This is a genomic window from Kitasatospora sp. NPDC003701 (assembly GCF_053587085.1).
The window spans coordinates 1-55,995 of the sequence record NZ_JBSFNM010000049.1 but is presented as its reverse complement, the minus strand read 5'-3'; the positions used below and the strand labels follow the sequence as shown (position 1 = coordinate 55,995).

The following is a 55,995-nucleotide window of genomic DNA, read 5'->3' as shown; positions in this document are numbered from 1 at the left end:
CCAGCTCCCGCCCTGCTGGACCGTCCAGACCGAGGCCACCTGGCCGTCCGCCGAGACGGCCTTGCTGGCGGTGTACTCGGCCTTCGCCACCGGGGCGCCCGGGGCGCCGGCCACGAAGTCCGCGTCCAGGGTGTAGACGGGCACGGTGTCGCCCGCCAGCCTCGGCGCGGCCTCGCTCGCCGCCCGCGCCTCCTCGGCCGCGCCGATGGTGAGCTGCTGGGTCGGCGGGACGCCCTTGCGGGCGAAGAAGTGGCCCAACCGGTCCAGGACGGCCTGGTCCTGGACGGCGCCCCGGGCCTGGGCGAGGTCGGCCGCGGCGACCGGCGCGGGGGTGCCCGCGGAGGTGCCGGCCGGGCTGTCCGCCTGGGCGGCCGGGGTGACGGCCAGGCCGAGGCCGGCGGCGAGCAGGACGGCGACGGCCGTGTTGCGGATGCTGGTCATGGTCGCCCTCACGCGCCGATCCGGTACAGGGAGTGGGTCCAGGAGAACGTGCCGTTGGACACGTAGTAGTTGTAGTCCGCCCAGTTGTAGCGGGTGTTGGAGGGCCACGGATCGCCCCAGTAGACCCAGTTGCTACCGGTGTCGTAGCCGTAGACCACGTGCATGTGGCCGCCGCCGGAGCTCCACTGGATCCGGGTCTCGACCGGGCGGTTGGCGTTCACCTCGGTCTGCACGGTGCTGTAGCGCAGGTACCCGGTGACGTACGAGCCGGGGTTGATGCCGACCCAGCTCAGACCGTTCTGCACATCGCCCAGCGTGGCCTGGCTGTTGGGGCAGCTGGAGCCGGTCGAGCGGCCGAACGCCGCGTTGCAGAACTGGTTCTGGCTGTAGTTGTAGCCGAACCAGGTGGCGATGGTGTTGCCGCTCGCCGCCCAGCACCAGTTGGACTGCTGTTGCTGCTGCATGGTGATGTTGAGCTTCTTGAACGTGCCGGCCAGATCGGCCGTACTGCCCGGCGCCGCGGCCGGACGGACCCGGGCGGACGCACCGGTGGGGGCCGGTGCGGCCGAGGCCGGGGTGGTGGCCGCGACGCTGAGCGCCGGGCCGAGCACGCCCAGCGCGAGCACCGCGACGGCGCGGCGCAGACGTATCCGTGGAACTGGCATGGGGGAGTTTCTCCTTGCACGGCAGAGGAGTGGGGGTTCCTTCTGGGTGCGGTCCGGATCGCGCCACCGAGCATCGCGCCGTTGACCGAAGCTGGTCAACGGCCTTCACACCCCGCGGCACGCGGTGTGAACGGCCCGGCCCAGGTGTGAACGCCACCCCGGAAACGCCCGCACGGCACGCCCCGACCGGTGACAAACCGCCTTCCACATGTGAATATTCACGACCAACCGGTGTCCGCCCTGCCCGCCCACCGAGGAGGCCGCCATGCAGCGGAGCGACCAGGCCGACCTCGCCACCGCCCTGCGCACCGGCCCGTTCCACGTGGCCCTGCGCACCGCCATCGCCGCCCGCGGCCTCGCCCTGCACCGCATCCGCCGGCACCTCGCCCTGCGCGGCATCCACGTCGGGGTCACCAGCCTCAGCTACTGGCAACAGGGCCGCCGCCGGCCCGACCGCCCCGAATCGCTGCGCGCGGTCCAGGCCCTGGAGGAGGTCCTGGAGCTCCCCGAACACTCCCTCACCCGGCTGCTCGGCCCCCGCCGGGCCACCCCCGCCGACCCGGTCGGCCCGCCCGTGCGCCCCTACCGGGACCTCATCTCCCCGGCCGCCGCCGTCGACGACCTGCTCGCCGCCCTCGCGAGCCCGCGCGACACCGGGCTGCACACCATCACCCACATCGAGCGGATCCGGATCGGCGCCGACCGCCAGATGCTGCGCCGCGACTCCCAGCACGCGCTGCGCGCCCACCGCGACGGCATCGACCGCTACCTGGCCCTCTACCAGGGGGACCCCGGCTGCGACATCTCCCGGGTCGGCGTGCGCGCCGAGGAGAACTGCCGCCCCGGCCGGATCCGCCGCGACCAGGCCCACGACCTGCTGGTCGCCGAGCTCCTCCTCGACCGCCGGCTGCGGGCCGGCGACACCCACCTGCTCGGCTACGGCTTCGACGACAGCCCGTCACCCGCACCCGGCTGCGAGTACGTCCGCGGCTTCAACTCGGGCGCCGGCCAGTACGTCCTCCAGGTCACCTTCCACCCCGACGCCCTGCCCGTGCGCTGCCACCGCTTCGCCCTCCGCTCCCCCGGCGAAAGACCGTACGAGACAGAGGAGTTGACCCTCGACGGCCACCACTGCGTCCACCTGGTGGCGACGGCCCTGCAGCCCTGCCTGCTCGGCGTCCGGTGGGACTGGGAGTGACGGACCCGGGGCCGGGCGGGCCCTACCGCTCCGCGGCGCCCAGCCGCTCGGCCAGCACCGCGGGATCGGTGGTCGGCGCTTCACAGGCGAAGTGCCGGCAGATGTACGCGGCGGGCACGCCACCCACCAGCGGCCGGTGCGCCAGCAGCGGCACCCCGGCACCGTCCGCCGCGCCGTCCGACACCGACGCGGTGGCCGGCGCGGTGGGCTCGCCGACCGCGACCACCGCACCGGGCGCGGTGCCCAGCAGCGCCGCCCGGTGCAGCGCGGCCGTCGCCGGATCGCCCGCCGGGCCGACCACGGCGACCTCGCGCGGACCGTCGACCAGCGCCTCGGCCACGGCCAGGCCCCAGCCGATGAACCGCGGCGCCCGGGTGGCCAGCGCCCCGACGATGCCGAGCGCCCGCTCGGCGGCCGTACGGTGGCGCGCCGACCCGGTGTACGCGGCGTAGGTGAGCAGCGCACCCGCGGCGGCCGTCCAGCCGGACGGGGTCGCGTTGTCGGTCGGGTCCTGCGGGCGCCGGATCAGCTCCTCGGCGTCGTCGGCGGTGTCGTAGAGCGCGCCGGACGCCTCGTCCACGAAGTGCTTCAGCACGGTGTCCAGCAGGCCGCCGGCGAGTTGCAGCCACTCCGCCGCGCCGGTCACCGCGTAGAGCGCGAGGAAGCCCTCGGCGGTGTCCGCGTAGTCCTCCAGGACGCCCGCGTTGGCACCGGCCCGGCCGTCCCGGGAGGTGCGCAGCAGCCGGCCGTCGGGCGTGAGGTGAACGGCGAGCAGCAGGTCGGCGGCGCGTTCGGCGGCCTCGACCAGGTCGGGCCGCTCCAGCAGCGCACCGGTCTCGGCGAGCGCGGCGATCGCCAGCCCGTTCCAGGCGGCGACCACCTTGTCGTCCCGGGCGGGGGCCGGCCGTTCGGCCCGCGCGGCGAACAGCCTCGCCCGGACGCGCTCGGCCGCCTCGGCGTCCTGCGGGTCGGCGAGCAGTTGCAGCACCGAGGAGCCGTGCTCGAACGTCCCCGCCGCGGTCACCTCGTAGAGCTCCGCCGCGAGGGCGGCGTCCGCCTCCCCGAGCACCTCGGCCAACTGCTCCGGGGTCCAGGCGTAGTACGCCCCCTCGACCGACGCGCCGCTCGCCCGGTCCAGGCTGTCCGCGTCCAGCGCCGAGGCGAACGCCCCCTCGGGGGTGCGCAGTTCACGCAGCAGGAAGTCCGCCGTGGAGAGCGCCACCCGCCGGGCGAGCGGGGAGCCGGTGGCCCGCCAGAGGTGCAGGTACGCGCGGAGCAGCAGCGCGTTGTCGTAGAGCATCTTCTCGAAGTGCGGGACGACCCAGTCGGCGTCCACCGCGTAGCGGGCGAAGCCGCCGCCGAGCTGGTCGTGGATGCCGCCGCGGGCCATCGCCCCGGCGGTCCGCACGGCCATCTCCAGCGCGGCCTGCGAGCCGGTCCGGGCGTGGTGGCGCAGCAGGAACTCGATCACCATGGCCGGCGGGAACTTGGGCGCGCCGCCGAAGCCGCCGCGCCGGGCGTCGAAGTCCCGGCCGAGCGCGACCAGCGCCTCGTGCAGCTCCGGCTCGCCCGGCGGCCGGTGGACCCCGCCGCCGACCGCGTACACCGAGGCCCGCTCGGCCAGGTCGGTCCGGATCCGGGCGGCGACCTCGCCGACCTCCTCGCGCCGGTCCCGCCAGGCCGCGTCGACGCCCTCCAGGACCTGCCGGAAGGACGGCATCCCGTGCCGGGGCTCCGGCGGGAAGTACGTCCCGAAGTAGAACGGGTCCTTGTCGGGCGTGAGGAAGACCGTCATCGGCCAGCCGCCCTGCCCGGTCGCGGCCTGCACCGCCTCCATGTAGACCGCGTCGACGTCCGGCCGCTCCTCGCGGTCGACCTTCACCGCGACGAACCGCTCGTTGGCGTACCCGGCCAGCTCGTCGTCCTCGAAGGACTCGTGGGCCATCACGTGGCACCAGTAAATTAGTAGAAGCATAAGTGACAGGACGCATAGCCCACACTCAAGAGGATGGGTACGTCCCGTCGCTTCGCTTCATTGATCGCCTCCTCTCCCCATGGCCACCAATCCACTGGGTTGGAGGCGTGCTGGAGCAGGTACGGCGACGTCGCGTTCGCGAGTCGGTTCATACCGTCATCGTCGCATGATCGAGACCGCCCGGCGTTGCTTTCGAGCAGCCGAGCCAGGAGTTAGACCTTGAGCACAACCCGTGACCGGAACGCCATGACCAACGTCTCGCCCGAGGATGAAGGGCCGGACGATCTTGAGCTGCGCGGGAGGCCCGCCGGGCTCGCTCCGCCGGAGGAGCTTGCTCGGCTGCACCCCGACACGCCCTTCTTGATCGGCTACTCCCGTATCTCGGACGACTGGCGCAAGAACAACAGCCAGAAAGCCGCCAAGTCCGCGTGGTCGGCTGGCAAGGGCGTGGCCAACCAGCACCGCCGCAACGACCGGAACGCGGCTCGCCACGATGCCGTGATCGTCCACCGGTACACGGACAACGACCTGTCGGCCTCGAAGAAAGACGTGGTGCGGCCGGACTTCCTGGCGATGCTCCGGGACCTCAAGCGGGGACACACCCCGGAGGGCTACCCGGTCCACGGGGTCATCTGCGTGGACCAGGACCGCGTGCAGCGCACGGACCGGGACTGGGAGGACTTCGTCGAGGCGATCACGCTCGACCCGAGCCGGCGCTTCTACACCCCGTCGGGGCCGATGGATCTCACCGAGGAAAGCGAGATCATCAAGACCGGCATCATGGCGGTGGTCAACAAGGCCGAGTCGATGAAGAAGAAGCGGCGCATCCGCGACTGGCACCAGGACCGAATACTCGACGGTCTGCCCCACAGTGGACCGAGGCCGTTCGGCTGGAAGGAAGACCGGCAGACGCTTGAGCCGCCCGAGGCAGAATTTCTGTCATGGGCTATTGACGAGCGCATCAAGGGCAAAGCGGTTCAGACTCTCTGCGACGAATCAAAAAAGCGAGGGTTGACGGGAACTCGCGGGAACGATCTCGTCCCGCAGACACTCACGCAGATGATGACCGCTCCTCGCGTGTGCGGATATCGCGCGAACCGCGGAAAGCTCGTTCTGGATGACGACGGCGAGCCGATCGTGGGCATTTGGGAGACCGTGACCACACCGGAGAAGTGGGAGGCGGTGTGCGCCACCTTCGGACCGGGGAGCACCTATCTTGCCCGCGGCTCCGGCACACCAGCGATCACCGGCATCCCGAAGACCATCAAGTACCTGGGCTCGACACTTCTTCGCTGCCAGTACCGCATCGAGGAGGAGAAGGACGGAGTGGTCAAGACTCGCGTCTGCAACGAGCCCATGGGCGGGTCGAAGGCCGCGAGCAAGCGAAGCCCGTACGTCTACACCTGCGCGACATGCTCGCGCAACGCGATCTCCGGCCCCATGGTCGACAAGCAGCTCCAGCGCCTGGTGCTGGCGAAACTGAAGAAGGCCCAGGCCACTTTCATTCCGGTCAAGGTCGCATGGCCTGACGAGAAGAAACTCCAACAGAAGGCTGACAAGCTCGCCGAATTGGAAAGGCAGTGGGAGGACGACGAGGTCCCCGACTCGATGTTCTACCGTTTGGCGCCTCCCCTGGAGAAGGCAATCAAGAAGCTGCGCAGTGAACGAGCCAAGTTCGAATTGGCGGCAGCGACGAAAAACGAGGCCCCTAACGACGTGGCCAAGAAGTGGCTCTCCGGCGAGTATGACCTTTCTCAGAAGCGTCAGGTGCTGTTCGAGATCTTCGCCGCAGTCCAGGTTCTTCCTGGACAGAAGGGGAACAAGATACCGAACCCCAAGAGGCTCATCCCTGTGTGGAAGTAGCGGACCCGGGCCTGGACGGATTGGGCTCCGTGGGCAAGCGGCGGTGACGACAATTCCCGGATGCCGTCACCGCCGCTTGCCCGGGTTCGCTTGAACCAGGACTGAGGCCGCCGCAGTGCCCGGCCCGGCGTGGTCGACCTCACGTCGCGGTCGGTCTCGCTCACAGGGCGCGCGCCGTACGGTCGGAGGGGGACCAGGACCGCGAGCACGAACGGGAACGAACGGTGGAGCACGACACTGGGGCCTCCGTGATGGCCACCTGCACTCGGTGCAGGAGCGTAATCGAGCGGACCCCGCACCCCTCCGGCGCCTGCTTCGGGTGGCCTTGTCACGCCCGCCCCCGACCCGAGGCCGCCGCCCGGCTCGAACTCCTTCTCCAGCCCGGCCTCGACGTCGTCCTGCCCGGCGCCCAGCAGGCGGCAGAACTTTCCGAACAGGCCCAGTCCTCCGAGCACCGCCGTACGGCCAGGCTGAGCCGCCGCCGGCACCCTCCCACCCGCATCCGTGTCGAAGCCGTCACCACCGCCGCTGCCCCGGGTCAGCGCTGAGACCCGACGCTCGACCTCGATCTGGTTGCTGGTGCAACCCTCCGGGAGACTGTGACGGTCAGGAAGCCGCGGTGCTGACGTAGTGGCGGGTGAGGAGGTCCTCGGCCCACCCCGCGCCGATGCTCAGGAGCGTCCCACCGGGCAGGTCTTCGACGGACGGCAGGTCGTAGCCGTACTTCCCGGTGGGCTCCTGGTACTGGGTGAGCCAGGAGAAGAGCTTGCCGATCCGGTCGCCGTCGGCCAGGTTGTTGTACCGCTCAAGTCCGGATCGGACCCGTCCCTCCAGCCCGTCCCTGTCCGCGACCTGCTCGATGATCCAGTCCACCGTCACGTCCTTGGCCGGCGGTTGATCCCGCCCGGTGTAGACGGTCAGCGCGATGGTCGGAAGCGCGAAGCTCCACGGCCCCGAGCTGTACCCCTCCGGGGTGTTGACCGGCTCCAGCACGGCGGCTGCTCGGCGTACTGAGTCATGCCAACGGTGCTCCAACCAGCCCGCCTCTGGCATCTCGTACGCCAGCCGCCCCGCCTGCCACCACAAGCTCTGCACGTCCATACCCACAACCTAGGGCTTCCATCTGCCTGCCGAGGCCGAACACCGCAAGCACCGTGATGGTCGGCCGGTCGCCTTCGTGGACAGAGGCAGTAGCTCCAGCCGATCGCCCGCCCCTGGTGCATGGTCACGCTGAGGGCAGCCCAGAAGCGCCGAAGATCAATTAAGGTGCCGCACTCAAATTCGATCTTGGAATCATCACGCTGAGTGGCGTGACCTTCGCAACATGCCCGAACCGGACGTATCGAACTTTCCTCCTTGTACGATAAATCGTGGGCATGGCTGCCGATCGACCGGCCACCGTGCACGTCAAGCACAGGCTCCTGACTACGGCACCTCGCACGAGCATCGGGGTGGGGCCGCCGGTGAACACCAGCATTTCAATGGAGCGATTATGCGTTGGCGTAGAGGGCGTTGGCGTGGGGCGATTATGCGCTGGCATGGAGAACCTTCACAGCGTGCACTCGTGAAGGAATGCGAGAGACTGCTCACGGGCCTCCCCATCCCCACTCCTTTCAGCGTTGAGGCGCTGGTGCGAAATATGGAGCGGGCGCTGGGTCGCCAGATTCGGCTCGTGCCTCTGGATGACCCCGACGGTGGGTTGGGCACGGCATGTGGCCTCCGGGTTAAAACGCCGGAGTTCACGCTCATTCTCTATCGCCGCCGTTCAAGCCGAAATCAAACCGAGCACATCATCCTGCACGAGCTTGCGCACGAGTGGCTGGACCACGGGACCACCCTTACCTGCGCCGAGATCGAGCGGTACGTCCCTGAACGTATCCGGCTGGAAGTGATTCGTCGTTTCCCGTCGACCGTGGTTCAAGGACGTGTGGACTTTGACAGCCCCGAGGAGAAGCAGGCCGAGATTTCGGCCTCGTTGATAAAGCGGTTGGCGCGCCGTCAGTCGGTCGCGGGTGATGACATGGTCAGCCTCTTGGAGTCCTCGCTCGCCCATCCTGTGGCTCCACCCCGGCGCATACGCTAGAAGCGATTGGAAGGCGACCATCAAGGCCCTTTCTCCGGCTTCACAACTCAGCAGACAGCCCACTCAATTGCAATTAAGACTGCGGCCTGCCGGCCTTCGGGACCGGGATAAGTGCAGCCTGTCCAGACAGTACTGGTTAGATGTCGGAATACTTTAAATACCTGACCGCGGCAGTGATGACCGTGATCGTCGTCTGGCGATTCCCCGCAGTTCGCTACGGTGACTTTCACCGCCGGGCACTCTGGGGAGGCTACGCGGGATTCGCTGTAGCCCTGTGGCTCTATACGCCGGCAGTAATGAGTGTCGCGGATCGAATCCCCGTGGTGGACCTGGATGCCCTGCTGAGGCACTTCGCCAGCACTGCGGCGACCATCGCAGCTCTGACCTACGTCGCCACCAGCTACGGGAAGAGCACGGAGGCAGAGGTACCCCGTCACGTAGCGGTCACGCGCTGGATCGCCCGCGCGTCCTACAAGGCGGGGGCCGTAGGCGTCACTCTCCTCACGGTTCTGTTTTTCACTGTGGTGGACCGCAGAGAGAAGAGCCAGGATTTCCTCATCGACCACGCTGGACAGTGGGGAGTGGCGGTCTACATGACCGTTTTCTACTTCTTCCCGCTTGTTACGGCAACGGTGTGCGGTTATCAGTGGACCCGGGCAGCGCGACAGGCCGAGACCACGAGCATGCGTATCGGGCTGCGTTTGATGGGGATTTCGATGTGGATGGGACTGGTCCATTCGCTGGCCCGTCCCGGCCTCCTGTGGGTCGCGGTGGCCTTCCCGCTGAGCCCCTCCACAGTGCAGTTTGTCGTAGACGCCGAATCAATGTGGATGAACCTGCTTTTCCTGATCGTCGCCGCCGGAGCGAGCATCCCAACCACCCGCGCGGCAGCCGGCCGGTGGAAGACGTGGCGGACCCTGGCCAGGATCTACCCGCTCTGGTTTGATCTGGTGAAGGCGTTTCCAGGTACGAGCCTGTATCCGCCTGGGGGGCGCTTCACGGAACTTGTGCACATGCGCGTTCCCATAGACGTTCGCCTCGACCGGTGGACCCAGGATATTGCCGACGCTTGCGAGAAGCTGCGCTATTACGCTCCACGCGACCTTATGTTCGCTGCCGAGGATGCTACCGCTTCGCATTCTGATCCCGAGCCGGCCGCAGAGGCGTACTGGATTAAGGCCGCGCTCCGGGCCGTTGACACCGAACCTGCGGGCGCGGACGCTTCTGCCCCTCTGCGGGATAAGCCTTTCGTTGATACCGACAGTGAGGCGGCGTGGCTCGCACGCATCAGCGCGGCCTATTCGGATATCACCGATGATCAGGCGGATGAGCTCCTCATGGGCGAGGCAAGAGTGGGGATCGAAGCGGGCCTTTAGTCCGCGATGAGTTCCGCCGGGCTATTCCCGGGGCAGCCTCAGTCTCAGAGGCGCCGGGTCGTGGTGATCTTGATTAGTGTGTCGGCGAGTGATATTTGGCACCCTCCGCCGCATGAACTCGTTTGGTACCGTGGATGTGCGGACAGATAGGTCTTGATCCGCCCGCAGGTGAACCCTGGCCTGCGACGCACACATGGTGTCGTCGCCATACGGAGCCGGGGCCGTGACGCTGTCCTGTCTTGACGAGCGTCCGAAATCTCAGCAATCACTGGAGTTCCCGCATGTCCAACCGCACTGGCCTCATCCTCGACTTCGGCGGCGTGCTGACCACCCCGCTGCTGCCCGCCGTGTTGGCCTTCGAGCAGCGCGAGGGCCTGCCGCAGGGCGCCTGCCTCACTGCCCTGTACAAGGACGAGACGGGCGTCCGGATCACCAGCGACCTGGAGCGCGGAGCGGTCTCCCAGACCGAGTGGAACGAGTTCGCCGGCAAGATGCTGGGCGTGTCCCCCGACAACCTGATGGGCCGGATCTTCGGCGACCTCCGCCCCGAGCCGCTGCTGATCAACGCGGCTGCCGCCGCGAGGCGGGCCGGGATCAAGGTGGGCATCCTGTCCAACTCCGTGGGCTTGGCCCCGTGGGACCTGTACGACGGCTACGACCTGGAGCGGCTGTACGACGTCGTGGTGATCTCCGAGCAGCACCTGATGCGCAAGCCGGACCCGGGCCTCTTCGAGGTCACCCTCAAGCTCATGGACATGCCCGCGTCCGAGTGCATCTTCGTCGACGACACCGAGGCGTACGTCAAGGCGGCGGAGCAGCTGGGCCTCGCCGGGGTGCACAACCAGGACCCGAAGCAGACGGTGGCCACCCTCTCCGACCTGCTCGGCGTGGACCTTAGCGCGGCGTAGGCCGGCACCTCGGAGTACCGAGGTCAAGAACAGCGAAGGGACTGCTGCGTCGCCCCCGTGGGGGCGACGCAGCAGTCCCTTCGCTGTTGTCGGCACAGTCGTGACACGGCTCGTGGTGTCGAGGGTCCGAATCAGACACGGTCCTCGCAGATCGAGGCCGGCGAGGACCGCTTGCCGATGGCGTCAGTCCCCGTCCGGGGCCTCTGGCAGCTTGTGCTTCAGCTCTCCGACGAGTTCGTTGATCTTGGCCATCATCTCGGCGGACAGGCCCCCGCCGTTGCCGCGGGCGGCCAGCCCGAGGATCTGTCCCCGTTGAATCGAGCCGAGGAAGCGGACGGCCTCCAGGAACTCACGGGCCGCGGGGTCTACCTCGGCATCGTCCTGGAAGAGGGAGACGTCGACCTGGAGCGCCTGGGCCAGGCCGGCGCGCACCACCTCGGACGCCTCGGTTGTGAGGCCCGCGCGAAGGGCGGCGATGTCCTCGACTGCAACGACTGGCTCGCCCGCGTGATCGTTCACGACCCGCACGATTTCCTCGTCTGAGGGCGCCTCCTGGCCCACGTACCCGTGCTCCAGGAGGTAGTTGATCTTCTCGCCGACCGTGCGGGGTGCTGATGCCCGCTCGTCACCCGAGGTCCCGGGGCGGAGCCCGAACGAGCAGTCCTGGGCTTCCAGCAGGGCCTCTTCGGTCACCCCGTATGCCGCCGCGAGCGGCGACACGTAGTCGTCTCCGAGCCGGCGCCGACCGGACTCGGCGTTGGCCACCGGCACGCGGCTGGTCCCAAGGACCGCGGCGGCCTGCGCCACGCTGAGGCCGGCGTCGCATCGCAGGAGTTGTAGATCCGCGGGGCCGTCGTGGGGGAAGAGGGCGTCCAAGGGCTCGCCGAGTGCTTCTGCAATCGCAGGCAGCTTCTCGCCCTTGGGGAAGTCCTGGCCGCTCTCCCATTTCGCCACGGCGGGGGCGGTGACGCCCACTGCGGCGGCTAGCTCACCCTGGTTGAGGTCCTTGCCCCGCCGGACAGCGCGTACGCGCTTGCCGTCGAACTGACGTGGGGGCACATGAACTCCAGAGATGCGATCGGGCAGGTCGGGGGCGGCGGCAGGGTACCCGCTGTCCAGGGTTGATACTTCTAGGAAAATAATGTAAGTTTAGGTATCGAACCTGATGGTCGGGCCTGCTCCCTCTATGGTGCCAGCCTCCCGGGACTCCCGTGCATGCTGCACTGCCGTGCTTGCTTACGCAACAGTCCACTGGAGGAACTCGGTGCCGCAAGGAGCGAGCCCGGCAGGAATCAGGGCGACATGAGACCGGCGCCCTGGAGCTACCAACTCCTGGACGCCGGGCTGGCGCACCCGAAGGGGCGCCGGTTCACTACTGCGCGGGCAACGGAACTTCTTTGGCGAGAGGCCGCTGCGCGCGTTCCTAGCAACCATGGAGTATCGCATGCTTGCCATGCCGAAGGGAACCCCTCCCTCAGTAGCTGGCCCCAACCAGCTGCGGCTCGCCGCTGACATCAGCGGCGTCCGCTTCTTCTCCGCTCCGGACGGCAGCCAGGCCGCAGGCCGGCCAGCCGGGCCTGAGCGCGGAGGAGAAGCCGCGCCGCCCTGCGCGTGCACGCCCCCTCTCTTGTCCGGGCCCTCGAACCCGGCCGTGTTCCTCCGGCCGGAAGCGTGAGGGCGGCCGTGGCCGACGCTGACGACCTCGACGCCTCCATTGACGCCTGGGTGAGCGCACAGCTCGATGCCTCGCCGGACTGGGACCAGGAGAAGTGGGAGACGCTGGGGAAAATCCTCGACGTCGAGTTCTCTCTCCCCGGCGATTCGCGCGTCTACAACTTCGCGAAGCCTGTTACCGAAATCTCGGTCGACAGCGAAGCCGCGTAGTTCACGCCTCCCCATTCACGAGGGCTGCAACAGCTCTCAATTCACTTTCTCGCACCGGGCCGGATACGGCGCCCGTGTGCCGCTAGCACCATGAGGCGAAATGCGAACCACAATATCCGACCTCTCTGAGGCGGCTTTGCGGGGCGATTGGGGCCCCCTCATAGAGGAATCCAGGAAGGCCCGGGGGAAGCACTGGGCCGAGGATGCCCGGTGTTCCGGCCGGGATACCAGCATGTTCTTCCCTCTCGGGGACGGCCCGCAGGCTGAGCCGGTGGAGACAGTGGAACGGCTGGGCCTTTCTCTGGTCAGGCCGCTGAATATGTGCGCTGCCTGCCCGCTGACGACAGCTGCCCGTTGCCTTATCGAGTCCTTGAGGGACGACGAGGAATTCGGGATTCGCGGGGGCATGATCGCCTCGGAGCGCTCCGCTCTGCGTGCCAGTTGGCAGCAGCGCATGGACAAGGGCGCGGTGCGGCGAGCCCTGCGGGGCTCTACCGCAGCGTTGAGCAAGGCTGAGCGCGCGGAGGTGATCGCCCGGTTCGCGGCGGACTCCACGATGGACGCCGCCGCCGTGGCGAGGGGGCTCGGGATCACACACGAGTACCTGTTGAAGCTGGCCCGGGTTCATCGGCAGAAGCAAAGGACCGAACTGGCCGCGCCGCCGGTTCGAAGCATTGACGCTGCCTGACGGCGGCGAGGAAACGATTCTTCCCGCAGGGAATTCCTTGCAGCCCTGGAGCCTCCTCATGCCTCAGAACGACCTTACAGCCCCGACGCGGACAAGCCTCGGGGATGCAATCGGCGAGATTGCGCCCACTGCGGTTCTCGTCCGGATCTTCCCGCCGCGACGGGCCGCTACCTACCTGTTCGAACCGGATTTCTATCGCACGTTCCTCGACCGCAAGGTGGAACAACGCGTGGAACGGCTGGTCCGCCGGGCTTTCGACGGTGTCGCGGACTGGCGACTCGCCCACGATTTCTACCTTCCGACCGGGGAGCTTTATCTCACCCCGGAAGCGCACCAGAACGGGTACATCCCGGACGACGACCAGTCCTTCGGCCTCGTACCGGCGCGGCGCATAGCGATATTCGAAGGGAACGGCGCATGAGCGAGATAGCCACGGACCTGGTCTGGTCGGAGTCCGAGTCGCGCCGGGGGTCGCGGCTCGTCCTGCTCGCTCTCGCCCGGGAGGCGGACGATCAGTGCCGGGCAACCTTGACCCTGGAGGATATATCGCGGCTGACCGGGCTCACAGTCCGCTCGATCACGACGTGCCTCGGTGACCTCGCATCGCTCGGGGAAATCAGCCGGGAGCGCGGCGGCGGAGCGTTCAATCCCAGCAGCTACTCGATCCTCCTCGGCCAGGCCGGCAGCGCTAAGGCGCACGCAGGGACGGTACTTCCCACTTCGGGCCCCGGTGTGCCGCAATCAGGAAGCAGGTTCCCGGAAGGGGATTCCGGGAAATCCCCTTTGGCTTCCTCAAGCCGGAAGTCTCTTCTTGGAGATCCGGAAGTTTCTTCCTCGCGTGCGCGTGGTGGTAATACTCCCTACGGGAGTATTACCACCACCAAAAAGCAAGCTAGCTTTCCTGATTCAAACCTCCGGGAAGTTCCGGCCGGACAGGACTCGGTCGAGGTCCCGGAGGGCTCCAAGGAGCTGGTGGCGGCGATGACCGGGGCCGGGATGGTCGTCGGCTGGCGGCTGACCGAAGCGGAGTGGGACCGGGTAACAGCTCTCTCGGCCCGCTGGGGGCAGGAGCGCCTGGTCGAGATGGTCGCCCGGCGCTGGAACGCCGACCGCCCGCCGCTGTCCGCCCGCTACCTGCTCCGCATCTGGGCGGATCTGCCGGACCAGGCCCCGGAACCGGCCGCGCAGACCAACGTCGTCCCGCTGCGGCGGCAGCCCGGGAGCTGGGTTCCGTACCAGGACACCGCCCAGCCCAGCGCCTACCGGAACGGATTTTGATCATGGCCCACCCAGAGCGCGCGGGCAGCGCCGCATCCCTGCGGGCCATGGAGCGGATACTCGCAGCGAGAGGGCTGCCGGTCGTGCCGGAAGAGATCAACGACGACTCGTCAGAGGCGAACCCGGGTGACCGGCAGTGGCACCACCGGGCCCGCGCCGAGTACGCGCTGAGCCGCTGGAGCGCCGCGACGCCGCCCCGGTACCGCGACGCGGAGGCCACCCTCCCGGCGGTCGCGGCCTGGGCCGATCGCGCGCTGGCCGACAACGCCGCCGCCGGTGCCCTGCTCCTGACCGGCCAGACCGGCACGGGCAAGACGCACGAGGCGTACGGGGCACTGCGGAGGATCGCCGCCGGCGGCCCGGACCGGTTCGAGGTGCTCTGCGTGAACTCCGCAGACATGTACGGCAGGCTCCGGCCCTCGCAGGTCATGGGCGCTGCCGAGCGTGAGCTGCGACGGCTCAGCGAAGTGCAGTACCTGCTGCTGGACGACCTCGGCACGGCGAAGGCTTCGGAATGGGTGGAGGAGGTGACGTACCGGCTCTTCAACTACCGGTACAACCACTGCCTCCCGACCGTCATCACGTCCAACCTGCCCGCCAGGGACGAGAGCGGGCCGGACCTGACCGACTTCGTCGGGGCCCGGGTGGCGAGCCGACTGGCTGAGATGGTGACCAGCCTCGTCCCGATGATCGGCGCGGACCGTCGGCGCGGCGGGAGGGCGGCCTGATGCCCGTTCGCCTGCGCGGAGCGGCGCCGGACGCCGCAGCCCTGTCCACAGCCTGTGCATACGTGGGGCCCCTCAGCCCGTACGCGAACCCGTTCACGGCCGGGGACCGCCGCCCTTCACCGGCCGGGACGCCGATGGACGCGGCGGAGGCGGTGGACCTGTTCGCCGCCACCCTCCGGGGCCCGGTGGGCCGCTTCTACGCCGACGAGTTCGCCCGCGAGCTCCGTGACCTCGATCTCATGTGCACCTGCCCCCTCGACGTGCCGTGCCACGCGGACGTCCTGCTCCGTCTCGCCAACGCCCCCGGCGGCGGCAACACCATCTCCACCAGCAACTCCAAGGAAGGCCCTCCGATGCTCCACCCGATCATGGTCTGCGCGGCCGAACAGCTCACGGCCGGCGAGAAGCGGCGGACCGCCGCTCGGGAAGACGCCTTCCGCACCTGGGGCCCCCGGTCCGTCGAGGCTGCGGCCCGGTACGCCCACCAGCTCCTCGGCGCTGAGGCGGCCACGCTGGAGTGGCAGACGCTGGGTCTGCTGTCCTTCGAAGAGCACCTCCAGGCGTTCACCTCGCTCGACACCGTCGGCGGCCAGCACCTGGAGCTGTACTTCTCCGACCAGGGCGGCACGGAGTCCATCACGCTGCGGGTGTCGTGCATGAGCTGCCCCAGCCAGCACGTGCACGAGGTGACCTCCCTCGAACAGCTCGGACGGCTGCTCTCCCAGACCCCCGTCTGGCCGCTCATCAACCCGAGCAACGGGGGCAACCGCTGATGTCCCACACCTACATAGACCCGGTGACCAGCAACTCCCAGTCCGCGGTCCCGCTGCGGAGCATGACGGCCTGGGACCGGACGGCGATCGTCCTGCTCGGCGCGGCCGGCTTCGCGTTCAGCTACGACGCGCTGCGGCAGATCGCGGTGGCGATCCACGCGCGGGAGCCGTTGAGCTACCTGTTCCCGCTGTTCGTAGACGGGTTCATTGCATACGGGGTCAGGGCGATCATCCTCCTCCGCCACCAGCCGTACCTGTCCCGCCTCTACACCTGGTTCCTGTTCCTCGCGGCCACGGCGGCGAGCCTGGGAGCGAACGCGCTGCACGCCATCACGCTGAACCGCGGTCCGCAGTCCGCGCAGTCCGCGCTGCACCTCACGGACACCGTCGTCGGGGTGCTGTCGATGCTCGCGCCGTTGGCCCTGGCGGGCTCGGTCCACCTGTACATCCTGATGACGCGGACCGCCGAGTTGGCCGTCCGGGACGGCGCGGACGGCGGTCCCGGACCAGTCCGCGAAGCCGTCCAGCCGCCTGCGAGCGTCACCGAGAAGCCGGAGTCCCACACGGCGGAGACTGGGCCGACGGCCCCGGTGACGGCCGTCCCGTCCGCGCCGCCCGCTGCTGTCCCCACGGTCGTTGACCTGCGGAAGTCTGGAAGCGGGCACGGCCGCGCAGCGGCTGCGGACGACCCGGGTGTGCACCCGTCCGCAGCGGCGGACCCGGCGGACGAGGGTGAGGTCCTGGCGGACGAGCGGCCCGCCGGTGTCGCGGACGGCGAGGCGCTGGCCCCCGCTCCCGCTGCTGCTGAGGTCCCGGTTCCGGAGCCGGTCCGCGACCGCGCGGACGGCGGCGAGCCGTCCGTCCCGGACGACGCCGAACCCCCGCAGGACGGGGAGTCGCTGCCGTCCCCGGCCGCTGCTGAGGCCCCGGTTCCGGAGCCGGTCCGCGACCACGCGGACGGCGAGGAGCCGTCCGTCCCGGACGAGGCCGAACCCCCGCAGGACCGGGAGACCGACGACGACGAGTGGCTTGAGGAACTGCTGCCGGTGGCGATGGCCGCCTACCAGGAGAGCGGCAGGATCAGCCGTGACGCGATCAAGGAGGCCGTCCGCGCACACCAGCCGATCAGCAACGATCGGATGGGGGTCCTCCTGGCCCGGTTGAAGGACCAGGTGGACCAGCGCACGGCCGCCCCCGCCGGTGCCTCCAGCGCTCTTTGGTGATCTCATCTCATTGGCGCCGCGCGGTCGCTGCGGTCTCCGCCGCAGCGACCGCCAGCCCCGTTGACCAGGAAGGAAAGGCCATGTGGCGACGTCGGCAGAACCGCGCCGAGGAGACCGCCCGCACCGAAGAGGCCATCCGCGCCGAAAGCGAGCAGGCAGCGTCCGCACTCGCGGCCCATCTCCGGACCGGCGGCCGGCTGGTGCCGGTCGAGGCAGCGGGCGTACCGCTGGCCGTGGGCGAGACCGCCCTTGCGGACGTGTCGTGCTGGGCCGCCCGGTTCTACGGGACCGACGTCGTGTATCCGCGGTCGACCGGGGGGTACTACGAGAACCACCCGACGTTCGGCCAGCAGTGGGTGCCCAACCCGCTCGACGCCCGGCGGCAGCAGGAGGCCGAGGCCGCCGCCGAACAGCAGTGGCGCGACCACACCCCGGCCCGCCTCGTCCTGACCTCCACCGGAGTTCGGCTCAGGCCGGTCGGCTCCTCGACCTGGATGCCCTTCGACCACTGCCTCCTCACCGGCCTCACGGCAGGCCCCGGGGAGCTCGTGCTCTCGTACAGCGTGTGCGCTCCGCTGCTGATCGGCGGGCCCGCCGCCCCCTGGCTCGGGGTGGCGATCGAGCACCTTCGCCAGGCCGGCTGAAACAGCCTCTCCACCACGAAGCCGGAACCTAATTCCTGGAATTAGGTTCCGGCTTTTTTGCTGATTCGAGTTGTCCGCAGACCTCTGTGAGGATTTAGGCACGGCCAACGCCACAAGGCGATTATCGGCCCGCCGGAGCCCGGCCAACGGGCTCCCCTTTTCCCGAGAGGGGCTGATGGCCTTGATATGAGCGACTGCTTTCGCGCCCCTCCCCTGAACTATGCCACGGGTTGACGGGTACTGGAATCGGCATCCGACCTGGACGAAGGTCTGTCGACAAGGCCAGTGAGCACTCAGCGGACAGAGGACGGCACAGGACTGCCCCCTCGCCCGTGAATTCTACGGCGATGACCCGCCGATAAAGCCCGCAGAGGAAATCCCCCTCCCCTGCGAAGGGGTGTTGCGGCCCTCTCCCCCTGGGGCCGCAACACCCAATCTCTCGAAATCCCCCTTGCACCGAGATTGCGGATTCCCCATGCCCCGATCCACCCGTTTCATACGCATATCCGCCGCCATGGGCATCGCCGGCACGCTGGCCGCACTGTCGACCGGCTGCTCCAGCGGGCCCGACGCTTCCCGCCCCTCGGCCGCGCAGCCGAACACCGTCTCGGCGGGCTCCGCGGTGGCGACCTCGGTCCGGTCCGCAGAAGACCCGGCGGCACCGCCGAGCGCCACCTTGCCGGCGGACGTCGACCAGGCCGCACGGGCGTTCACCACCGCCTACGCCGAGCACGACGCCCGCGACGGCAAGGACAGCTCGTTCGCCGATGCCGGGGCCCGCGCCTCCCAGATCGCATCCGGCGACCTGGTGGCCATCCTCAGCCAGAAGCGCCCCGGCCAGGAAGCGGCCTGGGCCGCGCTCCGCGCCGAGCAGGCCCGGCAGACCGTCGAGATCACCTCGACCAAGGTTCCCGACGGCGCACCGGCGCCGACCCGAGCCGTCGCCCTGGTCCGGGTGAACTACACCCTCACCACCGCCCCGGCTTCCGGGCCCGCGCGGCGGAGCGCTGAGCAGCTCGCCCTGCGCCTTGAGCACGTCTCCCAGGGCTGGCGGGTCACCGCCCTGCCCTGGGCGTGACGAGGCCGCGATGAACACGGGCTCGAAGTTCGGCCTGGGCCTCGCCTCCGCCACGGTGGTCACCGGCATCGCCCTGCTGACCACGTTCGGCGGGGCCGACAGCGCCTCCGCCAAGGAGGCCGGCCCGGGCGGCGGCATCTCGACGGACGCACCCGTCCCCGGCTGGGTCCGGGACCTCATCAACAAGCACGCAGGGCTGTGCCCGCAGGTGACGGCCAGCCTGCTGGCGGCCCAGCTCTACACCGAGTCGAACTTCAACCCCGACGCGGTGTCGCCGGTCGGCGCCCTCGGGATCGCGCAGTTCATGCCCGGCACCTGGGCCGAGCACGGCCAGGACGGCGACGGCGACGGGATCAAGGACATCCGCAACCCCGCCGACGCCATCGCGGCGCAGGCCAAGTACGACTGCACCCTGGCCAAGGAAGTCAAGGACGTGCCGGGAGACTCCACGGAGAACATGCTCGCGGCCTACAACGCGGGCGGCGGGGCCGTGATCAAGTACGGCGGCATCCCGCCGTACGAGGAAACCCGGAACTACGTCCGCAGCATCCGCGACCTGGCGGCCAAGTGGGCGGACGCCGTCCAGCCGAACCTCCCGGCCGGCGAGGGAGCCGCCCGCGCGATCTCCGCCGCGAAGACGGCGCTGGGGACTTGGTACCTGTGGGGCGGCCCCTGCGAGTCGCCGTACACCGGCGGGAGCGGCTGCGACTGCTCGTCGCTCACCAAGATGGCCTGGGCCTCGGCAGGGGTGAATTTGCCGAGGGTGACCTACGACCAGGTCAGGGCCGGTACCGCCGTCGCCAGCATCTCCCAACTGGCCCCGGGCGACTTGCTGTTCAGCGTCCCCGGGGACTCCGGCCCCGAGCACGTCGGCATGTACATCGGCAACAACGAGGTGATCGACGCCCCGCACACGGGCGCTCAGGTCCGCATCCAGCCGCTCAGTGTCTGGACGCCTCAGATCATCGCCATGCGGCACGTCGGCTAATCGCCACAAACACTCTCATTTCATCCCACACTCACCAAAGGGCCTGAACATGTACAACCTCCTGTCTGCCGCTGCCGATCCCTCCCTGCACACCACCCTCGCCGCAGGTGCCGACGTCGTCTCCGGCGTCACCCCGGACTGGGGCCCCTTCGGGAAGCTGGGCGGCACGGCGAAGGTCATCCTCGGCGTCATCGCCGCCGTCACCCTCGTCATCGGCGCAGGCGCGTTCCTCGCCGGCGTCGGCAAGTCGAAGGGGTGGTTCGGCGAAGGCCACAGCACCATGGAGAGCAGCCGCGGCAAGGGGCTGATGGTCGGCGGCCTGACCGTGGTCTTCCTGGTGGCCAGCTTCGGCACCATCTTCGGCATCACCTACGGCATGGGCGTGTGACCCATGGCCTCTCGACTCCGTAGGAGAAACGATTCTTCACGGTCGGCCGGACCACCCCGGCCTGCCGCCAAGCTCTCCGGTATCGCCGCAGGCGGGGTCGCGGTCGTCACCCTGGCCGGAGTGATCGTCAGCTTCGCCACCGGCTCGCCGTCCACGCCCGCCCCCTCGGCGCCCTCGCCCGCGCACGCGGCCCCGCAGGGGAACGTGGAGCGCGCCCGGGCGGTCGACGGTGTCCCCGTCGGCTACCCGCACACGCAGGACGGCGCGAAGGCAGCGGCGGCCAACTACACCGTGGTCAGCGGCAGCACCGCCTTCCTCACCAACAGCGAGCGTCGGCACCGCGCCGTGGCGGCCATGTCCGCCCGGGACGCCGCCGACGCAGCCGGCAAGAAGGCCGACCTGGCCGCCGCCGAGTCGGTCGCCTCCCTCCGGGGCGACAACCCGGAGGTCTCCGCTGATCAGGCCATCGCCCGTACCGGCGTCCTCTCCGCCCGTGTCCTGGGCTACGACGACCAGGGGGCCATGATCCGACTGTGGACCACCACGGTCCGCGGCAGTGCGGCCGGGCACGCGACCCCGGTGGCGGGGTACCGGTCGGTGACGGTCACCCTGGTCTGGGAGGCCAACGACTGGAAGCTCAAGGACAGTTCGAGCACCGCTGGGCTCGTCGCGCCGATCGACGCGCGGCAGGCGTCCAACGTCGCCGCCGACTTCTCCGGCTACGTGCCGGCCGCTGCGGTCGATCCGGTCGTGACCGGTGCGGCCCGGCCGGACGGCCTCCCCGCGCCCTACGAGCAGAACGAGCAGGGGGCCCGTGCCGCTGCGGTCAGCGCCGTCATGCTCTTCGGCGACACGCGGTTCTTCACCGATGATCAGTGGCGGCACCGGATGCTGGCCGCCACGGCAGCACCGAGCGTGCTCAAGTCGGTCACGTCCGACTCGGACGCGACGGCCCGCCTCGTCACGGAGAACCGCGGGGTCGGCACCAACGGCAAGTCGGCGGACGGCAGCGAGCTGATCACCCGGACGGCCGCCCTGGCGACCCGCACGATCTCCTCCTCCGGCCAGGCCGCGAGCATCGAGCTCTGGACTGCGTCGGCGGGCGGGATCGCGGGCGGGGAGGAGACCCGCCGCCCGCAGGTCGCCTTCCTGCGGATGACCGTGGACCTCACCTGGGCCGACGGCACGTGGAAGACGACCTCGGTCGCTCCGTCCGCGCCGCTCGTGCCGTCGCCGCCCGCGATGCAGCAGGCGGACTCGGCTGACAGCTTCTCCGAGGTGGGGGGTGTCGGCAATGCGCCTGCGACTGCGTGATGACGCCCCGGGTCTGCTGCGGGTCGAACGGACCGCGCCGAGCCGCTGGGGGCGCAGGCTCCGGACCATCGCCGTGGTCAACGTCGTCCTTGGGTTCCTCTTCATCCCGTCCGCGGTGGCGAACCCGTTCTGCTACATCCCGATGGTGTGCGAGGCCAAGGCTGCGATCGACTTCGTCAAGGACCCACTCGGCTTCCTGCTGCAGAAGCTGACGGAGGCCAACATCTGGTTCCTGCGCAAGATGCTGGAGCTGATCCAGGCCACCACCAAGATCGACCTCACGTCGCCCGGCTTCCTGAAGCAGTACGCGATCATTTTCGCGGCCAGCTGCCTGCTCACCGTGGCGCTGTGGTTCGTCGCCGTGGCCAAGCGGGCGGTCCGCGGGGTCAGCATCACCACCGCCGTGTCGGAGGCGATCGGCTTCCTTCTCCTCCAGTTCACCGTCAACGCGCTGACGCCGGGGGCCCTCGCGCTGCTGCTCAAGGCCATCGACGAGGTCACGGCGGTCTTCGAGCCCTACGCGACGGAGAACTTCAAACCGTTCCTGGAGAACATCCTCACGGTGATGGCGGCCAACCCGAGCGAGGGCGTGGGGCAGCTGCTGGTGGTCAACCTGATCATGATGGCCGGCGCGCTGCTGATGTGGATCGAGCTGCTGATCCGCAGCGCCGCGATCTACGTGGCAGTCGCCCTCGGGCCCATCGTGAACGCCGGTCTGGTCGATCGTGACCTGTGGGGCAAGAGCAAGAAGTGGTTCGGTGCGATCTTCGCCATCGGCTTGTCCAAGCCGGTCCTCTTCGCCCTGCTGGGCCTGGGCGGCGCCGTCCTGAGCGACACCACGGGTTCCATGTCCGACGCGGTCTCCAAGACGCTGGTCGGCGCGCTGATCCTCCTGCTCGCGGTGTTCGCGTCGGCCACGCTGTACAAGTGGCTGCCGGAGTTCGGCGACCACATGGCACAGCTCCACCACGACCGGAAGGCGGCCCAGTCCTCCGGCCCGGCCGCCGCGATCGACGGCCCCGGGCAGCACGCGAACCGGGCGATCAACTCACGGGTGCAGGACTCCCTGGTGGGCGGCGGCGGGAAGTCCGCTGGCGCCAAGGCGGCCGGAGCCAAGATGGGCGGCGGTACCGCCGCTGCGGGCGGGCCCGTCGCCGTCGGGGCGGCCGTGGCCAAGGCCGGACTCGACATGGCCAAGAACAAGGCCGCCAGTTCCCCCGGCGCGCAGGGTGCGGACGCCGCCAACGGCGGCCTCGGCTCCGACCAGACCCAGGGCCACTCCGAGACGAGCGGCCACACCGGAGCCCCGAGCGCCCCGGCAGGCACCTCCTCCGGTGCGGTCGTCGGCTCGGCCCCGGACTGGTCCGCGGCCAGCGGCCACGCCGCTTCCGACGCTCCGGCCATCGCCAGCCCGGAGGGCCCGACGTCCGGTCCGGTCGTCGGCTCGACCCCGGACTGGTCCGCAGCCAGCAACCATGCCGCTTCCGGCGCTCCGGCCGCTGCCCGTCCGGCGGGGGCAACCTCCAGCCCGGCCCCGGCCTCGCCGGGTGGCAACGCAGCCTCCGGGGCACCGGCCACCGCCGGCTCGCAGGGCACGAGTTCCGGACCGGTCGTCGGACCGGCCGTTGCCCCGCCCGGCGGCGAGGCAGCCTCCGGCACTCCGGCCAACGCCCGCCCGCAGGGCACGAGTTCCGGACCCATCGTCGGAGCGACCCCTGCCCAGCCTTCGGCGCCGCAGTCCCGGATGGCGCTCAACTGGGACAGCTTCGCCGGAGCCTCCCCGGCTCCGGTCGCCGCACGGCCGCAGGCTCCGTCCCCGGCGGCACCTGCCCCGGCACCCGTGCCCCCGACGGCACCGACGCCCCGCCCGGCACCGCACTCCTCCCCTTCCCCCGTTCAACGAACCACCCCGGCCCCCGGACCCTCCGTCCCGACCGCGCCACCTTCGCGGCCGACTGGCGGACAGGCACCCGGCCGGCCGGACCCCAGCAAGGACCGATGACCCATGTCGACTCGTACGTACCAGTTCGGAAAGCACCGCCCCACGGGCCTGGTTGGCCGCCGCGACCTCGGCGAGCAGGTCGTTCTCGGCAGCGGTGCCGTGACCGGCCTCCTGCTCGGCTTCGCGTTCAGCGGCGCTACCGCCCTCGCGGCGACGGGCCTCGTGGTGCCGATCCTGATCGCCCTGGTGATCGTCTACGCCCCGTACCGGCCGAAGGGCACCTCACAGCGGCGGTCCCTCTACCGCTGGTGGCGGATCAACCGCTACCACCGCAAGGCGCTCCGCCGTACCGGCGGTGTCTGGGTGTCGCCTGCCGTCGAGGCGGGCGTGCGCCGTGACGGCACGCCTCCGGACGCCGCGTTGACGGAGCCCGAAGGCATCGCGGGCATGACCTGGGTACCGGTGACGGTCCGCGGGCAGCAGGCCGTCGTCGTCCTCCAGCCGGAGGCCGGCTGCGTCACCGCCACGCTGGAGGTCAGCTCCCCCGGCCTGGGAGGCAAGGACGTCGGGGAACAGGTCGTCGCGCTGGAGCGCTGGGGGGAGCTGCTCGATGCGTTCGGCAACGTCGAGGAACACCCGGTGAAGCGGATTCAGGTCCTCGCCCGGCAGATGAAGTCCGACCCGTACGCCCACCAGCGGTTCATCGCGCAGCGCGACCAGTCCGCGGCAACGGCCAACGCCCCGCAGTGGCTCAAGGACTCGTACAACGAGCTGGCCAACGCGGTGTCGACCAGCGCCGAGGAACACCGGTACTACATCACCATCCACGCGAAGTTCACCCGTGACCTGGCGGCCGAGGGCTCCGCCCGGGGAGCCGGTGACGACGGGATCGCCGCTGCGATGGCCATCTACCTGGACGAGCTGTGGTCCCGCGCCGAGGACGCCGACCTCTCGGTGGTCGCCCCGCTGGACGAGGGCCGGATGACGGCCTTGATCCGCAACAGCTTCGACCCTGACCACGCCATCTGGGACACCGACCTCGACCAGCCTCACGCCTTCCCGCGCAACGTCGACGTCCGCCAGGGCAACCACGTGGCCACCCGCGCGGCGGGAAGCACCGAGAGCTGGTTCCACGCCACGGCCTACGTCGCCAGCTGGCCCACCACGCCCGTCGGCCCCGGCTTCCTGTCTCCCCTGCTGATCGGGATGCCCGACGTGATCCGCACCTTCTCCATCACGCAGCAGCTGGAGCCGAACGACAAGGCGGTGGAACGCATGTTGGCGGAGGACACGAACAACCAGGCGGAGATGCACCGCGACCGTCAGCGGGGCAGGAACATCGACCCCCGCGACCAGATCGCCGCGAGCGCCACCGGCTCCCGGGGCATGGCCCTGGCCGCCTCCGGCGCGGCCGGCTCCGCGGTCGTCGGCTACATCACCATCTCCGCCCGCAGCATCGAGGAGCTGGAGCGCACCAAGCGCACGACCGCGAGCCGTGCCCGCAACTCGAACCTGCGGATCGAGTGGCTCGACCTCGAACACGCCCGTGCCTTCGCGAACACCCTGCCCCTCGCCGGAGGCATCAAGTGAATGACCTGCTGACCCTCGCCCCGCTGTCGCCGATGCACCAGACCGTGCGCCGCCCGCTCTACACCGAGACGACCACCAGCCAGGCCCTGTACCTGCCGGTGGCCCCGCCGACCCTGGGCAGTGCAGGCGCGATCATCGGCCGCGAGTTGTATTCCGGAAAGGCATTCATCTACTGCCCTTTCGTGGCCTTCGGCGACGGATTGCCCGGCGGCAACATGATCGTGATGGGGGACACTGGAAGGGGAAAGAGCGCCCTCACCAAGACCTATGCCGCGCGGCAAATTCGTCTCGGCCGGAAGGTCGTGGTTCTGGACACCAAGGAGCAGAAGGAAAGGGAAGAGGGCGAATGGGCGGCACTCGGCCGTTCGCTCACCGGAAAGGCCCCGGTGAAGTTCGCCCCGGGCGGCGGGCCCGGTGCCTCCTGCATCAACCCGATGGACCCCGCCATCTCGGGCAAGAGGCAGACCGAGCTGGTCAGGACGATCGTTGAACTTGGCCTGGGCAAGACCCTGGACGAGTTCGCCGGCTCCGCCTTGCGGATCGCGATCCGCCGGGCCCACCAGCGGGCGGAGGCTCTCGGGCGCACGCCGCTGCTGGCGGACGTCGCCGCCGCGCTGCGGGCACCCGAGGAATCCGACGCCGTCGCCAAGCAGCGGACCCGGGACGAACTCCTCGGCGACGGACTCGAAGCGTCCTACGTCCTCGACCGGCTGTGCGGAAGCGAGCAGGACTCCACGGGGGACCTCGTCGGCATGCTCGACGGGCCGACCAGCCTCGGGGTGGGCCTCGACAGCGACATGGTCGTCTTCGACCTCACCAAGGTCCCGTCCGGCGGCGTCGCCATGACGATCCTGGTCGCCGTCATCAGCGTGTTCCTCGAAGAGGTCTGGCTGCGACCGCTGTGCGAGTGCGGGGCGGAGCCGAGCCAGCACGAGCGCGTCGTGGTCGACGCGGACTCCGGCGCTTGGGAGGTGGGTCCGAACCCGGCGACCGGCTGCCGCCGCTACACCCAGCGCAAGCGCATTCTTATCGCTGAGGAAGCATGGCACATTCTCGGCACCCCTCAGCTGGCCGCCCTACTCGAAAAGTTCCTGAAATTTGCACGCGGTCTGGGATTGTCGTGCATTTTCATCGTCCACCACCTGTCAGATATTGATGACTCCCCGGAGACGCAGGCAGCGCTGAAAATGGCCGATACCGTGGTCATTTACTCGATGAAAAAGGCCGAAGCGGAAGCCACCGTGGCCAGACTGGGGCTTCCCTCCTGGACGGCGGACCACATCGTGCGTCTGCGTCGAGGAATCGCGCTGTGGGTGGTGGGAGAGGTGATCTATCCCGCAGTTCAGCACCTGCTGGTGGTGGCGGAGCAGCACCTGTGCTTCTCCTCCGGCTCGATGACCGACGTCTCCACCAGTTACCCGGAGGCGGCGTGAACGGCTCCCGCCACCTCCTCGCCGTCGGCCCCGTCCAGGCAGACCCGGAACGGACGCGCTCCATGACCATCACCACCGCCGGGACCGCGCTCCCGGTCGACCACCACGCGGTCCGCGGGGAAATCGACCAGCTGCACGCCGACGCCCTCGAACTCGCCCGGCGCACGAAGGCACTGGCCACCGTCCTCGACCACGGGGACTACTCCGCGGCCGGAGGTCGCGTCCGGGCCGCCGTCAGCCACCTCTGGCGCGCGGCCGAGGACCTCCACGGCGCGTTCCACACGGCTCCTCCGCGGTGTGCCGGGCCTGATGCGGCGGTCTCCCAGCTCTGCGGCCGGCGTATGCGCTACCTCGCCGCCCGGGCCGGACAGAGGGCCGCGTAGTGGACGTCATGCCCAGTGGGATCTCCGTGGCGCTGTACGCCGTCGCCGCCGTGTGCGCGGTGGCCATGGCCACCGTCTGGCTGCTGATGAAGCGGGGAGCCAGGAACGCCGGGTTCGCGGACAAGGGCCTGCTCAAGCGGCAGTTGTCGGCCGCAGCCGTCCTCAAGGCCACGGAGATCCGGCCCTCCCTCACCAGCGGTGACGCCCGTCAGCGCCGCACAGCGGTGCCCCTCGCGAAGAAGCGATCCGCCTCCCGCTGACCCACCTCCCCACTCGTTCGGAGCACGCCATGCAACACCCCCTCACCCCCTCCGACTTCGGCTACTCGCTGGGGACCTCCCAGCGCCCGAAGGGCGTGGATCTCTGGTCCCGCGCCGACAAGGCGTGCCGGGTCATCGGCCCGATGGGCTCGGGGAAGACCCTGCGCTTCTTCGCCCCGACCATCCGCCGGTGGCCCGGGCCGGTCCTCGCGACCTCCACGAAGGCGGACCTGGTCGAACTGACCCTCGACGCCCGGCGCACCGACGACCGTCCGGTCCTGGTCTTCGACCCGCAGGACATCGCCCCGTCCTTGCCGAAGTTCCGGTGGACGCCGATCACGGGCGCCGCCGAGACAGAGACCGCGATGATGAGGGCCAAGGCGTTCGTCGCCGGCTCGCGCACCCCGGGGGCAGCCGCGCAGTCCAGCGAGGGCGCGGCCTTCTACAAGGGCCAGGCGGCCAAGATCCTCGCGGCCTACCTCCACGCCGCCGCCCTGGACGGGGCGGGCCTGGAGTGGGTGTTGAAGTGGGCGCGCAAGCTGACCGATCCCGCGCCGGTCGGCATCCTCGACGCCCACCCCGGCGCCGGACCCGGCTGGGCGGACATGCTCCGAACGGCCACCACCGGCGACAGCCGGACCGTCGGCAACACCGCCTCGACCCTGGACGCGGCCCTCGCTCCCCTCATGCACGAGTCGGTCCTCCGGGCCCTGCTGGGAGACGGCAAGGAGGACCCTACTGACTTCACCGAGCTCCTCGACGCGGGCGGCACCGTCTACCTGCTCGGCAAGGACAGCGAAGTGAACAGCGTTGCCCCGCTGACCACCGCGATCACGGAAGACCTGCTCGACATCGCCGAAGCTCACGCCGCTGCCTCGCCCGCCGGCCGACTCGACCCGCCCCTCCTCGGCGCGCTGGACGAAGCGCCGAACATCGCTCCCATCCCCAGCCTGCGGCAGCGCGTCGCCGACGGCCGCGGCCGGGGCATCACCGTGATCATCGGCCTCCAGGGCTGGGCGTCGGCCCGCGCCCGGTTCGGCGAGGACACCGCGAACGAGTTGGCGAGCTTCACCAACAACGTCGTCGTCTTCGGCGGGGCGAAGGACCCCGGATTCCTCAAGGACTTGTCCGACCTGTGCGGTCAGGTCGAACGCGAGCGCACCACGAAGACCACCAGCGGCGGCGACCGAGGGAGCCACTCGACCGCCACCCACATGGCGCTGGAACCGGTGCTGCGGAGCGACGAGATCAGGTCGCTGCCGGAAGGCCACGCGCTCGTGCTCGCCGACAACCTGCCTCCCGTGATCACCCGCCTCGACGGCATGTGGACCTGGGACTCCTGGCCGGAGATCGAAGCGCACGTCCACCAGCTGCGTGCAGCGAACGAGACGGAGCGCCGCCGACGGTCCGCAGCGAAGAAGAAGCAGGCCGCAGCTCACGCCGCCGCCTGGGCCGCGCGGGGAGCCGCCGCGTGACGAACCCACTCGCGCAGTTCAAGCCCTTCCCCGAGCCGCCCGCGCTGATCCTGGAGTACATCGCGGAGCGAAGCGCGGAGGAGTCCGTGGTCGACGGCCCCCCGCCGTGGGACCTCGGCGCCCTGTCTGCCGAGCTGATCGAGCCGATGCCCGCGTGGCTGGACGCGGTGTGCCGCTGGCTGAACGAGGCGTACGCCTGGCAGCCGCAGGACGCGATCCCGCCCTGCTGGAAGAAGCACGAGGGTCTCGGGTACGAGATCGCCGCCTTGGCCTTCGCCCGGGACGACGCCTACGCCGACGCCGGCTCGACCGTCGTCTGGCACGAGCAGTACGACCGGTTCCTCAGCCGGATGAACAAGGCCCTCGGCAAGGCTGGCGACGACTGCCGCCTTGGACGGCACGACGACCGACCCGCACGATTCCAGCTCGCCGCCTGGGGCGAAGACCCTGCCGCTGTCCCAACTGACCGGGCAGCCATCTCTACTGCCGGAGGCTCCGAATGATCATGCCGTACCCGCACATAGTCTTCGGCGCCGACCCGCGTCACGGCCTGGTGGCTCGAAGCGGCTGGGAGCAAGAAGAGGCCCGAACTGTGCTCCGCGATCTCGGGTGGGAGTGGCAGGAGGAACTGCATGCTCTGGTCCCGCCTGCCGACACACCGGATGCTGACGCCGGGGTTCAGGCAGTCGAGCAGCTGCACCTGCACGGGTACCTGGCGGGATACGCGGCGGGACCCTACGGCATCATGAGGCTGACCCTGGACCGCGCGGAGCAGGTGCTCACGAGAGCCGTGGCTCCGGATACCTCTGGGCCTCGGCCAGACGCAAGGACCCAGACTGCTCCAACCGAGACTGCAAGGCGCCGATATGCCGCAGACAGCCACGCGGCTACCGCAGACTCGCCAGCAATGCCGTCTGCACCGCCGATCTAGGGCTTCGGCAGCCGACGGAGGGCACGCCACTCTCCACTAGGCCGGCGAGGTTCGCCTCCGCACCGAAGTCGAACGGTGCGGGGGCGACGCCGTGTTCCGCGCACTGTGACAGTGGCAGCGCGCGGGATTTACAGGGCTGCCGTGCCTTCGGTGTGCTCGGGGTCGTAGGACTCAGCGAACTCCGGCTGGCCGTTCTCCCAAGCGCGGTACACAGCGGACCACTCGTCCTGGTTAAGGACGATCTTGTCGTCCTCGCGGCCCTCGGTGCTGTCCCCGAGTTCCACTCCGCCGTCCGGCAGCCGCTTGATCGTCAGGTTGAGCGCGGCGCCCGCAGCAGTGCCGGCGTCGTAGAACTCGGCGAACGGCGGCTCCTTCGTCTCGAAGGCGCGGTGGACAGCCGACCACGTGTGCGGGATCAGGCGGATCTGGTCGTTCTCGTGTCCGGGCTTGTCATCGCCGAGTTCCACACAGCCGTCACTGAACCGCTTGATCGTCAAGCATCCAGTGTTTCCGTTGGAAGCGAACGACTTCACCCGGGCCGTGATGCTCTCGGTGCCATCATGGGCGTAGGGGTCGTGGGACATCGTCACAGCCAGTCTTTCAGACGTCGGTGCAGGAGATCGTTGGACTCTTCGGGCGAGAGCGCGAGCTCAGACAGGCGAGCCCAGGCTCGCTTGAAGCGGATCTCTTCGCGCTCCGACTCTTGCACGGTCCCCGCGGTAAGTGCCTCGGAGAACACATACGTTGGCGCGTCTTCCTCGTCGAAGCTGTACCGCTTGACTCGGAAGAATACCCTGCCTGCTGCACCCGCCGACTTGGGGATGACATGCAGGACGACATGGCCTTTAGCAGTCAGGTCCCTGAGGAGGGTCAGCTGCGGAACCATGACATTTGGGTCGGTCGAGCGTTCGAACGCCGACTCGTGGACAAGTGAGTGCACTTGCAACGGCGGGCTATCGAAAAGCCGCTGCTGCCGGCGACGGTGGACCTCAAGCCAGAGTTCCGCCTCATCGGGGCTTGGCTGCTTCCAGTAGTACTTGGCGTTCTCTTCGCGGGCGCTCGGATGCTGGAGCAGGTAGCCGAAGCAGTCGTCGTCGATCTCCTCCAGGAGAGCCGCCTTGGCCTCGACCTCGATCTCTCCGACCATCTGATGATCAAGGATCTCGCGGAAAGACGCCCACCAGTGGACCTTGGCCGCACTCTCCCGCAGGTTCAGCAAGCCTTGGCGGCGCTCCCCCTGAACGTCGTAGAAGTCGAGCATGCGCTCAAGGGATCGCTCTGGGATGAGCTTGACGCCGTTCTCGAACTTGCTGATGTCGCTGGCATCGAGCCCGGTCCCCTTGGCCACCTCCCGCAGCAGGCGTGTGTCGCGGAGGGCTCCCAGCTCAACACCCAGGGCTCCGGCCGCGATCGGTGAGAAGTGTGCAGCCACTCGGTTCCTCCTTCCTGGCTGACCGTCAGTCTCCTGCGCCGACGGACGCGTTGCAAGATTCGAAGATAGACCCATTGGGTTACCCATTGGGGTTGCGCACGTACTGTGACCGGGTCCACACTCGATAGCGCCACGCAGCGCGGTCATCGCCCCACCGTTGGTGATCATGTCGTGCACCCCGACAGCTGCACCCCCTCGCGTTGGAGGCAGTCGTGCTGGCCTTGGAAGACAAACACCCTCACGTGTTCGCGACTAGCCAGTTCCCAGCGTTAGACCTGTCCGTCCCCGAGGCTCGCCAGTTCGTCAAGAACGCCTACCGGTGCTTCGAGGTGGAGACAGACACCGCCGAACTCGTCGTCAGTGAACTCGTCACCAACGGCGTCCGGCACACCAAGCGGCCCGTACGCGTAACCCTGTTCACGCCCGCACGGGGCTTGGTCCGCATCGAGGTCGCGGACACCAGCTCCGTGCCTCCCGCACCCCGGGAGGCCGGCCCGGAGGACGAGAGCGGCCGAGGAATCGGGTTGGCGAAGGCGCTGTCCGAGTCGTTCGAGATCTCCCCCATCCCCGGCGGGAAGGTGGTCTGCGTCTCGATCGCGATCGGCAACGTCAAGCCCTCCCCGGACGAGGCGTTGGACGCGGCGACGCGCCTGCTTGACCTTATGGACCCGCAGCACCTCAAGCGCCTGATGCTCCGTCTCGGTGAGCAGATCGGCGCAGAGATCACCGTCGATGGCCAACCCATCACCCAGGGAATGGCCGCCTTAAAGATCATGCGCAGCGTGGAGAGGCCCGGCTGGGGGCTGCCCGCCAGCCCGGCCGCTCTGCTTTCCGGCGAGCAGCGCATCAAGGAGGGGGTTCGATGAGCACCGGACAAGAAGAGGCTCCGCTCGACGCGCGCGAAGCGGTGAGCAAGGAAGCCGTTCCGCCTGCTCCGAAGGTCGAGTTGACCACCGATCAGCTCTGGTCCCACATCCGCGATCAGCACGCGAAGTTGAAGAACTACTCGAACGACGCGCCGGACCTCATCAACCTCCTGCTGCTCTACCTCCAGGAGGACATGGGCAACGTGGCGCTCAACATGCTGAAACTGCGCAAGATGCACCCGGGGCGCAAGGGGCACGCCACCAGGGAGTTCCAGGCGTCGCTGGTCGCGGTTGCGCAGATGGCCCTCGTGGCGCTGCTGGAGTCGACCGAGGACGCGCCGGAGGTGTTCCGTTCGGAGCTGCGGCTCTGATCTCAGTGTTGAGGAGTGCCTGCGCTGGGCATGTCGCCTTCTGGCGAATGGGCTCGAACTCGGCAGTGCTAGAAGGCGGTTCATACTGCCGCTGCTGTTTGACCTGATGCTGGCCCCGCGGGATGGCGAGACCCCCGGCCGGGGTGGGGCAGCCGAGCGACGTCCCCGGCCAGCGAGGCGGGGCAGCCGGGGCGCTCCACCCACCCAAGGAGAGAAGTCACCCGATGACCGAGGCGGTTGCCTCGGCCCGACTCAGTGAGGAAGAACATGGACCTGAGCTCCGTTCCGATGCCTACCGGGGCCTTCACCATCGGCAAGAGGTTCGCCTTCGAGGCCGGGCACCGGCTTCCCGGGCTCCCGGCCGAGCACAAGTGCTCCCGACAGCACGGGCACAGCTACGAGGTGGAGGTCGTCCTCACCGCCCCCGCCCTGGAGGAGCCCGGCTTCGTCACGGACTTCGGCGCGCTCAGCCCGTTCAAGGCGTTCCTCGATGCCGAGCTGGACCACCAGAACCTGCACGAGATCCTGCCGTTCGAGCCGACCTCGGAGCACCTGGCCCGCTTCCTGGCCGGCTGGTTCATGCAGAACCTCCAGCCGGAGGTCCCCGGTCGCCTGCGCGCGGTCACCGTCCGCGAGACCGGCAGCAGTTGGGCCCGTTTCGATGTGGAGGGGGAGTGACCATAGCCGAGTCGAGTGCCCTCGGGCCGGGTACGAGCCTCGTCGCGTTCAGTCTGATCGTTGCTGAGTGCTTCGGTGTCGAGGTGCCGACCTTCCAGGGCGAGGGCCCGAGCTGCGGCCACCCTGCGCTGTTCATCCGCCTGTCCCGATGCAACCTGACCTGCACTCGATGCGACACCAAGTACACCTGGGACTGGACCCGGTTCGACCCGCGCAAGGAGTCGACGAAGCGGACGGTGGCGGACCTCGCGGGCTGGGCCGCGTCCTCGCCGGTCGAGCTGGTCGTGATCACCGGCGGTGAGCCGTTGCTCCAGCAGGAACGCCTGGTGCCTCTTGTTCGTGAGCTGCTGGCCGCCGGGAAGCGGGTGGAGTTCGAGACGAACGGCACCATCGCTCCTGCCCCCGAACTCCTGCTCAACGGAGTCCGGTTCAACGTCTCGCCCAAGCTCGCCAGCTTCGGCATCAACGAGGCCAAGAGCATCGTGCCCGCCGTGCTGGAGGCGTTCGCGGCGTCTGGGCGCGCGGCGTTCAAGTTCGTCGCGTCCTCGGTGGCCGACCTGGAGCGGATCGCCGAACTGGCCGACACCCACCAGCTCGCGCCGGTGTGGGTGATGCCGGAGGGCACCACCACAGAGGCGATCACCGAGACGACCCGGCTCCTTGCCGACGCCGTTGCGGCCCGCCACTGGCACTTCACCACCCGGCTCCACGTGCTGGCCTTCGCGGACACCCGTGGCCGCTGACCAAGCGCACCCCGACCTGATCCTCACGCCCCGGAGACAAGAGAGGCCCATGACGACCACCACCGCCAGCACCACGCAGGCGCTGAACACCCCGTTACCGACGCCGAGCATCGACACCGGTCGGGTCGCCGATCTCGTGGCCCAGCTCCTGGTCGAGCTGGGCGAGGACCCCACCCGCGCCGGCCTGGCTGACACGCCGAACCGTGTCGCCGCCTGGTGGCGCACCTTCCTGTCGCCGGACGAGAGCGCGGTGGCCACCTGCTTCGCCGAGTCCCAGCTGAGTGGGCAGTTGGTCATCGTGGGCGGCATGAGCGTGTGGTCGCTGTGCGAGCACCACATGCTGCCCATGAACCTCCAGGTCAGTGCCGGGTACGTGCCGGACGGGGAGGTGGTGGGCCTGTCGAAGTTCGGGCGGATCGCCCAGCACTTCGCGGGTCGGCTCCAGGTCCAGGAGCGCTTCACGCGGCAGTTCGCCGAGCACCTGACCGGCTTGATCGGATGCGAGGACGTCGCGGTGGCCGTACGCGGGTTGCACCTGTGCATGAGCATGCGCGGCGTGCGGATGGAGGAGGCCCGGACCACCACGGTTCACACCGGCGGCCGGTTCGCCACCGACCCGGTGCTCACACAGCAGTTCCTCACCCTCGCCGCCGTCCAGCAGAACACGGCCTGATCTCCGATCGGCAGGCAGATCAAGAAGGAGGTGAAGCCCATGAGCACGTCACCGACGCCGCCGACACCGGACGCCGCCGATGGGTTCGGTCCCTTGTACCTGACGTGGGACGACGTTGGCACCGCAACGCGAACCCTCTCCGAACAGGTAGCTGCTGCGGGGGTGCCGCAGGTTGTGGTGGGCATCGTGCGCGGAGGCATGATCCCGGCGGTGTGGCTCGCCCATCGTCTCGGTGTCCGGGACGTGCGGAGCATCGAGGTCACCCGCACCACCAGCGACGGCATCAACGCGGCGAAGACAACGCTGCCGACCACCCGCAACCCGGCCTCGCTCGGCGACCTGTCGGGCCTGGACGTTCTGCTCGTCGACGACATCGCCGGCAGCGGCGCGACCCTGGCCCACACGGAGGACATGCTCCGCGACCTGGGCGCCGCCCAGGTGCGCACCGCGGTCCTCACCGTGAACCGGGCCAACTGGGCGAGGGATGCCGAGCCCCAGCAGGTCATCGACTACATCGCATCGCTGAACCACACCTGGATCGTCTTCCCCTGGGAGGGACAACAGCATGAGCGCTGAACAGGACGAGCAGTACCGCACCCGACCGGGCACGCCGATGGTCGGCCCGTACAGCACCAACCAGATGGACGACTTCTACTCCGCGCTCGCGGTTGGGGAAGCGAAGCCGTCCGGTCTGATGAACCTGATGCAGCACCTCATCGTCGCCGAGCGCTGCGCGGACGGGGCGAACGTGCTCGACGTGTGCTGCGGCCGTGGGCTGGCCCTGCCGCTGCTGCACCGGTACGCGCCGAAGATCGCCCGCTACGTCGGGCTCGACATCAGCCCGGACAACCTCGGCGAGGCCCGCACGCGGCTGACCGCGCTGCGGGGGGAGTACGGCAACCCGTTCCCCGTCGAGTTCGTTGAGCACGACGTCTCCAACCCGTGGCCCGAGCTTCCGAAGTTCGACGTCGCCCTGTACACCTCGGCGCTGGAGCACCTGCCGTACGAGTTGGGTGTGCAGAGCCTGCTCGAAACGGGTAACGCGCTCGCCCCGGGAGGAGTGCTGTACCTGTCCACGCCGCAGGCGTTCGGGCCGCCGCCGCGCCCGTTGCAGTACCGGGTTCACGTGTACGAGTGGTCGCGCGAGGAGGTCGTCCACGCCGTCGAGGCCGCTGGCCTGGTCGTGGACGACGTGATGGGTGTGCTGCCGCCCGAACCGGACGAGGTGGTGGCCGAGTTGGCGGAGCGGTACGGGACCGGCGCGGTCGACTGGTACCGCGACCTGGCCGCCCGGGTGCCGAAGGCTCTGCTGGACACGGTGTCGTCCGTCGCCGTTCCCGACCGGGCGACCGAGCTGCTGTTCGTGTGCCGGAGGCCGGCATGACCGTCATCACCGTTCCCGCTCCCCGCCGCGCTTCGGACAGCTCTGCCCGGCCGCTGTGGGTAAGCGTGGAGGGCGTCAACGGAGTCGGGAAGACCACTGCGGTCCGCGCTACGGCCGCCTCGCTGGGCTCCCGGTGTCTGCAGCTGGACGAGTTGACCGACCAGGCCGCCGACACTCTGCCCGGCCGGGTGATCGCCGCCCTTTCGGCGGAGGGGGACGTCTGCCTGCGGACTGGGCATCCGGTCGTGGAGACGCTGGCGCTGCTGGCGCTCAAGTTCCGTGAGGTCGAGCGCCTGACCCCCGAGCTGCTGAACGGCGTCGACGTGATCCTGGAGGACCGCGGCGTGGACAGCGTGGCCGTGTGCCAGGGAGCGATCCTGCACGCCGAGCACCGGGCAACGCCCGCAAGGGCGGTGGCTGAACAGATCCTGGCCACCGCCCGCCGGTGGCGGTCGATGCCGGACGCAACCCTCCTGCTGACCGGCGACCGCGAAGTGTGCACGACCCGGTTCGCCACCCGGATCGGCCGCATCATCCCGGCGAGCGCCCTGGAGGTGATCGAGCAGACCGAGCAGCTGTACCAGGAGCTGGCCGCCGCCGAACCGGACCGATACACCGTGATCGACGTGACCGGCTACGGCCGGGAAGAGACCGGCAAGGCCGTCGAGGATGCCGTCCGCGCCCTCCTGACCCACCGGGAGGTCGACCGTGCGTCGTGACATCACCCTGCTGTGGGCCTTGCGATCCCCCTGCTCGTTCGGCTGCCCGCACTGCTACTTCGGGGAGTTGGAGGAGCACAAGGAAGCGCTCCCGGAGGGCCCCGGGTTGCTGTCCCACATCCCGGTCCGTGACATCGACCGCACCGTCATGGAGGCGTTCGCCCGGACCCTGGCCGACTCGCCGGTGGAGCGGGTCATCCTGGCCGGCGGTGAGCCGCTGGACTGGCTGCCCACCCTCAGCCTGATCAAGACGATCAAGGAAGCCGGGTGCGAGGTCGTCGTGGCGACCAATGGCGTGCCGCTCACCCGCCCCGGCATCGCCCGGCAGCTGGTGGACCTCGGTGTCGACGGAGTCTCGGTGTCCCTCGACAGCGCGGACGCGACCGTCAACGACCGGCTGCGGCCCTCTCGGTCCGGCCGGGTCGGTCACCGCGAAGTCCTGGACGGCATCCGTACCCTGCTGAGCGAGCGCGGTTCCGGGCCGAGCCCTCGGGTTGGCATCTACACCGTGGTCATCCGCGACCGTCCCCACGAGATCACCAAGGTCGCCCACCTCGCGCGGGAGATCGGCGTCGACTACTACGTTCCGCAGCCCATCTCCCTCCCGCCCGACCACAAGCTCTTCGCCGAGCGCTGCCACACCCCCAGTGACGTGCCTGCTGTGGAGGACGAACTGCGCCGCCTCCAGCAGGAGGCCGGCGGACTCACGATCCCCGACCCGGCGTACATTCGGCAGTTCGCCGCCTCGATCTCCACCCAGGACAGCGGCCGGGTCGAGGACTGCTTTGGTGGAGCCCAGCTCTTCTTCATCCAGCCCGATGGCTCGGTGTGGGACTGCCCGTCTGACCGGCGGATCGCCGCCACGCCGTCCCAGGAGCACCGCACGATCGTCGGCGCGGACGCGCGGGTCCTGTTCGCTGACCGCCCGGCGTGCACGGACTGCTCCCACTTCTCCCGGGACTGCGTGAACATGGGCCCGCTCGTGCTCGGCATGCCCCGCCTCCTCGCTCGGGAGGCAACGTGACCGGCCTGCCACCGCTGCCGTCGGTGCAGGGCCTCGGCGACGGCATGCTGGCTGCGCTGGCCAGCATGCCTGACCCGGCCGGAGCCGAGTTCACCAACGGGTTGGAGCACGACCTCGCCGACGTGTTCTCCACCGAGCACGCCGTCGCGGTGTCGTCCGGCACGATGGCGCTGCACGCCGCGCTGTCCGCGATCGGGGTCGGGCCGGGCGACGAGGTTCTGGTGCCGGCGCTCACCGTCGTCATGACTGCCGCGCCGGTCGTCCTGCTCGGTGCCACACCGGTGTTCGTCGACAGTGATCCCGCAACGCTCGACCTTGACTTCGCCGACGCCGCTGCCAAGGTCACGGCCCGAACCAGGGCGATCATTCCGGTACACCTGTGGGGCAGGATGGGCGACCCAGCCAGCCTGCTCGCGTTCGCGGCCGAGCACGGAATCGCTGTTGTCGAGGACGCCGCCCAGGCTGCGGGAACATCGCGCGCCGGTGCCATGGCCGGAACGGTCGGCACGGCCGGGTGTTTCAGCCTGAAAGACGGCAAGATCCTCTGGAGCGGCGAGGGCGGCTTCGTCCTGACCGACGATGACCAACTTGCCGCCCACACCCGGGCTTTCCGGAGCCACTGGCTGACGCCTCCGCCCGGCAGTCGCCCACAGGAACAGATCGCCCTCAACGGCCGTCTGGCCGAACCGCTCGCCGCACTCGCCCACGCCAACCTGTGCAGATTCCCGGTGTTGCTGGACCACCGCCGGGCCCAGACCGCGTACCTGATCCGTGCCCTGGGCGACGCGCGCGGACTCACGCCGCTCCTGCCGGCCACCGACGAGACCTGGAACCACTACGCCCCGCTCTTCCACATCGGGCTGCCGAACCCCCGGGCGTTCGCCGAGCACCTGGCCCAGCAGGAAGTGCCGAACTCGACTGGCACCTTCCGGCTGGTGCCCTGCGACACCCGGCCCATGTTCACCGGGGCGGACCAGAAGCCCTGCCGCGGCGCCGCGCAGATCCTGGACCGCACCCTCGCGCTCGTCCTCACCGAACGCGACGACGAAGCGGCACTCGACCACTACGCCGCGGTCGTCACCCGGGAGGCCGCCGCATGGTGCACGTGACCGACGCACCGAACTCCGCGCCGACCGGAACGCTGCTTCCGGCACTTCCCCGCCTTCGTCACCGAACGGATGCCGCCGCATGACGATCACATCGCACCCCCCGGCCTGCACCCGCGGCCCGCTGATCTCCGCCGAGGGTCTCAACGGAGTCGGCAAGACGTACCTCACCAACCGTGCCGTCGAAGGGCTCGACACCAAGCCGCTGATGCTGGACGAGTTCTCCCAGCGGGCCAACGGGCGCCCGGGTCTCGGCGAAGCCCTGCTGCACTCACTGCGCGAGGCGAGCGTGGGCGACCCATTCCTGCGCGGCGGCACCCCCATGGCCGAGGCGCTGATCCTCATGGCCATCAAGCGGCACGACCTGGACACCGTCCTGCCCGAGCTGTCCAGTGGCCGATCCGTCGTTGAGGGCCGCAGCGTGGACACCACCGCGGTATGCCAGGCGTTGCTGCTGCACCCCGGCGACCTCGACGCCGCGCTCCAGACGGCAGTCGCCCTGCTGGGCCTCGCCGCCTCCTACCGGCCGCTGCCGGATCTCACGATCCTGGTCACCGACGACGCCTCGAAGGCCCTGGAGCGCGCACAACAGCGGGACCAGTGTGTCTTCACCACCGAGCAGGCCACGTTCATGGCCGAGGCGTGCACGCTCTTCGAGCGGCTGGCCGCCACCGATCCGGCCCGCTACCGGCTCGTGGACCGGCGCCACGTTGACGAGTACGAGGCGGCCGAGCAGATCCGGGCGTGGATCGAAGGCGCCGGCGGTGACCTGGGCTGCATGGTCGAGCCGTGGCAAGGCCCGGGGGCCGCGTGCATCTGCTGCGGCCGACTCGCGGAGATTCAGCTGGCATGAGCGCAGAGCTTCGGCACCCGTCCTCGACCGGGCAGCCCTGTCCGGAGAGTTGCGTTCCCGCCATCCCCTCCGATGTCGAGGCCCTGATCCTCGACTTCGACGGAACCCTCGCCGACACAACCGGAACCCATGAGGAGGCCCTGCGTACGGCTCTTCTGCCGTACGGCGTCCCGCTGGATCACGACTGGTACCGCCAGCACGTCGGGCTCTCGATCCGTGAACTCTTGACGGCCCTGCCCAGCGGATCGGCGCTGCCCCACAACGAGGTCATCGCGCGGAGCCGTGCCCACCTGTTGGCCACGCTGCACACGATCACGCCGATCGCGTGCGTCGTCACGCTCCTGCGCGCGGCGCGCCGGGCCGGGCTGCCCTGCGCCGTCGCGTCGGGTGCGAGCCGGTTGCTCGTCGATCCAGGTCTCGCCGTTCTGGGCCTGGCACACGAGTTCGCTGCCGTCGTCGCACGCGAAGACGCGACGCACGGCAAGCCGGACCCGGAGTTGTTCCTCGTGGCGGCCCGGCGCCTCGGGGTCTCAGCGGGCGACTGCCTCGCGGTAGATGACGCTCCGGACGGCATCGCCTCCGCCCGGGCGGCCGGCATGCGGGTGTTCACGGTGATCGGCGGCCACATGGCCCCCGCCGAACCTGCGGGGAGGGCCGGGCCCGTCAGCACGCCTGCTGGGGGCCGCGCTGACACGGCAGCGTCGGCCACCGCACTACCCCAGTCCGCAGACCCTGCCCGGTGACGGCACGATGCCGTCGAACACGAGGAGCATGATGCCCGTCCTCCACTCGACCAAAAATCTGCGAGTCGTCGAACCGCCCACCGCCGCCAGGGAAGGCGTCGGCGTCTTCGAGTACACGGACCACTACACCGTCTTCCACTACGGCCGGATGCCGGACGCGATCCCCGGCAAGGGCGAGGCAGTGTGCCGAATGGCCGTCGCCAACTTCACGATGCTGGAGGCGGCCGGTGTGCGGACCCACTTCCGCCGTTTCATCGCCCCGAACCGGATCGAGTTCACCCTCGCGCGCCTCCCGGACCTCGACGCTGGCCACCTCACCGTGAGGCAAGGCAACTACCTCGTCCCGCTCCAGATCCTCTTCCGCAACGAACTGCCGCCAGGAAGCTCTGTCCACCGGAGACTGGCCGCCGGTGACCTGACCCCGGCCGATGTCGGCCTGCGCGAGGTCCCTGCGGTCGGCGAGAAGCTGGAGCGACCGCTCATCGAGTACGCGACCACCCGCGACGACGTCAACCGGTTCATCGCCCCCGGCGAGGCACAGCGCCTCGCCGGCTTGGATGACGTGCAGTTCTTGGCCATGTGCGAGACCACTCTCAAGGTCAACGAGGTGCTGAGCGCGCACGCGGCCAAGATCGGGCTGAGCCACGCTGACGGCAAGGTCGAGTACCTGCTGACGGGCGACCATGAGCTGCTGCTCGCCGACAGTCCCGGCACGCCGGACGAGAGCCGCCTGATGTTCAACGGCGTGCACTGCGGTAAGCAGGTCCTGCGGGACTGGTACGTCAGGTCCGGGCACGAGATCCCGGTCAGCAGGCTGATCGCGGAGGGCGTGCCGAGGACCGAGTGGCCGAAGCCGACGCCGCTCCCGCCCGCATTCGTGCCGGTGATGACGGACCTGTACCAGTCCCTGAGCGAGGCGTGGACGGGCGAGCAGCTGTGGAACGCGTCCGGCTTGGAGGCTGCCACCCGTGCCGTCACCGAGGTCATCCTCTCGTGACGGTGCATCAGGCAAGTTGGTACTCCGGCATGCTCATACGGGCATGCCGGGTACCGGCCTGCATCGGTACGGGCCGCGCGAGAACGGTGGAGACATGGGACTCCTGACCAAGGACCCCGCCTTCCAGGCGATGACCTTCGTGATCATCGACTTCGAGACAACGACGCCGACCGGCCACCCGCCCCAGCCGATCGAGGTTGCTGCTCGCGCCCTGCGGCACGAGGAGGGCGGCTGGGCGCAGAGGGGAACAAGCGCGTCCCTGATCCGGCCGCCCGACTTCGCTCCGGTGACGCCGGCCGACACCGCTCAGACCGGGCTGACGGCCGAGCAACTGCGGCAGGCTCCCACTCCCGCGGAGGCTCTGGGCGCGTTGGACAGGCGGTTCACCCCCGGCACCCCGTACCTGCTGGTGGCCCAGCACGCTGCCACCGAGGCCAACGTGATCTACACCCAACGCGAGCACTGCCCCGCGCTGGCCCGCGTCGACTTGCTCGACACGATCCCCCTGGCCAAGCACCTGGTCCCGGGGCTGGTGAACTACAAGCTCGACACCCTGCTCGCGCACTTCGCCATCCCGCAGCCGGCGGACCGCCACAGGGCTTTCGCCGACGTCGACGTCACCGCTCAACTGTTCCAGCGGCTGATCGCCCTCGCGCACGAGAGCGGGGATCTTAACGATCTTGCGGCTCTCGTGAAGACCGCGGGGCGCACGGCCAAGTGCAACCTGCCCGTTCAAAGCGGGCTCTTCGACCTGTGATGCCCGGAGTCGAAGACGCTGCCCGACAACTCCGAGAGTAGGAAGAGGGTGCGGATCTTGATGCCCGACGCACAACCGGACCGCGAGTTGGTCCCCTTCTGGTTCGACCCGCTGTGCCCCTGGGCGTGGATCACCTCGCGCTGGTTGCTGGAGGTTGAGCAACTGCGGCCCGTTCAGGCCGACTGGCGGATCATGTCGCTGTCCTACCTGAACCTCGTCCAGCGCGAGGGCAAGGGGCTCAGCGACGAGTACCGGGAGCTGATGACGAAGGCGTGGGGCCCGGTGCGGGTCTGCGCCGCAGCCGCCGCGCACGGCACCCCCGCCGTACTCGGAGACCTGTACACGGCCATCGGCACGCGGCTCCACAACCAGCGGCGCCGCGACGACCCCACGGTCATCACCGAGGCCCTGACGGAGGTTGGTCTCCCCGGGTCGCTTGCAGCAGCTGCCACCAGCACGGAGTTCGACCAGTTCATCAAGGACTCGCACCACGAGGCGTTCGACGAGGTCGGCCTTGACGTCGGGACGCCCGTCCTGCGCATCCGCGGCACGGCCTTGTTCGGCCCCGTCGTCACGCCGGCTCCCCGTGGTGCGGCTGCCGCACGACTCTGGGACGGCTTGGTCGCCGTCGCTGAGACGGACGGCTTCTTCGAGGTCAAGCGGAGCCGGGACCGCAAGCCGACCTTCGACTGAGCGCGGCCGACGCATCGCATCGACACCCGACCGAGTGAACCCGTGGTCGGCCAGCCAACCGGCGGGCCGACCACGGAGTGGTCAGCCGAGCCGAGCCGGCGTACTGACCGCCCGGCCGATGCGCTGCCCGACCAGACGCTCGGCCGTAGCGAGCGGGTACCAGGCCGCGCCCGTCACCTCGGACTCCTGGAGGGCACCCACGTCCACGTTCGCGCGAGCGGTCCTGAAAGCAAATCCGAGGTCAAGATGGTGGTGAGCCGGCTCGTCCTTCTCCGGCCGAGCCGGAACCTGCCCGTACTCGATGTAGACCGGCGTCTGCGACACGGGGAGCACATCAGCAGGGTCAAGCCCAGTCTCCTCCGTCAGCTCGCGCACTGCGGCAGTGAGCAGGTCGACGTCGGTGGGCTCAAGATGGCCGCCGGGCTGCAGGGTGATGCCGTACGCCAGATGCTCGATGAGCAAGATCTCGGCATCCTCCCGAACAAGGAGCGCGCCAACGGTCACGTGCATGGGAAAGCTCCGCCGCGAAGCGAAGTCCCGGCCCTCACCTAGAAGTCGCAAAGGTTCGGACAGCTGCTCGGCCTCGTCCGGGTAGCGCTCAAGGTAGGCATCGAGGGCGCTCACGATATCCGAGTCACTGATCGCCACGGCGCACCTCCACGCCATCCCGAGAGCAGGGCTCCCGGTGATTGATCAATCGGAAGCGAGCTACGAGCGCTAACACAGTCGACTCCCACAAGGTGCGTGGCTTACAAGGCGGTCCGCACTCTACAAGTCAACCCTGGGCCTAGACGCAGCAACGCGCCGTTGTCGGAGCCCGGCCCGGCACCCGCGAAGCCATAGGAACACGACGCCACACCTGTCAGCATCCCTACGGCATCGGTTCAGCCACCTGAGGCTCGGGTGCATCGTGTAGGTCTGGAGCTTCCGTCCTCGTGTACTTGGCGTACGGGGACTCCGCGGGCGGCGCGGCTGGCGCCGCTGCCTCTTCGGTGTCGGTGTTCTGACGGCTCCGGTCGGCTCGCCAAGTCAGTTCCTCCCGGAGGCCGGACGCCCGGCCGTCGGCGTTGCGCGCGGTGCGGCGTGCCTTGGTCGCCTCGGTTCGGAGGGCCTTGGCCGCCTCGGCGTCCTTGTCCTTGGCTCGTCGCAGCAGGGCGGCCTTCGTCTCCTGCGGCAGGTCGGCTTCGGTGAGCACGGCTTCGTGCTCACCGGCGGGTCCGGCCTGGGGCGCGACGACGCGGAGCCGCTCCTTCGCTCTCTCCAGCTCCTGTTCGGTCGTGTGGCGCGTGCGGACGAGGTCTTCGCGTTCTGTCTCGGCGGCGGTCCGCTGGTCACCGCGCAGGACGGGACGACCGAACCGTCCGGTGGCGGCCAACTGCTGCTCGATCCCGCCGATGCGGGCCTGGGTGCCGTGCAGCCGGGCGGTGTGTTCGGCGATGACCTGTTCCAGGTCGCGCACGTCGCGGATCGCCTCGGCGCGTTCGGCGACTTCTTCATGCCGGCGGCTGAGCGCGAGCACGTCGGGGCCCGTCCCGGCGGTCGCGCTCTGCTCGGCGCGGTCTGCGGCGGCCTCTGCCTTCTCAGCGGCCGTCCTGGTGGCACGTGCTGCTGCTGCGGCCTTGCGCGCGGCGTCGCGCAGGCCCTCGCTGGTGAGGTGGGCGTAGGGACGGGCGGCGGCCGGCTGCCGGGGTTCGGGGGCTGCGGGCGGCGTCGCAGCTCGGTTGGCGGCGCCGGTCGTCCGCCGGGGCCCGGGCTGCGGAGCGGTCTCCTCGATGTCGTCCTGCTCGACGGTGTCGCCGGTGCCGGGGGCGCGCGGGATCGGCAGGTCGGGGACGATGTGCCGGACGTGGGCGGGGACGGCGGCCGTCGGGAGTTCGGTGAGGATCATGCGTTCCTCGGTGCCGGTCTCGATCTCACGGATGAGGCCCGCGACCGCCCGGTCAAGCTGTTCCTGGTCGGTGAGCGCTTCGCCTGCGCGGGCGCGGTCGGCGTCGGTCTCGTAGACGGACAGCGGGAGGAAGAGGTGCGTCTCCTTCTTGTCGCGGCTCATCATCGTGTAGAGGGCGTTGGCCTGCGCTCCGGGACCGTAGACCAGGGCTTCCTGCACGCTGAGGCCCTGGCTCTTGTGGCCGGTGATGGCGTATCCGAGGCTGAGGCCGCCGTGGGCGATGTAGTCGGCGTCCACCCATTCGGCGACGTCGCGGTGGCCGTCCTCGGTCTTCGCCCTCCACTCGACCAGGACCCGGCGGTCCTCGTCCACCGCGACCACCAGTCCGCGGAGCCCGTTCAGGACGTCCTCGTGTGCTCCCCGGCTCCGCTTGCTGCGGTAGTCGTTGGACCGCAGGAGGACCTGGTCGCCTACGGACAGGGCGAGTTCACCGCCGCCGGCCAGGGCGAAGAGGTGTTCCGGGCCGGTGAGAGCGCCGCTGGCCTTTCGCAGGGCTCGGGCCCCGACGTTGAGTTCCTCCACGATCTCGTTGGTGGCCGCGAGCATGAGCAGCTGCTGCACGGCGGTGTGGTCGTCGGTGTGCGCGGCGCGCTTGTCGGCCCAGACGGTGAGCATCGCGGCGAGCGCCTCGTCCTTGTCGGCGAGGGCGTGCACGCGGCCGGTCCCGGCGAAGGTGCGGAGCGCGTCCGTACGGTTGTCGTCGCGCCACAGGGCGAGCGCCCGGCGCTCGATCGTGTCCCGTTGCCGGAAGTTCTCCGTGAGGCTGAGCCCGCCCACGATCTTGTGGATGGCGGCGAAGGACCCGCCGATGCCCGGCGAGTGCAGCTGCTTGGGGTCACCGACGGCGACGATCTTTGTGCCGGTCGTGGCGGCGTGGGCCAGCAGTTCGGCGATGTCGCGGTCATCGCACATCGCGGCCTCGTCCACGACCAGCACGTCAACGCCGGTGAGGCCGGGGCCGCCGGTGCGGATACCGGTGAGCCAGGAGGCGAGAGTGCGGGAGGTGATGCCCGCTTCGGCCTTGAGGTTCGCGCAGGCGACGGCGGCGGTGCTGGCCCCGGCGATGACGAGTCCGTTGGCCTCCCACGCGACTCTCGCGGTGTTCATGATGGTGGTCTTGCCCGCGCCTGCGATGCCTTCGACGCCGTCGATGCCGTGGCCTGCGGTCAGCAGCCGTTCGAGGACGGCGCGCTGTTCGGCGGAGAACTCGAACTCGCCGCCGTGCTGGGCTTCGACGGCGGACAGAGTCATGGCGACGGTGTCGCCGGTGACGACGGCTGCCTGCTCGTTCAGGCGGTTGGTGGTCTCGCTCGCGATGAGCGCTTCGGCAGCGACCACGTCGGCCGTGGTGTAGCGGTCGGCGTGGGTGAAGTGCTGGGCGCCCTTCGGCTTCAACTTGACCGCGTACCCGGCGTGCAGCAGGACGGAGGTGGTGAGCTGCTCGGCTTCGTCCGCGTCGGCGACGCCGTACGGGAGGGCGTCCAGGACGGCGGCGATGGCGGCGGCGTGGGTGAAGTCCTTGCTGTGGCTGGTCAAGCCGGTCTTGGGGTCGAAGACCTGGGCGCACAGCTGGTCCAGGTCCGGGTTCTGGCCCGTCCGGTCCTGTTCGATGGCGCTGGCCGTGATGGCCTCGGGGTCGTCACCGGTGGCGCGGCCCTCGGCCTGCCAGTAGGCGCGCAGGACGTCGTCCTCGACTCCAGCTGCTTCGCCGTTCTTCGCGGCCTTGGACGCGGCGGAGGCGGCGGTGCGCTCGCGGGTGGTGGCGCTGTCGTAGTCGATGCCCAACTTGCTGAGCAGGTCCCGCACCTGGCTGTCGCGCTTGCTGAACAGGCGGATGGTCGCTTCGGGGATCGCCGCGATCTCCCACGCGCCGGTCCGCTCCTCCCGACGGAAGCTGATGCCGAAGGTGTCGGTCAGCTCGCGGCGGATGCGGGCGTTCATGAGGGACTGCGTCGCGCGGGCGTGCCGGTGCAGGTCACGGCCCCCGCCGGCCACGGTGGACCACTGGCCGTCCTCGGTGCTCTTGACCATGTTGGCCAGGGTGAAGTGCAGGTGGAAGTGGGGGTCGCCGAACGGGGCGCCGTCCACGGGCCGGGCGGCGCGGTGCACCATCATCCACCCAGAGAAGCCGCTGGTGGGCACGGTCTCGGCCTCGGCGCCGTCACCATGCCGACCGCGCATCGCGTAGGCGGTCCACCGTTCCAGCGCGCTGATGGACTCGCGGCCGGCTGCGGTGTAGATGCCCTCGACCTGGGCGGCGATCTCCTCGGGCGCGTAGGCGAGGAACGCGGACTTGGACTTGGCGAGGTCGAGGGTGACGTCCGCGCCGAACCGGCCGACCTGCACCCGCCCTTCGAGCAGGGCGGCCCTGATCTCCTCGGCGTCCCACACCTCTTCGGGTGCGAGCCCGGCGGCCTTGGCCATGGCGACGGCTTCGCGGACGTCCATGGGCAGGTCGCGGAGGCGGCGGCGGCCTTCGCCCGCGGTCTGGGTGTACCGGCGCTGCATGGAGGCGGCGGTGAACAGGTCGGCGGGCTGCTGCCCGGTCTCGGCGGCCCGGGCCTGGACGGCACGCAGGAGCGGGCGGGCGTCCAGGCGGCCACCGGCTTCGGCGGCCATGGCCTTCTGCAAGGCGTCTTCGCCGTAGAGGTCGACGGCGTCGACTCCGACCGCACCGGCGAGCTTGAGCAGGGTGGAGGCCGGGACGCGGTGGGATTCGCCGAACCGCTGGAGCTGGTTCTCCATCCTGCGGAAGGCGTCTTTCTTCCGCTCGGAGTCCAGCAGGCTGGCGGGGGTGAGACCTCGTTCGGCGGCGGTGCGGCGGATGGCGCGGACCAGCGGGGCGGCGGGCAGCTTCGCGGCGGGGGCGATGGCGAGCTTGGGTTCCACGAGGGTCTTGCCGGTGTTTGGGTCCTCGCCGTGCATGAGCCTGCGGGCGGCGTTGAAGTCCGCGGGGGCGAGGATGCTGCCGGGGGTGATGCCGAATTCGTTGAGGCCGCCGCCGATCCACACGAGGGGCCGTTCGCTGGCGTCAAGGTGGTAGTCCACCTGTCCGTCGGCGGCCGGGCGCGGGAGGTCTTGGTCGTCGTACAGGTCGCGGGCGTTGAGGCCGGCGGCGGCGGCGAGCTCGACGGCGTCGAAGCCGGTGAACCTCGGGTTCTGCGCGTTCCGCAGTTGGGTGCGGGCCCGGAAGAACGCCTTCTTGGCCTCGGTGGTGCCGAGCAGTGCGGCGACGGTGGTCCCAGCCGCCTCGGCCCTGGCCTCGATGGCGGCGATGAGCGGCGCGGCGTCGACCAGCACCGGCTTCCCGCAGCCGTGGCCGCCGGTGAGGCGGTACTCAATCTGCTCGTCGGAGGGGCCGATCATGGTCACCCAAGCCATCGGCCCGCTCACCCCCCGTGCTCTTCCGGTCAGATCCGGTCATCTTTGAGGATTGTATCGTCACGAAGTGACGATACCTTGGTCCTCAAAATTCAAGATCATGATCAGCTTGGGGAAGGTCGGGCACTCGTGGGGGCCTGGTCGCTGCTGCGGATCGGGCTCGGTCGAGGCCGGGGTGCTGTCGGACTGTTACCTCGGGAGCGGGTCCGGGGTGCTGGGATTTCGTGCTCGGTGAGGCGGTGTGCGTAGGGAGGCGGCGGCGGAATCCTGCGGGCGGTCGGGCTTCGCGGGCTCTGACGCGGTGGGCGGCTCCGGAGTGACGGGGAGGGTCGGAGCGGCGGGGCCGGTTCGGCGCTCCGGGCACGGGCGGTCGGCCTGGGCCGGAGGGCCGGGTCCGACCCCGCCGGAGGAGCGGGTCCGGCGGGTCTGCGGAGCCGCCCGGGGATACGGGAAGGTCCCCCGCTCCATCGGCTGGAGCGGGGGACCTTCCGGTGCCACCGGGTGGGCAGGGGCCGGCTGAACTAGGTCAGCGGCCACTCGCCGGGCGGTACGGGTGCCTGGCGTTGGGCTTCGCGCACGGCCTCGTCGGTGCCGCACGTGGTGCAGATCGGGACGTCCCGGCCGGTGGTCACCCGGGAGGTGGCGGGCCGTTCGCCGAGCGGGCCGCCGCAGCGCGGACAGCGGGGGTCGGTCAAGGTCAGTCCTCCTCGGGGTTGTTCCGGGCCGACTTGAGGATGTTGTTCCAGGTCGGCCGGGAGTAGGGCTTCGCCCCTTGCTCCTGGAGCAGGGGGATCAGCTCGGCGTTCGTGGCCTTGGGGTTGGCGGCGAGGGCCTGCCGGGCAAGGGTGAGTCGTTCGTCCCCCTGGTACGGGTAGGCCACCCGGGAGCCGGTGCCGGTGGGGCGTCCGCCGGCGTGGCCGCGGCCCTTGCGGTCGGCGAGGTACTGCCACAGCCGCCAGCGCTTCCACTTCGGGCGGCGGCGGGTGGGCAGCTCGTCCCAGTCGTCGGGGTCGGGCCAGCCCTCCGGCGGGTTCTTGACGTAGTGGGAGACGGTGGTGGAGTCGGCGAACCCGCAGATCTTCGCGGCTTCGGCCGGGGACACCAGTTCCTCCGGGTCGCCGTCCAGCTTCGGCGCGTTGGTGGTGTTCGCGGCGGCGCGGCTGCGCTGGAGCTCGTGGTGCCACGTCGCCCACTCGACGCCGTCCCAGTGCATGACGCCGTCGATGATCTCGGCGGCCGGGTGCCCGTTGCTCTCCCTGTTCACCCAGAGGTTCTGGAGGGTGGATTCGCTGAGGCCGTGGACCCTGCGCAGGTCCGTGCGTGAGTAGCGCGTGCGGCCGGTCTTGGCGGGCACGGTCGCCTCCTGTTGGTGGTCGCGGTCGGTCGGGGTGGTCACTGGGTATCGTCCGGCTCGGGGACGGGCGTCCAGGTGCGGCTGCCGGTGGGTTCGAGCCGGGTGAGGGTGGCTATCTCTGCCAGGGGGACGGCGGCGGCCCAGTCGTCGTGGGCGGGGTGGCCCACGGGGAGGTTGAGCACGAGGTGCCGGCCGGTGCGGGGGAAGTCCTCCACGAGGACGTAGCTGTCGGTGGCCTTGGCGCCGATGCTGTTACCGCTCCTGAGCTGGACGGTGTCCCCCGGCTGGGGACAGTCGGCGTGCCGATCGCATAGCATGGTGTGGTTCTTTCTGGTGAGAGAACACCCGGACGGCCAGCGCCGTGTTGCCCATGTGCGCTGGCCGTCCTTTGTTGTCTTGGTGGCGCGGGTGCCGGTTCGGCACCCGCCGGGGCGAAGGTTGCCCGCTCCGCCGACGGCGGAGTAATTGAACCATCTTTGACCTGAGACGGCGGGGCTCTGGCCCGGGGTGCGGCGCTCACCAGAACAGGGCTTCCTGGTTGGTGGGGCCGGGGCCCGGGGCGGCGGGCGGCCGGGGAACGCGGAGTTCGTAGCGGGGGCGTCCGTTGTGCGGGGGTGCGTGCTCCTCGCGGTGGTGACGGCTCCACGCCACCAGCGGGGCACCCTGGTCCAGCCACCCGGGCGGGTAGCGGGAGGTCAGCTGTGCCCACCGTGCCCGGTCGCGCGGGAGTGCCCACCGGTCCGTGGTGGTGGCGAGGGGCGGCAGCTCGCGCCACTCGGGGAAGGCGTGGTCGTGCGCCTCCTCCACGGCCGGGTTGTCGCCGTCGCCGTACCCGTCGCCCTGGTGGACGGGGCCCTCCCATCCGCAGGCCAGGCACCCGCCCCGGAACTCCTCCGTCTCCCGGCGGCCGGTCCGGCGGCTGCGGGTGAGCAGTGTCGGGGTGTGGTGCTCGGGCGGGTCGAGTTCGTGTCCGAGGTCGCTGTACTCGCCGCCGGGGTGGCCGTGGCGGATGTGCCACGTCCGCGGGGCGCTGTCCGTGGGTTCCCCCGTCCGCCCGTTGCGCACCCGCCAGTAGTGCGTCTGCCGCGCCCGGGCCCCGGCCGGCTCGGTGAGGGTCGTGGTCACGGCCGACCGTCCGGGGTGGCGGCGAGCACTTCGCGCAGGGGGTCGGCGAGTGCGGCCTGCTCTGCCGGGGAGCTCTGGAAGCGCGGGCCGTAGGCGCGGCGGATCGCGCGGCGGGCGTCCTGGTGGCGGCTGAGGCCGGGGTCGTACGGCGACCGGTCGAGTACCTCGTAGCCGTACCGGGTGAGCACGTCGGCGATGAGCGCGCGGACCTGCACGGGGTCGAGGGTGCGGAGGTCGGTCTCCGCCGGGGCCGCGAGGAGTACGCGGATCAGGTCGGTCGCGCTGAGCCGGGGCTGGAGGGGTATCCCGATTCGGTGGACGCCGTCCTTGCTCGGGGTGGCGGCTCCTCGTCGGCCGGGGGCCCCGGTGGTGCTGCGGAGTGTGGTCGTCTGGTCCATCGTGCTGGCTCTCGGAGAGTCGGGGGCGGGGCAGGCCCGGTCAGAACAGGGTGTCGGCGCGGACGGCGGCTTCGCGGAAGGCGCGGGCGGCGTCGGCGGCGGTGCGGCCGGGCTCGGCGCTCCACCGGTCGATGACGTCCCGGTGCTGGTCCTTCGCTGCTGCGGGGTCGGCGGCTTCCGCGGGGCGGCCGGTGAGGGTTTCGGCGAGCAGGGCGAACGCCTCGTCCCGGGCCTGGTGGATGCGGGCCCAGTCGTAGGTGCGGCCTGCGGCTCCACGTCCTTGTCCGGCGGCGACTTCGAGGGCGCCGCGCGGCCAGCACGGCAGGAGGGCGGTACGGCCGGGGCCGGCGAACAGGCGCGGGCCCTGGTGGATGCCGACGTGCTCGATGTGGTGCGCGGCCCACTCCAGGATGGCGGCCGGGTTGTCGGCGATGACGATGCTCTCGGGGGTGTAGCGGATCAGCATGGTGGTGCCCGTCTCGGTGGTGCCCGGGGGCGGCGCCGCCGCCCCCGGGTTGGTCGGTCTACTGCTGGTAGGCGGGGATCAGTTCGCGGACGCGGTCCGGGCCGACGCATCCGCCCTCGTGGCGGTGGAGGCTGGGCAGTCCGCCGTTCCTCCCGCGCAGGTGGCTCCAGAACTTCGGCCCCACCCACCCGCACAGCTCGCAGAGCAGGACCCAGTGGTTGTCACTGCCGGGGAACCCGGTGAGGACCGCCCGCCACCGGAGGTTCGCGAGTCCGGCGAACGCGGTCTCGGCGCTCTTGGTGTTGCGGTCGCTGACGGGCATCCGCGGGTGCAGCAGCGGCACGGGGCCGGTCAGCGGCCGGAGCACTTCGGCGCGGATCTGGCCCAGGGGGACGGCGGTGATCCGACCGGCGGCGTACTCCTGCGTGAGGTGGACGGCCGCCTTCTCGATGCCGGGGACGCCGACCTTGGGGCGGCCGATGTTGCGCTCCCCCGCGCTGGTCACGACCCACCAGTCCCGGTTCCACCGGTAGGCGTGCCCGATGACCAGGTCCGGCCCGATGATCACGGGGTACCGGGATTCGAGATCGGGGGTGCCGACGCGGAAGGGCATGGCGGTGAGGACGACGGTTCGTTCGAGGTTCTGGGTGGTCATGGTGGGGCCCTGTTCTGGTGAGAGGGGGCCCGCCCCGGGGCGCTCGGCCGCCGGGGCGGGTACGGCGGTCCTACGCGGCCTGGGCGGGTGCGGCGGGCTGCATCTCGTCGGCGCTCTTGCGGCCCGCGACGTCGTCGTAGGGGGCGGTGGAGGTCCAGCCGTCGTAACCGTCGTCGGTGGCGCGGACGATGGTCTTGCCGGTGCCGTTGAAGATGTGCCGGATGGTGAGCGACTTCGGGTTGACGCGCAGGACCTCGTACCAGGTGCCTCGGTGGAGTGCGAAGTCACCGCGCTTGAAGTCGGCCTTCGTCCACACCTTGAAGCCCTTGGCCTCGGCGTCCTTGATGACCTGTTCCCAGAGCTCGATTTCCTCGGTCAGCTCCTCGTGCTCGATGGTCAGCTCCGGGTTGTCCGGGTTGCGGCGGTACCCCTTCGCCGACTCGCCGCGCTGCCACTTCTCGACCGCTCGCAGGTCGGCCCGCAGCTTGTCCAGGCGCCGGAGGGTGCGGCCGGGGTCCTTGCGGAACCGCTCGTAGTTGGCGGCGGCCTTCTGCCGGTCGGCCCAGTGCTGGGCGCGGTCGCCTTCGCTGATGCTCTTGCGCATCGACGTGTCCATGCGCTCGCGGTCGCGGCGGGCGCGGCCCTCCGAATGGTGACCGACAAGGATCGGCTGGCCGAACTCGAACCGCTCCGATATCGCGTGGGCCGACTTCCACGCAGCTGTGGAGTTCCGGGCTGCATTGTCGGCGTACCCGCCGAAGCGGTCGGCGCGGTCGGCGGCGCGCTCCTCCCGGTCCTGCTCGGCCTCGGCGAAGCTCCGGCGGTCGGCGTTGTCGACGGTCAGCGTGGCGTCGAGGCCGGCGTCCCGCAGCCGCTGGGCGAGGAGTTCGAGGTTGGGGGTGTAGGCGGCGCGGTCACGGCTGTGCGGGAGGTACCAGCAGTCGAGGTTCCTGCTCCAGCGGAAGCCCTGGCGCAGGGTGCGGCCGTACTCGCGGAGTTTCAGGATCTCGGCCGATCCGTCGCCCCGCGCGCTGCCGTTGACCAGGGTGCCTTCCCGGCGGGTGTGGGTGATCTCGATGGTCATCGAACTGGTCTTTTCTGGTGAGAGTCTTTGGTCCGCCCGGAGGGCGGACGGGGTGCTGGAAGCGGTGAGCACCACCGGGGGCGGGCCGTGAGGGACGAGCGGTCCGCCGCCGTCGCGCCCCGCGCGACGGCAGGGGCAGCCGCGCCCCCGCGGGGCGCGTCCTTCGCGGTCCGGTGCCCGCCGTCGGTCGGCGGAGCCGCTAGGCGGAGTCGGCCGGCGGCGGTGAACGCACCGGACCGTGCCTGCTGCCGCCCCGAAGGGGTGTCCGCTCGGGTGTGGGGGCCCGCCGGTCCGGAGGTGTTGCCCTCCCCCGGACCGGCGGGGCCTTCGTCAGCTGCGGCGGGTGGCCGGGGCGGCTTCGATCCGCTCGCGGACCGCTCGGTTCACGGCGGCGATGAGGTCGTCCCCGTCGCTGTAGGCGAACCGGCCCAGCGGCAAGCTGGTGGCGATGTCGCAGAACGCGCCCGGGTCCATGGTGGTCAGCGTGTCGTCAAGCGGCGTCAGCTCGTGGGGGAACATCGCCTGGACGCTGTCCCCGGGCGTCGGGATACCGGTGGTGAAGTACCAGACCAGGACCGTGATGGCCGTGTCGGCGAACTCGGGGCCGCCGAAGGGGCCGACGACGATGGCCGGGCGGGGGTCGAGCTGGTGGCCCCGGAACCAGGGTGAGGCGGTCACGAGGGTGGCGGTGGGGAAGTCCTGGACGGTGGGGGCCTTGGTGGTGTTGAGCATGTCGTGTCCTGTCTGGTGAGAGGTTCCGCCGGGGCCGGTGGGCCCCGGCGGGGGTGTCGGTCGGGGGTGTTGCCCTCCCCCTTCCGACATCATTAATTAAACCATGTTTCTAGGTCTGGGTCAACCGACGGGGGCGAGTTCGCGGCGGCGCTCGGCGGCGGCGGTGACGGCCCGCGCGACGAGGCGGCCCGCCTCGATGGCCCGGACGGCGGACTCGTGCACGGGGGGCTTCTTGTCCTGGGTGATGATGCCCGCGAGCGGGGGCATGACGGCCGGGCCGGGGGCGATTCCGAGGATCAGGGCGGCGACGTGGGCGGCTGAGGCGACCTCGGCCGCGTGCTGGCCGGGGAGCGGGGCGTCCGTCTCAGGGAGGCGTCGCCAGGCGTGGCCGTACAGCAGGATGCGGGCGGCGTTGTCGGGGGTCTCGCGGGTGAAGTCGTAGCCTCCGGCCTGCTCGGGGTCCTCGTGGTACCAGTCGCGGTACTGGGTGAGCAGGATGTCCCGGGCGGCCTCGGCGGCGAGCGGGGCGGCGGCGGGCATCTCGTAGGCGTCGCCGTCGGTCTGGCTGATGTCGAACACCGGACCGGCCTTGTAGCCGGAGACCCTGCGGCCCTCCCCCTGCGCGGCAGCGTCGGCGGCGGCTTCCCGGGGCCCGGCCTCGGGGGCGGCCTGGGCGTCGTCGGTCCGCCGCCGGATCGGGGTCCAGATGCGGAGGGAGGTGGAGCCCTTGGCCGGGAAGCGTCCGGCCTTGCGCCAGTCACCGGAGCTGAGTACGCGGGTCGCATTGGGGTGCTGGGCGGCGATGGCGATGCAGTTGACGGGACTGCGGTCGTCCAGGGTCGCGGCGGTGCGCATGACGGCGGCCCAGAAACCTTCGTCGGTGACCATCGCGCCGTACGCGCGGTCCATCACGCCTTCGAGCTCACCGCGCATCTGGGCACTGTAGGCGCGGCGCTCATCGTCGGTCATCTTCGGCTTGCTGGGCATTTCCTGGTCTCCCTGGTGAGAAATTTCGGCCCCCGGCCGGCTGGCCGGTGGTGTCGGTCGGGGGTGTTGCCCTCCCCCTTCCGACATCACTAATTAAACCATGTTCTGAGGTGTTCGGCAAGCCTTTACATCCAATACAGCCCCTCTTTGTGGCACGCGGCCCGGTATGCCGAAATAATCTCGTCCTCGATTTCCGTCCAGTGCTGGAGGATGTCCGGGGCGGTTTTCTGCGGACTGGCCTCGCGGCTGGCCCTGCGCCATTCGATGGCGATTTTGAGCGTGCGGAGCTGGGAGCGGGTGAGGTACCACGATCCGGAATCGGGGAGTTCTCCGCTGTAGGCCATCGCTAGCGCGTTGTTGATGTGTTCGGTGCCGGACCACACGTTGTGTCCGGGCCGGACGGCAAGAGCCCTTCTGAGGGTGCATCGAAGGTGCGGGGCCTGGACGGTCCATTGCGGGCGGATGGCGAATAGGTCGGCGCTCATGGCGGCTTCTCCGGGGCGGGGATGGGGCGGCGCGCTCCGGGAGCGCGCCGCCGGAATTCTTGGGGGATCAGAGGTCGAATTCGTCGGCGTTCTGGCCGCGCTCGTCCTCGGGCGTCTGGATGTGGGGCAGGAATCGGCTGACGGCGAATACGACGGCCTCGGCGATGATCAGGGGCGCATCCTGGAGAACGATGTTCACCGCGCCCGACTCCAGTCCGATTCGGACTTCTCCGGGCTCAAGGTTCAAGTGGATGTAGGCGCTCGTCCCGTCGATCCGGGTTCGGGCCCCGGGGAGCCGGGCGGCGATTTCGCGGGCGGCGTCCTCGGTCTGGCGGCGCATCGCGGCCTGTTCGCGGTTGTGGTCCTTCACGCGCTGGTGAACGGTGCGGTGCGCAGGGATGAGGCGTTCCGAGATCAGGGCCGCGATCCGCGCGGGGTCTTCGCCCTTGGCGACGCGGACGCTGTCGCGCTCGCCGGTGCGGAACGGGTAGTCGGTGGCGGGGAACGCGCCCCGGGCGTGGAGGTGTCCGGGGTCGTCGTAGCGCTCGGAGAGGTGGAGCTGTCGGCCGTCGGGGTGGGTGAGGTTGGCGGCGTGGGCCAGTTCCTGGACGCCGTGGAGTGCCTGCTGCGGTCGCCAGTCCTCGCCGAGTGCGAGGGCGATCGGGTGGACGAGGTCTGCGACGGTGGGCGACCACTGGGTCACTGCGTTCTCCTGGTGAGAGTGGGTGCCGGGGGCTGGTCAGCCCTCCGGAGGCCGGCGGGGTGTTGCCCTCCCCTTCCGACATGATTAATTAAACCATGTTCTGAGGGGTGGGTCAAGCCAGAGAACCGC

59 protein-coding genes and 1 pseudogene (1 of these 60 only partly in view) are annotated in these 55,995 nt (G+C 69.9%); 39 read left to right on the top strand and 21 right to left on the bottom strand.

The window, feature by feature from the left end:
• Both ACWDRR_RS32970 and ACWDRR_RS32965 read right to left on the bottom strand, forming a co-directional pair.
• Positions 1-441, bottom strand: partial view of a hypothetical protein gene (locus ACWDRR_RS32970; RefSeq protein WP_449775933.1) — the 5' portion only. Its footprint begins 417 nt before the window's first position; only the first 441 of its 858 coding nucleotides appear in the window; its start codon is at positions 439-441; its stop codon lies off the left edge, out of view.
• An 8-nt stretch (positions 442-449) separates the two neighbouring features.
• A complete protein-coding gene (locus tag ACWDRR_RS32965; protein ID WP_449775932.1) occupies positions 450-1,106 on the bottom strand; it encodes a papain-like cysteine protease family protein in 657 nt (218 codons plus the stop codon).
• A gap of 265 nt (positions 1,107-1,371) precedes the next feature.
• Here ACWDRR_RS32965 and ACWDRR_RS32960 point away from each other — a divergent pair, with 265 nt between their 5' ends.
• Positions 1,372-2,304: a hypothetical protein gene (locus tag ACWDRR_RS32960; RefSeq protein WP_449775931.1), complete on the top strand. Its 933-nt coding sequence runs from the start codon at positions 1,372-1,374 to the stop codon at positions 2,302-2,304.
• Positions 2,305-2,326: 22 nt separating this feature from the next.
• Here the strand turns inward: ACWDRR_RS32960 and ACWDRR_RS32955 are convergent.
• Positions 2,327-4,431 (bottom strand): annotated as a pseudogene (locus tag ACWDRR_RS32955) (thioredoxin domain-containing protein).
• Positions 4,432-4,498: 67 nt separating this feature from the next.
• On the opposite strand from ACWDRR_RS32955, the gene ACWDRR_RS32950 reads away from it, so the two are divergent.
• A complete protein-coding gene (locus tag ACWDRR_RS32950) occupies positions 4,499-6,142 on the top strand; it encodes a recombinase family protein (protein ID WP_449775930.1) in 1,644 nt (547 codons plus the stop codon).
• Between the two features lie 606 nt (positions 6,143-6,748).
• Here the strand turns inward: ACWDRR_RS32950 and ACWDRR_RS32945 are convergent.
• The gene (locus tag ACWDRR_RS32945) at positions 6,749-7,243 is read right to left on the bottom strand and encodes a hypothetical protein (RefSeq protein WP_449775929.1); all 495 of its coding nucleotides are present in this window, start codon (positions 7,241-7,243) and stop codon (positions 6,749-6,751) included.
• Between the two features lie 463 nt (positions 7,244-7,706).
• Between ACWDRR_RS32945 and ACWDRR_RS32940 the strand changes: the two genes are divergently transcribed.
• The 3 genes from ACWDRR_RS32940 (at position 7,707) to ACWDRR_RS32930 (ending at position 10,509) form a co-directional block, all read left to right on the top strand.
• Positions 7,707-8,225, top strand: a complete 519-nt coding sequence (locus ACWDRR_RS32940; RefSeq protein WP_449775928.1) for a hypothetical protein — start codon at positions 7,707-7,709, stop codon at positions 8,223-8,225.
• Positions 8,226-8,365: 140 nt separating this feature from the next.
• A complete protein-coding gene (locus ACWDRR_RS32935) occupies positions 8,366-9,601 on the top strand; it encodes an MAB_1171c family putative transporter (RefSeq protein WP_449775927.1) in 1,236 nt (411 codons plus the stop codon).
• Positions 9,602-9,882: 281 nt separating this feature from the next.
• Positions 9,883-10,509, top strand: coding sequence for an HAD-IA family hydrolase (locus ACWDRR_RS32930; RefSeq protein ID WP_449775926.1), 627 nt, complete (start codon positions 9,883-9,885; stop codon positions 10,507-10,509).
• A 183-nt stretch (positions 10,510-10,692) separates the two neighbouring features.
• Here the strand turns inward: ACWDRR_RS32930 and ACWDRR_RS32925 are convergent, their stop codons facing one another.
• Positions 10,693-11,568, bottom strand: coding sequence for a helix-turn-helix domain-containing protein (locus tag ACWDRR_RS32925; RefSeq protein WP_449775925.1), 876 nt, complete (start codon positions 11,566-11,568; stop codon positions 10,693-10,695).
• Positions 11,569-12,192: 624 nt separating this feature from the next.
• On the opposite strand from ACWDRR_RS32925, the gene ACWDRR_RS32920 reads away from it, so the two are divergent.
• The 19 genes from ACWDRR_RS32920 (at position 12,193) to ACWDRR_RS32830 (ending at position 29,081) form a co-directional block, all read left to right on the top strand.
• Positions 12,193-12,393: a hypothetical protein gene (locus tag ACWDRR_RS32920; RefSeq protein ID WP_449775924.1), complete on the top strand. Its 201-nt coding sequence runs from the start codon at positions 12,193-12,195 to the stop codon at positions 12,391-12,393.
• Positions 12,394-12,493: 100 nt separating this feature from the next.
• Positions 12,494-13,081 carry a WhiB family transcriptional regulator gene (locus ACWDRR_RS32915; RefSeq protein ID WP_449775923.1) on the top strand — a complete coding sequence of 196 codons (588 nt, stop codon included), beginning with the start codon at positions 12,494-12,496 and terminating at the stop codon, positions 13,079-13,081.
• A 58-nt stretch (positions 13,082-13,139) separates the two neighbouring features.
• Positions 13,140-13,502 carry a hypothetical protein gene (locus ACWDRR_RS32910; RefSeq protein ID WP_449775922.1) on the top strand — a complete coding sequence of 121 codons (363 nt, stop codon included), beginning with the start codon at positions 13,140-13,142 and terminating at the stop codon, positions 13,500-13,502.
• A 560-nt stretch (positions 13,503-14,062) separates the two neighbouring features.
• A complete protein-coding gene (locus ACWDRR_RS32905; protein WP_449775921.1) occupies positions 14,063-14,359 on the top strand; it encodes a hypothetical protein in 297 nt (98 codons plus the stop codon).
• Positions 14,360-14,361: 2 nt separating this feature from the next.
• Complete coding sequence (locus tag ACWDRR_RS32900; RefSeq protein ID WP_449775920.1) at positions 14,362-15,087, top strand: ATP-binding protein; 726 nt, start codon at positions 14,362-14,364, stop codon at positions 15,085-15,087.
• Between the two features lie 62 nt (positions 15,088-15,149).
• On the top strand, positions 15,150-15,860 hold the full coding sequence (locus tag ACWDRR_RS32895) for a DUF6195 family protein (RefSeq protein WP_449775919.1): 711 nt from the start codon (positions 15,150-15,152) through the stop codon (positions 15,858-15,860).
• A gap of 23 nt (positions 15,861-15,883) precedes the next feature.
• Entirely contained in the window at positions 15,884-17,083 is a 1,200-nt protein-coding gene (locus tag ACWDRR_RS32890; RefSeq protein ID WP_449775918.1) for a DUF2637 domain-containing protein, read from the top strand.
• 80 nt (positions 17,084-17,163) lie between these two features.
• Positions 17,164-17,727: a hypothetical protein gene (locus ACWDRR_RS32885; protein WP_449775917.1), complete on the top strand. Its 564-nt coding sequence runs from the start codon at positions 17,164-17,166 to the stop codon at positions 17,725-17,727.
• Positions 17,728-18,202: 475 nt separating this feature from the next.
• Positions 18,203-18,805: a hypothetical protein gene (locus ACWDRR_RS32880; RefSeq protein ID WP_449775916.1), complete on the top strand. Its 603-nt coding sequence runs from the start codon at positions 18,203-18,205 to the stop codon at positions 18,803-18,805.
• 10 nt (positions 18,806-18,815) lie between these two features.
• Positions 18,816-19,793, top strand: coding sequence for a C40 family peptidase (locus ACWDRR_RS32875; protein WP_449775915.1), 978 nt, complete (start codon positions 18,816-18,818; stop codon positions 19,791-19,793).
• A gap of 49 nt (positions 19,794-19,842) precedes the next feature.
• On the top strand, positions 19,843-20,181 hold the full coding sequence (locus ACWDRR_RS32870) for a hypothetical protein (protein ID WP_051741238.1): 339 nt from the start codon (positions 19,843-19,845) through the stop codon (positions 20,179-20,181).
• 120 nt (positions 20,182-20,301) lie between these two features.
• Positions 20,302-21,495 carry a hypothetical protein gene (locus ACWDRR_RS32865; RefSeq protein WP_449775914.1) on the top strand — a complete coding sequence of 398 codons (1,194 nt, stop codon included), beginning with the start codon at positions 20,302-20,304 and terminating at the stop codon, positions 21,493-21,495.
• Entirely contained in the window at positions 21,476-23,497 is a 2,022-nt protein-coding gene (locus tag ACWDRR_RS32860) for a hypothetical protein (protein ID WP_449775913.1), read from the top strand. Before ACWDRR_RS32865 ends, ACWDRR_RS32860 begins: the two co-directional genes overlap by 20 nt.
• Positions 23,498-23,500: 3 nt before the next feature.
• Entirely contained in the window at positions 23,501-25,027 is a 1,527-nt protein-coding gene (locus tag ACWDRR_RS32855) for an SCO6880 family protein (protein ID WP_449775912.1), read from the top strand.
• Positions 25,024-26,460, top strand: a complete 1,437-nt coding sequence (locus tag ACWDRR_RS32850) for an ATP/GTP-binding protein (protein ID WP_449775911.1) — start codon at positions 25,024-25,026, stop codon at positions 26,458-26,460. The genes ACWDRR_RS32855 and ACWDRR_RS32850 overlap by 4 nt, the downstream gene beginning before the upstream one ends.
• Before the next feature lie 62 nt (positions 26,461-26,522).
• Complete coding sequence (locus ACWDRR_RS32845) at positions 26,523-26,843, top strand: DUF6238 family protein (RefSeq protein WP_449775910.1); 321 nt, start codon at positions 26,523-26,525, stop codon at positions 26,841-26,843.
• Positions 26,844-26,851: 8 nt separating this feature from the next.
• Positions 26,852-27,103 carry a hypothetical protein gene (locus tag ACWDRR_RS32840; protein WP_449775909.1) on the top strand — a complete coding sequence of 84 codons (252 nt, stop codon included), beginning with the start codon at positions 26,852-26,854 and terminating at the stop codon, positions 27,101-27,103.
• A 29-nt stretch (positions 27,104-27,132) separates the two neighbouring features.
• Complete coding sequence (locus ACWDRR_RS32835; protein ID WP_449775908.1) at positions 27,133-28,578, top strand: type IV secretory system conjugative DNA transfer family protein; 1,446 nt, start codon at positions 27,133-27,135, stop codon at positions 28,576-28,578.
• Positions 28,575-29,081: a hypothetical protein gene (locus ACWDRR_RS32830; RefSeq protein ID WP_449775907.1), complete on the top strand. Its 507-nt coding sequence runs from the start codon at positions 28,575-28,577 to the stop codon at positions 29,079-29,081. Before ACWDRR_RS32835 ends, ACWDRR_RS32830 begins: the two co-directional genes overlap by 4 nt.
• A gap of 556 nt (positions 29,082-29,637) precedes the next feature.
• Here ACWDRR_RS32830 and ACWDRR_RS32825 read toward each other — a convergent pair.
• Positions 29,638-30,006 carry a hypothetical protein gene (locus ACWDRR_RS32825; protein WP_449775906.1) on the bottom strand — a complete coding sequence of 123 codons (369 nt, stop codon included), beginning with the start codon at positions 30,004-30,006 and terminating at the stop codon, positions 29,638-29,640.
• Positions 30,007-30,095: 89 nt separating this feature from the next.
• Positions 30,096-30,941, bottom strand: a complete 846-nt coding sequence (locus tag ACWDRR_RS32820) for a Scr1 family TA system antitoxin-like transcriptional regulator (protein ID WP_449775905.1) — start codon at positions 30,939-30,941, stop codon at positions 30,096-30,098.
• A 212-nt stretch (positions 30,942-31,153) separates the two neighbouring features.
• Between ACWDRR_RS32820 and ACWDRR_RS32815 the strand changes: the two genes are divergently transcribed.
• The 15 genes from ACWDRR_RS32815 to ACWDRR_RS32745 all read left to right on the top strand — a co-directional run bounded on the left by ACWDRR_RS32815 (position 31,154) and on the right by ACWDRR_RS32745 (position 42,548).
• A complete protein-coding gene (locus tag ACWDRR_RS32815; protein ID WP_449775904.1) occupies positions 31,154-31,807 on the top strand; it encodes an ATP-binding protein in 654 nt (217 codons plus the stop codon).
• The gene (locus ACWDRR_RS32810; RefSeq protein ID WP_449775903.1) at positions 31,804-32,178 is read left to right on the top strand and encodes a hypothetical protein; all 375 of its coding nucleotides are present in this window, start codon (positions 31,804-31,806) and stop codon (positions 32,176-32,178) included. Before ACWDRR_RS32815 ends, ACWDRR_RS32810 begins: the two co-directional genes overlap by 4 nt.
• Before the next feature lie 267 nt (positions 32,179-32,445).
• Complete coding sequence (locus ACWDRR_RS32805; protein ID WP_449775902.1) at positions 32,446-32,856, top strand: 6-pyruvoyl trahydropterin synthase family protein; 411 nt, start codon at positions 32,446-32,448, stop codon at positions 32,854-32,856.
• The gene (locus ACWDRR_RS32800; RefSeq protein ID WP_449775901.1) at positions 32,853-33,599 is read left to right on the top strand and encodes a 7-carboxy-7-deazaguanine synthase QueE; all 747 of its coding nucleotides are present in this window, start codon (positions 32,853-32,855) and stop codon (positions 33,597-33,599) included. Before ACWDRR_RS32805 ends, ACWDRR_RS32800 begins: the two co-directional genes overlap by 4 nt.
• Before the next feature lie 49 nt (positions 33,600-33,648).
• A complete protein-coding gene (folE, locus tag ACWDRR_RS32795) occupies positions 33,649-34,272 on the top strand; it encodes a GTP cyclohydrolase I (RefSeq protein ID WP_449775900.1) in 624 nt (207 codons plus the stop codon).
• 39 nt (positions 34,273-34,311) lie between these two features.
• Positions 34,312-34,848 (top strand): phosphoribosyltransferase, encoded by a 537-nt coding sequence (locus tag ACWDRR_RS32790; RefSeq protein WP_449775899.1) that lies wholly within the window; start codon positions 34,312-34,314, stop codon positions 34,846-34,848.
• Positions 34,838-35,656: a class I SAM-dependent methyltransferase gene (locus tag ACWDRR_RS32785; RefSeq protein ID WP_449775898.1), complete on the top strand. Its 819-nt coding sequence runs from the start codon at positions 34,838-34,840 to the stop codon at positions 35,654-35,656. The genes ACWDRR_RS32790 and ACWDRR_RS32785 overlap by 11 nt, the downstream gene beginning before the upstream one ends.
• Positions 35,653-36,375: a dTMP kinase gene (locus ACWDRR_RS32780; RefSeq protein ID WP_449775897.1), complete on the top strand. Its 723-nt coding sequence runs from the start codon at positions 35,653-35,655 to the stop codon at positions 36,373-36,375. The genes ACWDRR_RS32785 and ACWDRR_RS32780 overlap by 4 nt, the downstream gene beginning before the upstream one ends.
• On the top strand, positions 36,365-37,399 hold the full coding sequence (locus tag ACWDRR_RS32775) for a radical SAM protein (RefSeq protein ID WP_449775896.1): 1,035 nt from the start codon (positions 36,365-36,367) through the stop codon (positions 37,397-37,399). The genes ACWDRR_RS32780 and ACWDRR_RS32775 overlap by 11 nt, the downstream gene beginning before the upstream one ends.
• Positions 37,396-38,508 carry a DegT/DnrJ/EryC1/StrS family aminotransferase gene (locus ACWDRR_RS32770; RefSeq protein ID WP_449775895.1) on the top strand — a complete coding sequence of 371 codons (1,113 nt, stop codon included), beginning with the start codon at positions 37,396-37,398 and terminating at the stop codon, positions 38,506-38,508. Before ACWDRR_RS32775 ends, ACWDRR_RS32770 begins: the two co-directional genes overlap by 4 nt.
• Before the next feature lie 79 nt (positions 38,509-38,587).
• On the top strand, positions 38,588-39,358 hold the full coding sequence (locus ACWDRR_RS32765; RefSeq protein ID WP_449775894.1) for a dTMP kinase: 771 nt from the start codon (positions 38,588-38,590) through the stop codon (positions 39,356-39,358).
• Positions 39,355-40,101 (top strand): HAD family hydrolase, encoded by a 747-nt coding sequence (locus ACWDRR_RS32760; RefSeq protein ID WP_449775893.1) that lies wholly within the window; start codon positions 39,355-39,357, stop codon positions 40,099-40,101. Before ACWDRR_RS32765 ends, ACWDRR_RS32760 begins: the two co-directional genes overlap by 4 nt.
• A 28-nt stretch (positions 40,102-40,129) precedes the next feature.
• On the top strand, positions 40,130-41,098 hold the full coding sequence (locus ACWDRR_RS32755; protein WP_449775892.1) for a phosphoribosylaminoimidazolesuccinocarboxamide synthase: 969 nt from the start codon (positions 40,130-40,132) through the stop codon (positions 41,096-41,098).
• A 94-nt stretch (positions 41,099-41,192) separates the two neighbouring features.
• On the top strand, positions 41,193-41,855 hold the full coding sequence (locus ACWDRR_RS32750) for a 3'-5' exonuclease (RefSeq protein ID WP_449775891.1): 663 nt from the start codon (positions 41,193-41,195) through the stop codon (positions 41,853-41,855).
• A gap of 60 nt (positions 41,856-41,915) precedes the next feature.
• Entirely contained in the window at positions 41,916-42,548 is a 633-nt protein-coding gene (locus tag ACWDRR_RS32745; RefSeq protein WP_449775890.1) for a mycothiol-dependent nitroreductase Rv2466c family protein, read from the top strand.
• 81 nt (positions 42,549-42,629) lie between these two features.
• Here the strand turns inward: ACWDRR_RS32745 and ACWDRR_RS32740 are convergent, their stop codons facing one another.
• The 14 genes from ACWDRR_RS32740 to ACWDRR_RS32675 all read right to left on the bottom strand — a co-directional run bounded on the left by ACWDRR_RS32740 (position 42,630) and on the right by ACWDRR_RS32675 (position 55,866).
• Positions 42,630-43,196 (bottom strand): NUDIX hydrolase, encoded by a 567-nt coding sequence (locus ACWDRR_RS32740; RefSeq protein WP_449775889.1) that lies wholly within the window; start codon positions 43,194-43,196, stop codon positions 42,630-42,632.
• Between the two features lie 223 nt (positions 43,197-43,419).
• Positions 43,420-47,877 carry a MobF family relaxase gene (gene mobF / locus ACWDRR_RS32735; RefSeq protein ID WP_449775888.1) on the bottom strand — a complete coding sequence of 1,486 codons (4,458 nt, stop codon included), beginning with the start codon at positions 47,875-47,877 and terminating at the stop codon, positions 43,420-43,422.
• Between the two features lie 521 nt (positions 47,878-48,398).
• Positions 48,399-48,572, bottom strand: a complete 174-nt coding sequence (locus ACWDRR_RS32730; RefSeq protein WP_449775887.1) for a hypothetical protein — start codon at positions 48,570-48,572, stop codon at positions 48,399-48,401.
• A 2-nt stretch (positions 48,573-48,574) separates the two neighbouring features.
• On the bottom strand, positions 48,575-49,273 hold the full coding sequence (locus tag ACWDRR_RS32725; RefSeq protein ID WP_449775886.1) for a hypothetical protein: 699 nt from the start codon (positions 49,271-49,273) through the stop codon (positions 48,575-48,577).
• A complete protein-coding gene (locus ACWDRR_RS32720) occupies positions 49,270-49,548 on the bottom strand; it encodes a DUF6211 family protein (protein WP_449775885.1) in 279 nt (92 codons plus the stop codon). The genes ACWDRR_RS32725 and ACWDRR_RS32720 overlap by 4 nt, the downstream gene beginning before the upstream one ends.
• Before the next feature lie 199 nt (positions 49,549-49,747).
• Entirely contained in the window at positions 49,748-50,356 is a 609-nt protein-coding gene (locus tag ACWDRR_RS32715; protein WP_449775884.1) for a DUF6349 family protein, read from the bottom strand.
• Positions 50,353-50,754, bottom strand: coding sequence for a DUF6181 family protein (locus ACWDRR_RS32710; RefSeq protein ID WP_449775883.1), 402 nt, complete (start codon positions 50,752-50,754; stop codon positions 50,353-50,355). Before ACWDRR_RS32710 ends, ACWDRR_RS32715 begins: the two co-directional genes overlap by 4 nt.
• A 40-nt stretch (positions 50,755-50,794) precedes the next feature.
• Positions 50,795-51,220 (bottom strand): DUF6197 family protein, encoded by a 426-nt coding sequence (locus tag ACWDRR_RS32705; RefSeq protein ID WP_449775882.1) that lies wholly within the window; start codon positions 51,218-51,220, stop codon positions 50,795-50,797.
• Positions 51,221-51,278: 58 nt separating this feature from the next.
• Complete coding sequence (locus ACWDRR_RS32700; protein ID WP_449775881.1) at positions 51,279-51,875, bottom strand: hypothetical protein; 597 nt, start codon at positions 51,873-51,875, stop codon at positions 51,279-51,281.
• 70 nt (positions 51,876-51,945) lie between these two features.
• On the bottom strand, positions 51,946-52,959 hold the full coding sequence (locus ACWDRR_RS32695) for a DUF3560 domain-containing protein (protein WP_449775880.1): 1,014 nt from the start codon (positions 52,957-52,959) through the stop codon (positions 51,946-51,948).
• A 330-nt stretch (positions 52,960-53,289) separates the two neighbouring features.
• Positions 53,290-53,691 carry a DUF6409 family protein gene (locus tag ACWDRR_RS32690; RefSeq protein ID WP_449775879.1) on the bottom strand — a complete coding sequence of 134 codons (402 nt, stop codon included), beginning with the start codon at positions 53,689-53,691 and terminating at the stop codon, positions 53,290-53,292.
• A gap of 120 nt (positions 53,692-53,811) precedes the next feature.
• Complete coding sequence (locus ACWDRR_RS32685; RefSeq protein ID WP_449775878.1) at positions 53,812-54,678, bottom strand: hypothetical protein; 867 nt, start codon at positions 54,676-54,678, stop codon at positions 53,812-53,814.
• Positions 54,679-54,803: 125 nt separating this feature from the next.
• Positions 54,804-55,163, bottom strand: coding sequence for a hypothetical protein (locus ACWDRR_RS32680; RefSeq protein WP_449775877.1), 360 nt, complete (start codon positions 55,161-55,163; stop codon positions 54,804-54,806).
• A 67-nt stretch (positions 55,164-55,230) separates the two neighbouring features.
• Positions 55,231-55,866, bottom strand: coding sequence for a hypothetical protein (locus ACWDRR_RS32675; protein WP_449775876.1), 636 nt, complete (start codon positions 55,864-55,866; stop codon positions 55,231-55,233).
• Between the last annotated feature and the right edge of the window lie 129 nt (positions 55,867-55,995).

Bases quoted from the DNA above. Each gene is read 5' to 3' on its own strand.
- ACWDRR_RS32755 (WP_449775892.1), top strand. From the start codon at position 40,130: ATGATGCCCGTCCTCCACTCGACCAAAAATCTGCGAGTCGTCGAACCG.
- ACWDRR_RS32710 (WP_449775883.1), bottom strand. From the start codon at position 50,754: ATGGACCAGACGACCACACTCCGCAGCACCACCGGGGCCCCCGGCCGA.
- ACWDRR_RS32915 (WP_449775923.1), top strand. From the start codon at position 12,494: ATGCGAACCACAATATCCGACCTCTCTGAGGCGGCTTTGCGGGGCGAT.
- ACWDRR_RS32845 (WP_449775910.1), top strand. From the start codon at position 26,523: ATGACCATCACCACCGCCGGGACCGCGCTCCCGGTCGACCACCACGCG.
- ACWDRR_RS32875 (WP_449775915.1), top strand. From the start codon at position 18,816: ATGAACACGGGCTCGAAGTTCGGCCTGGGCCTCGCCTCCGCCACGGTG.
- ACWDRR_RS32835 (WP_449775908.1), top strand. From the start codon at position 27,133: ATGCAACACCCCCTCACCCCCTCCGACTTCGGCTACTCGCTGGGGACC.
- ACWDRR_RS32685 (WP_449775878.1), bottom strand. From the start codon at position 54,678: ATGCCCAGCAAGCCGAAGATGACCGACGATGAGCGCCGCGCCTACAGT.
- ACWDRR_RS32935 (WP_449775927.1), top strand. From the start codon at position 8,366: ATGTCGGAATACTTTAAATACCTGACCGCGGCAGTGATGACCGTGATC.
- ACWDRR_RS32705 (WP_449775882.1), bottom strand. From the start codon at position 51,220: ATGCTGATCCGCTACACCCCCGAGAGCATCGTCATCGCCGACAACCCG.
- ACWDRR_RS32805 (WP_449775902.1), top strand. From the start codon at position 32,446: ATGGACCTGAGCTCCGTTCCGATGCCTACCGGGGCCTTCACCATCGGC.
- ACWDRR_RS32745 (WP_449775890.1), top strand. From the start codon at position 41,916: ATGCCCGACGCACAACCGGACCGCGAGTTGGTCCCCTTCTGGTTCGAC.
- ACWDRR_RS32930 (WP_449775926.1), top strand. From the start codon at position 9,883: ATGTCCAACCGCACTGGCCTCATCCTCGACTTCGGCGGCGTGCTGACC.
- ACWDRR_RS32810 (WP_449775903.1), top strand. From the start codon at position 31,804: ATGAGCACCGGACAAGAAGAGGCTCCGCTCGACGCGCGCGAAGCGGTG.
- ACWDRR_RS32855 (WP_449775912.1), top strand. From the start codon at position 23,501: ATGTCGACTCGTACGTACCAGTTCGGAAAGCACCGCCCCACGGGCCTG.
- ACWDRR_RS32870 (WP_051741238.1), top strand. From the start codon at position 19,843: ATGTACAACCTCCTGTCTGCCGCTGCCGATCCCTCCCTGCACACCACC.
- ACWDRR_RS32860 (WP_449775913.1), top strand. From the start codon at position 21,476: ATGCGCCTGCGACTGCGTGATGACGCCCCGGGTCTGCTGCGGGTCGAA.
- ACWDRR_RS32765 (WP_449775894.1), top strand. From the start codon at position 38,588: ATGACGATCACATCGCACCCCCCGGCCTGCACCCGCGGCCCGCTGATC.
- ACWDRR_RS32700 (WP_449775881.1), bottom strand. From the start codon at position 51,875: ATGACCACCCAGAACCTCGAACGAACCGTCGTCCTCACCGCCATGCCC.
- ACWDRR_RS32910 (WP_449775922.1), top strand. From the start codon at position 13,140: ATGCCTCAGAACGACCTTACAGCCCCGACGCGGACAAGCCTCGGGGAT.
- ACWDRR_RS32880 (WP_449775916.1), top strand. From the start codon at position 18,203: ATGCCCCGATCCACCCGTTTCATACGCATATCCGCCGCCATGGGCATC.
- ACWDRR_RS32695 (WP_449775880.1), bottom strand. From the start codon at position 52,959: ATGACCATCGAGATCACCCACACCCGCCGGGAAGGCACCCTGGTCAAC.
- ACWDRR_RS32885 (WP_449775917.1), top strand. From the start codon at position 17,164: ATGTGGCGACGTCGGCAGAACCGCGCCGAGGAGACCGCCCGCACCGAA.
- ACWDRR_RS32720 (WP_449775885.1), bottom strand. From the start codon at position 49,548: ATGCTATGCGATCGGCACGCCGACTGTCCCCAGCCGGGGGACACCGTC.
- folE (WP_449775900.1), top strand. From the start codon at position 33,649: ATGACGACCACCACCGCCAGCACCACGCAGGCGCTGAACACCCCGTTA.
- ACWDRR_RS32790 (WP_449775899.1), top strand. From the start codon at position 34,312: ATGAGCACGTCACCGACGCCGCCGACACCGGACGCCGCCGATGGGTTC.
- ACWDRR_RS32960 (WP_449775931.1), top strand. From the start codon at position 1,372: ATGCAGCGGAGCGACCAGGCCGACCTCGCCACCGCCCTGCGCACCGGC.
- ACWDRR_RS32840 (WP_449775909.1), top strand. From the start codon at position 26,852: ATGCCCAGTGGGATCTCCGTGGCGCTGTACGCCGTCGCCGCCGTGTGC.
- ACWDRR_RS32945 (WP_449775929.1), bottom strand. From the start codon at position 7,243: ATGGACGTGCAGAGCTTGTGGTGGCAGGCGGGGCGGCTGGCGTACGAG.
- ACWDRR_RS32760 (WP_449775893.1), top strand. From the start codon at position 39,355: ATGAGCGCAGAGCTTCGGCACCCGTCCTCGACCGGGCAGCCCTGTCCG.
- ACWDRR_RS32780 (WP_449775897.1), top strand. From the start codon at position 35,653: ATGACCGTCATCACCGTTCCCGCTCCCCGCCGCGCTTCGGACAGCTCT.
- ACWDRR_RS32680 (WP_449775877.1), bottom strand. From the start codon at position 55,163: ATGAGCGCCGACCTATTCGCCATCCGCCCGCAATGGACCGTCCAGGCC.
- ACWDRR_RS32785 (WP_449775898.1), top strand. From the start codon at position 34,838: ATGAGCGCTGAACAGGACGAGCAGTACCGCACCCGACCGGGCACGCCG.
- ACWDRR_RS32900 (WP_449775920.1), top strand. From the start codon at position 14,362: ATGGCCCACCCAGAGCGCGCGGGCAGCGCCGCATCCCTGCGGGCCATG.
- ACWDRR_RS32690 (WP_449775879.1), bottom strand. From the start codon at position 53,691: ATGCTCAACACCACCAAGGCCCCCACCGTCCAGGACTTCCCCACCGCC.
- ACWDRR_RS32750 (WP_449775891.1), top strand. From the start codon at position 41,193: ATGGGACTCCTGACCAAGGACCCCGCCTTCCAGGCGATGACCTTCGTG.
- ACWDRR_RS32965 (WP_449775932.1), bottom strand. From the start codon at position 1,106: ATGCCAGTTCCACGGATACGTCTGCGCCGCGCCGTCGCGGTGCTCGCG.
- mobF (WP_449775888.1), bottom strand. From the start codon at position 47,877: ATGGCTTGGGTGACCATGATCGGCCCCTCCGACGAGCAGATTGAGTAC.
- ACWDRR_RS32905 (WP_449775921.1), top strand. From the start codon at position 14,063: ATGACCGGGGCCGGGATGGTCGTCGGCTGGCGGCTGACCGAAGCGGAG.